The organism is Caulobacter sp. BE254, from assembly GCF_031457295.1.
Classification (GTDB): domain Bacteria; phylum Pseudomonadota; class Alphaproteobacteria; order Caulobacterales; family Caulobacteraceae; genus Caulobacter.
Window position 1 is genome coordinate 1 of record NZ_JAVDWJ010000001.1, and the last position, 57,671, is coordinate 57,671.

Below are 57,671 nucleotides of genomic sequence, written 5' to 3' on the forward strand. Positions count from 1 at the left end.
TCGGTCTGGCCGCGCCACCAGGCCTGGTCCTGGCCGATCGCCGCGCCCGTGGCCGCGACCACCCCGTCCAGCGGCTGGCTGGCGGCCAGGCCGCCGCCGAGGCTGGAAGAAAGGCCGCCGCCGAGCTCCACGCCCAGTCCGGCCGACCCGTTTGACCCGCCCGTCGCCTCGGCGCTGGCCCCGACCTGGGCCCCGACCTGGGCCGCAGCCTGGGCCAGGCCGTGGGCGACCAGGTCCTGGCCGGCCCGGGCGCTGTCGTTCAGGGCGTTGGCCCGTGCCTGGCCCGAGGAGATCGCCTTCAGGCCGTCCAGGCCGCGGGCCTGGCCCGACAGCCAGGCCGCCCGCTGCGAAGCGTCCATCTTCGTCCAGCGTCGGGCGACCGAGGCGTCGACCTTGTCGGTGTCGCTGAAGTCCAACTGGGCGGCGGCCTTGACCTCGGCGTAGCTGGCCCCGAGCTTGTCCAGCAGGCCCCGCCTGGCCTGGATCCGCGCCGCCTTGGCCGCGGTCTTGGGGTCGTTGGCCAGCCGGCCCAGCGTCCCGTCCTCGTCGCGCGCGCCCCATTCGGTCTGGTAGGCGCCGGCATAGAGGCCTTCGGAGCCCAGCACCCGCCGGGCCAGGGCCACGTCGTAGCCTTCGCCGGTGCGCCCGTCGGCCCACACGAAGCGAAGCGTGTTCTGCACGAAGCTGTCGAGGGTCATGTCGCGGGTGTAGCCGGTGGCCGTTCCGCCCAGGTTGATGGCCTTGATCCCGGCCTCTTCCAGGGTGCGCAGCTCCTTCTTGGTCGAGCGGCCGTTCTGGTTGGCGTCGACGAACAGCAGGATCTTGCTGAAATCCTTGTCGGCCTTGTCCAGCACCCCGTCGCCGTTGCTGTCCCAGGTGCGCAGCCCCTCCAGGTCGCTGGTCGCGCCCGGCTTGTCCTGCACGAACGAGATCTCCGACAGCCGGTTGATCGCCCCGTCGCCGTCGCGGTCCACCGCCAGGAAACCGTCGGTGGGGCCCACCCAACCGATCCGCGAGATCCCGCCGCCGGCGGTCTTGACCACCACCTGCGAGCTGTCGACCGCCGACAGGTTCAGCCCGTCGCCGTCCAGGTCCAGGGCGATGGGGTAGTAGTTGTCATAGTTGTAGCTGACCTGCTCGGTCCAATTGATGTCGAGCTTGCGCAGGTCGATCGAGGTCCCGCCGGCGATCACGTATTCCACCGTGTTCAGCGTCTCGTAAAGCACTTGGTCGGTGTAGCCGTCCTTGACGACATACTTGATCCCGCCGTTCCAGATCTGGACGTGGTCGGGCGTGTAGTAAGCCGTCTGGTTGGGATCGAGCGGGTTCCTGGCCCCGATATAGAGGTGGTCGCCCACCACCTGGTAGATCACGTCCTCGGCCGCGACCGTCGCGCCGAACACGATCGTGTCCTCGCCGCCGGCGTCGTTGATGCTGTCCAGGCCGTCGCCGCGGTCATAGGCGAACTGGTCGTCGCCGCCCGAGGTGGTGATCACGTCATTGCCCAGCCCGCCGATGACGACATTGCCCTTGTCCTCCCACGCCCCGCCCGAACCGGTGATGGAGTCGTCGCCGTTGTAGGCCACGATCAGGTCGCGCCGCCCCGACCAGCCGTTGACCGCCTCGCTGTTGTCGCTCGCGGCTGGCGCGTACTCGATGCCGTCCACGTCCAGCTGACCGGCGCCGTTCAGGTCCACAGTCTTGATCTTGCTGCTGTTGAGGTTGGCGAAGTTGGCCGAAACGCGGAACTGGGCGCTGTCGCCGCGGATCCCGACGTCCAGCCAGCCGCCCGAGCCGCCGGCCGTGCCGAACCACAGGTCCGAGAACTTCACGGTCTCGCCGAACGACAGAACGTTCCAGCCGGTGTCGTCCTCGGTGACGGTGTCGTAACCCTCGCCGCGGTTGATCACATAGGTGTCGGCGCCGGCCGCCCCGGCCAGGTAGTCCGTCCCCGCGCCGCCGACGAAGGTCTGGTCGCCCTCGCCGCCGTAGAGGTAGTCGGTATAGGCCGAGCCCACCACGCCCTCGACATTGTTGTAGGTGTGGCCGTTGGCCAGGCCCGTATAGCCCGTGCCGTCGTATTGGAAGGTGGGCGTGTAGCTGCTGAGGATCAGGTAGACGCCCTCGGTCGAGGCCGAATAGTCGACGAAGTCCTTGCCCTCGCCGCCCTCGTACCGGTCGCCCCCCGCCGTGGCCACCAGCCAGTCGTCGCCGGCCAGGCCTTCCAGGCGTCCCGCGAACTCATTGCCCTTCAATTGGTCGGCGAGCTTGGAGCCGCGAACATTCCCGATGTCGATCAGCACGTCGCCCTCGGCGTCGCCGCCAAACGCCTCGCCGGTCGACAGGTCGATATAGACGCCCGCAGACGAACCTTCGTAGCTGGCGAAGTCCGGACCGGGACCGCCGTCCAGCCTGTCGGCGCCCGCACCGCCTTCCAGGATGTCGCCGCCCTCGCGCCCGTAAAGCTGGTCGTCGCCGGCCAAGCCTCTTAGGACGTTGTCGCCGACCGTCCCATAGAGCCGGTCGTTGTAGTTCGACCCCGTGGCGTTCTCGACGCCCAGCAGGCCTTCACTCGTAATCCAGCCGCCGGTTACGGCGTCGGTGACCATCGCGGCCCGCGAGCGGTAATCGCCCGCCACCGCGTCCGGATTGCCATTCCAGTCGGCTGGACGGAAATCGAGGTCGAAGCTTACGCCGACCGTCATCCGCTCGGCGCTGATCGTATCCTTGCCGTTCGGATCGCTGTTGGGATCCTGCGTGCCGCCCCAGAACCAGTTGAAGGTGTTGTCGGCGGCGATCAGGAACGTGTCGTCGCCGTCCTCGCCCAGAAGGCATTCCGAGCCTTGGCCATCGGCCAGAATGTCGGCGCCGGCGCCGCCATAGACGCTGTCCGCGCCGTCGCCGGCCGCCAGGTAGTCGTCGCCGCCTTCGCCGAACAGCGAGTCGTTGCCCGAACCGCCCAGTAGGGTGTCGTTCTGGTCGCCGCCGTAGATCACGTCGTCGCCGCCCTGGCCATCCAGCCAGTCCCAGCCCGTGCGGCCGTAAAGGACGTCGTTGGATTGGCTGCCGACGAAGATGTCGTCGCCGCCGCTGACGCTCACCGTCACGGTCGTCTCGTACTGTTCGTACTCGTAGCCGTTCCAGTAGTAGTCGTAGGTGGTCTGCTGCTCGTCATGCTGGTCGTCCAGCGTCACACCGCCGCCGTTCCAGCGGTATTCCATGTAGTCGTTGCCCGCGGTCGCGCCGCCGGCGTTGACCCAGGTGTAAGCGATCTTGTCCAAGCCGTTGATCGTGGCCGAGCGGCCGTCGGCCGACGCCGAGGGCAGGATCGAGAACAGCCCCTCGGTCCCGCCCGTCAGCGAAACGGTGAAGTCGGTCCCGTTCCACACGAAGTTGGCGTTCTCCAACGCCGTCCCATGCCCGGCCAGGTCGAAGCTGCCCAGGAAGCCCCGCAGGCCGCCGTAGAAGTCGGACGAGGTCCACTTGTCCAGGCCCAGTTCGCTGACCCGTTGCAGGGTGATGATCCAGGGGTTGGCCAGGGCCTGGTTTTCCAGCGCGCCGATGATCTTGTCGATCGTGGGCTTGTAGGCGTTGTAGAAATTCGTCTCGTCGGCCGTGAGGACCGCCGCGCCTTGGGTATGGAGCTTGTCGATGAGCGCCTTGTGCGGTGGGTGGCCGTAAAAGTCCTGCTCCCATTGGGTCAGACTGGCGTAGGCGCCGATGATGAAGCCGTTCACCAAGCCACGGTTGCCCGCGTAATACCGGTAGTCGCTGGCGATCTGCAGGTCGCCGGTCAGCGAGGTCAGGTCGGCGGCCGGCGAGCGGGCGATGGCCCGCTTGGCGAAGATATCGCCGCCGACGATCTTGGTGTTGCGGATCGCCGCCAAGGTCCCGAACTCCACGGCCTGGTCGGCCGAGCTGAAGTTGGTCTGGACGCCGTTGACCTTCACATAGATCTGGCTGGCGGTGTGGCCGTAGGCCTGGGTCGTGGTGTAGCCGTTGAGGTTGCTGACATAGGCCGTGGTGTTGGTGTAGGCGACCATGCCGATCAGGCCGTTCAGCGTATCGCGCGCCGTGGTCGCCATCGAGGTGACCAGCTCGCGGTTGCCGTTGTTGGTCACCGTCACCGCGCCCAACTCGTAGCGCGCGTAGGGGATCTGCAGCACCGTCTCGGCGCTGGCCGAGGGGATCTTGGGCTTCTTCTTGCCAAACAGGTTGCCGATCAGCGCGCCCAGCACGAAGCCGACGAACGCGCCAATGCCGGGGGCGACCAGGTTAAGGGCCAACCAGGAATTTCCCAGGCCAAGCTGGGCCGTGATAAAGGCGCCGGCGGTCGATACCCCGGCGCTGGACGTCACCGACAGGGTGGCGGTCGTCATCGCCCAGGCGCCGGCCGCCGAGCCGATCGAGGACAAGACCACGCCGGCCGTGGTTTGCGGCTGCACGACCATCGAGCCCAGCTTGGAGCCGAGGAAAGCGCCGACCGCGTTCGCGACCAAGGTCGCGCCACCGCCCCCTTTGAAGAGCTGATCGGTATGGAAGCCGTCGAAGATGTGGGCCGCCCCCTTCTGGACGATGTTGGTCACGGCCTGGTTGGTCAGAGTCGAACCAACGGTGTTGAACAGTTCCGCCCCGAAACCCTTGACGCCGAGCGCTTGGCCCAGCTCCATCGTCAATAGCGAACTCACCGAGCCAATCGCCGCCGATTGCAGGCGATTCCACACGTCCTGGCCGAACGCCGCGGCGTTGGCGCTCGTCATCACCGATTCAATCCCTGCGCCGGAAGCCAGGGCAACGCCAATCTGGTTGCCGATCGCGCCCAGCACGGATGAATAGACGATCCCTTTGACGCTATCACCGCCTGACAGGTAGTCGCCGATTTTCGAACCGATCAACGAACCGAGCTGGCCCGCGCCCTTGGCGCTGAGCGTAACCTGGACTTGTTGGCCATCTGGCCGTCCCTCGATGAGGTAATAGGCGCGGTTCGGCGACGCCAAAGCTGCGGCCTTGGCGGCGTCACCGACTTTGAGCGCCTGGATCGCCTGGGTGCGGGCCGCCTGCTGTTGCCCGAACACTTGGCTGGCCAGAACCCAGGAGAACTCCTCCTGCTTGACGACCATGGCCTCGCCGGCCTGGCTGCCGGCGGGCTTGCCCTGCGCTTCCGGCGTTCCTTCCAGGACGATCAATCCTTCCCAAGGAGTGTTGCCCGCCTGAGGAATGTTGACCGGTGTCGTAGCGTAACCGAACCGCCCTTGTTGAGCGAAAACAATGAAGTCCTTCTTGTAGGAGTCATCGCTAATGATCTGGTTTATGTTCGTTGCGAACCGGTCCTCGACCTTCGCGGCCTTGTTCCATAAATGGTCTCCGGCGAACGGGTGCCAGAGTTCATGCACGGAAACCTGGACGATCTTCTTGAAATCGTAACTGCTCGCCCCCGTCCCAGGCACGCCGTTCTTGTAGGAATTGTCTAGGTTGATGACTAGGCTGACCCCATAGGGCAGCGCCATATTGGTTGCGTAGATCGGATCCCCGTCGGCGTCCTTTTGGGTGTGGTACCAGCGCGCGATACCAGTATTCCCCGTCATGTCCCCGGTCGAAAATCCGAATTGACCGGCAACCGCTCCGGCGTGACCAAGGATGACCTGCACGCCAGCCGTCTTCGATCCATGCAGGGCGAAGATTTCCTGGATTGGCTGCACGGAACCGTAGTCCGCGTTCAGTTCGTCCACATAGGCCTTGGCCAAAGCCTCCGTCTCGGCCACGACATAGAGGTTGGGCAGACCCGACCCCGAGGGCGGCGCGTAGATGTAGGTTCCACCGCCTGCGGTGACGAAGGTCGCGTGCGAGAAAGTGAACGTCGGCATGACTATCGCTTCCGATCGGGGGCTTCAGTGATAGCGGAAAGTCTCAGCTGCGCCGGGCCATAGCCGGCGCGCAGGCTTTTCACGTAGTAAGGGATGGCGGCCCGATCGCCTTCGCAGATCTCGGCCATGTATCCGCGGATGAAGGCGAGCTCGACGATCCTTTGCCGCCCGGCTTGCTCTATGCCGCCCAATCTGGATTGGTACGCATCGTAGGAATCGCAACGATGCTCGTCGACGGCGAAGTCCCGCACGGCGCGAACATAGTCGCCGACGTCGTCCCGGGCAGCTTCGGCATCCAAGACACAGTCGATGTCGACGTCGTAACCCATGAAGATGCCATTCCGGGCGTTGGCCGTCGTCACCGCCCGAGCGATATCGCCCGCGGGACAGGCCTTGGCTTCGACGGGCAGGAGATAGGGGCAGACACCGTCAATCAGCGGGAACGGCGGGACGCGCAGATCCCCGCCGATCGTCCCGTCCCGTCGCGTCGCGTGCACGAAAGCCGTCGGCGCCGGATTTGGGATGTGACGTCCGGGCGTGGCTACGAGGCGTCGCGTCAATTCATCGGATACGCAGTTCACCGGCGACGTCGTGGCTTGAACGGCGACTGACGGCGCGACGGGCGCCGAACAGGAGGTGCACAGTCCCGCGAGCATTCCGGCCCAGACAGCGCCGCTTGGAAGTTTCACCGCTCCCGCCCCGCCTCAGACACCGTCTTCGCCACCGGTGACCACACGAAATCAATCACCCGCCGTTTCCCCGTCACGATCTCGACCGAAGCGCTCATGCCAGCGGACAGCAAAGCGGGACCGCCGTCAACCCTAAGGTGCGTTTGTGACAGCTTCACACGCACGGGAAAGACGAGTCCGCGCTTCTCGTCGACGATGGCGTCCGGCGACACCTGCGCCACCTCGCCCGACAGCGTGCCGTAGCGGGTGAACGGATAGGCCTCCAGCTTGACGACGGCGCGGTCGCCGACATGGACGAAGCCGATGTCGCGGCCCAGGACCAGGGCTTCGACCACCAGGGCTTCGCCGTCGGGGACGATGGTGACGATCGGCTTGCCGGTCTCGGCCACCTCGCCCAGGGTGGTCACCGACACCGCCTGGATGATGCCGCCGACCGGGGCGCTGAGGGTCTGCAAACCGCGCTTCTGCTCGGCCTTGCGCAGGGCGTCGCCGCGGGTGGCGGCCAGGCCTTCGGCCTCAGCCCGCTCCTGGGCGGCCTGGCCGACGAACGACTGGGTCAGCTCGGCGGCGTCGCGCGCCAGCGAGGCGACCTGGGCCCGGGCCTCGTCCAGCCGGCCGCGCTGGGCGACCAGGTCCTGCTCGGCGGTGACCATGGCCTGCTCCTGCTGCAGCAGCTTCTGGCGAGCGCCGTAGCCCTTGGCCTCCAGCATCTTCTGGTCGTCCAGCTGGCGCTGCAGGATCGGCAGGGTGCGCTCCAGCTTGACGATCTCGGCCTGGGCGGCGCGGGCCGAGGCCTCGGCGCCCGCCCGGCGCTCGCCCAGCGAGGCGCGCTTGGCCTCGTAGGCCTGGATGCGGGCGGCCACCACCTGGCGCTCGGCCTCGGCGGCGCTGGGCTCCGCGCCCGGCGGGGCGATCACAGCGCCGCCTGCGCCGCGGCTGTAGGCCAGCAGGGCGTTGGCTCGGGCCAGGGTCAGGCCGGCGGTGGACAGTTCGGTCGTGGCGCTCTCGGCGTCGGCGTCGGCGACCGTGGGGTCCAGGGCGATCAGCAGCTGGCCGGGGCGCACGTGCTCGCCCTCGCGCACGGCGATGGCGCGGACTGTGCCGGGGTCGGACGGCTCGACTGAACGCAGGCGGCCGGTCGGCACCAGCCGCCCCTCGGCCACGGCCACGGTGTCGACCTTGGCCCAGCACGACCACGCCAGGGTCCCGACAGCGCCGGCGATGATCGTCCAGGCGATGGCCCGGCCGATCGGCGAGGGCGGCGACTCGGCGATCTCCAGGGCGGCGGGCAGGAACTGGGTCTCGATCCGCTGCCGCGCGCCGGACCGGCGGCGCTGGGTCTCCTCGCGCCAGGCGTGGACCAGCACGCGGGCGTGGCCGATCAGGCTCATGTCTCGGCTCCGTAGCCGTGGGTCTGGGCGCGCCACAGCTGGGCGTAGCGCCCGCCGGCCGCCATCAGGGCCTCATGGGTTCCGGTTTCGGTGATCTGGCCGTTCTCCATGGTGACGATCCGGCTGGCCAGGCGGATGGCCGACAGCCGGTGGGCGATGATCATCACCGTTCGTCCACGGACGATCTGGCGCATGTTCTGCTGCAGGATCGCCTCGCTCTCGGCGTCCAGGGCGCTGGTCGCCTCGTCGAGGATCAGCAGGCGCGGGTTGGTGATCAGGGCGCGGGCGATGGCGATCCGCTGGCGCTGGCCGCCCGACAGGTTGGCGCCGCGCTCCTCCAGCACCGTGTCATAGCCCTCGGGCAGTTCCAGGATGAACTCGTGGGCCCCGGCCATGCTGGCCGCCGCCATCACCGCCTCCATCGGCAGGGCCGGATCGGCCAGGGCGATGTTGTCGCGCACCGAGCGGTTGAACAGCAGGTTCTCCTGCAGCACCACCCCGACCTGGCGGCGCAGCCAAGCCGGATCGACCTGGGCCAGGTCGACCCCGTCGACCAGCACCCGGCCGCTCTCGGGCACATAGAGCCGCTGGACCAGCTTGGTCAGGGTCGACTTGCCCGAGCCGGAGGGACCGACGATGCCCAGCACCTCGCCGGGCTCCACCGACAGGCTGACCCGGCGCAGGGCCTCGCGGCCGCCGGCCTTGTAGCGGAAAGTGACGTCGTCGAAGGCCACCGCCCCTTCGATGCGGGGCAGGGCGGCGCGCGACGGCGAGAACTGGGCCTCGGTGGGGGTGTTGAGCACGTCGCCCAGCCGCGCCACCCCGACCCGCGCCTCCTGGAACTGCTGCCACAGGCCCGCCAGCCGCAGCACCGGCTCGGCGACGCGGCCGGCCAGCATGTTGAACGCCACCAGCTCGCCGACCGTCATCTTGCCGCCCAGGGCCAGGCGCGCGCCGATATAGAGGATCAGCACGGTGGAGGCTTTGTTGATCAGCTGGATCGCTTGGCCGCCCCAGATGTTCAGCCGCGCGGCCCGAAATCCCGCCCCTACATAGGCCGCTAGAAGCCGCTCCCAGCGGTTCTGCATCTGCGGTTCGACGGCCGCGGCCTTCAGGGTCTGCATGCCGGCCACGGTCTCGACCAGGAAGGCCTGGCTCTCAGCGCCGCGCTGGAAACGCTCCTCGATGCGCCGGCGCAGCGGCCCGGTCAGCAGGCCGGCGACCAAGGCGTAGAGCACGATGGCGACCAGCACGATCAGCATCAGCCACGGCGAGTAGAACCACATCACCACCAGGAAGACGACCGTGAACAGCAGGTCGATGACCAGGGTCACCGACGAGGAGGTCAGGAACTCGCGGATGGTGTCCAGCTCGCGGACCCGGGCGATGGTGTCGCCGACCCGCCGGCTCTCGAAATAGGCCATCGGCAGGGCCAGCAGGTGGCGGTAGAGTCGCGCGCCCAGCTCGACGTCGACCCGGCTGGTGGTGTGGGTGAACAGGGCTGCGCGCAGGCCGCCCAGCAGGGTCTCCATCAGGATCACGGCGCCCAGGCCGATGGCCAGCACGTCCAGCGTGGTCAGGCCCCGATGGACCAACACCTTGTCGATCACCACCTGGAAGATCAGCGGCGTGGCCAGGGCGAACAGCTGCAGGGTCAGGGAGGCGGCCAGCACCTCGCCCAGCAGGCCGCGATAGCGCACCAGGGCCGGGATGAACCAGGTGACGTCGAATTTGGAACCGCCGGGGATGTCGGACCGGGTCGTGACCAGCACGGCCTCGCCGGCCCACACGGCCGACAGGTCGGTCATGGACAGGGTCTGGGGCGCCTGGCCCGGCCATTGGATCAGGGCCTCGCCGTCGCCGGCCCGGGCCAGAATGAAGAAGTCGCCGCCCCGTCCCTTGGCGATCACCGGCAGCGGGGCGTCCCGCAGGCGCGACATCGGCAGGGTGGCGAGCTTGGCCCTGGCCCCGAGCCGACGGGCCAGGCGCACCAGGTCGCCCGTCTCGGCGTTGCCGGCCTTGCCCAGCGCATGGCGCAGCTGCTGCGGATCGGCGCTGATCTGGTGGAAGCCCAGCAGTAAAACCAGGCATGCGAGGCCTTCGTCGGTCTCGACTGGATACGCACTCACACGCCGTCCCCGCAACTAGAGGGCGTAAAATCGCGGAGCTGCGTCACAATTGCAAGCGGGATATCGTGCGTAACCTCGACCGGCGGCCGACGGGCTGGTTATTGCCGTATCTCGGTGCATCGCGATCCACGTCAGGCTGGTGTCGAGCTTACGCCGGCGAAGGTCTACGGCCTTCACCGATGTCGAGGGGCACCGGTCTGGGCCTGATCTTCTGAGTTGGGAGGTTGGTATGACGAAGGGCAAGAAAGCGGCCCTTCAGGATGGCCGCCCGCCGCTGTTGATCGGCGACCCGTCGTTGTCTAGCGCGTGGATTGCCGCAGCAAGGCGTCCATCTGGTCGATCTCGGCTTGCTGCCCGGCGATGATCTGACGGCATAGAGTCTTCAGATCCGGATCCCGGATCGAGGACTGTCGGCACATCAGGATCGCGCCGGAGTGGTGTGGGATCATCGCCTTCAGGAACTCCCGATCACCGATCAGGACCTGCTGGCGGATCGCCGCGAAGCTGCCGACGCCGACCATGAGGCTGGCGATGAGAATGGCGAGGTTCAGGCCGCGCCGAGGATACATCGAGCCCATCAGGATCAATTCGAAGATCGCCATGGGCGCGGTCATCAAGAGGGCCATATAGGCCTGGTCCAGCCCGCCGCGGATGTCCGAGAACCGGTCAACCATCGCGTACATCAGGACGTACATCGCCGCGAAGGACAGCACGAGCATCAGCGCCAGGCGGCCATAGGCTCCGCCACGGTCTGGTCGATGGTCCGACCTATCCATCACGGACCGGTCCGCCCGCCCATGGCCGCGGCCACCCAGTCGGTCGCGCGGCAAGGAACGGCTTCGGTCGGTAGGGGAGGCGGCGACACGCTGGCCGCCGTCGGGAACGACACGCGATCCAGAACCGACGCACTGGCCATCCGTCGGCCAATCACACGACCCTCTCCCCCGATGTCGAGGAAGAGCGGCTCGGCGATGTGGTCGGCCTCGCGCTCCGGCTTGTCGGTGTAGCCGGACTTGTCTCCCCGCGGCATGGCGAAATTCCCGTACTGGAAGGGTCGGCTCGCGCCTCGGCGATGCCGATCGGTCTTGGCCGAACGCGCGGCGAGACGCGGGGTTTCTATCTATCAATCGACGCGGAATGTCGGCGGGCGGAGGTGCAAGCCTCAGTCCTCTTGTCTGATGCTCGGCCGTGGTCGAGCCCAGGACCTTGCCAGTCCAGCTGTGAACCTCGGCGCGTTCAGGTGGTTTCCACCCGTGGAGGACGGAGGCGCCGATGTTGAACGCGATCCTGGAGGATCATCCTCGCAAGCCGGATCTGGTCGGGGACCTGATGGGCAGGTGCGCCCAGGCGTGTTTCGATTGCGCTCAGGCCTGCGCGGCCTGCGCCGACGCCTGCCTGGGCGAAGACATGGTCGAGCTGCTGCGCCGGTGCATCCGTCTCAACCAGGATTGCGCCGACATCTGCTTCGCCACCGGCTGCGTCGTCTCCCGATTCACGGAGATGGGCGCGACCGCCTTGCCGCCGCTGCTGATCGCTTGCGCCGAAGCCTGCCACCTCTGCGCCGACGAGTGCCAGCAACACGCCACGCGGCACGTCCACTGCCTGGTCTGCGCCAGGAGCTGCCAAGCCTGCGCCCAGGCCTGTCGCGATGTCTATCCCGCAGCGACCGATTGACGTCCAACCGGTAGTGGAAGTCCCCACGGACGCTGTTTCTCCCACGATCTGATCATGGGGCAATCGAGTCGCCGACACGCCCGTGTTCAACCACGCCGGCCTCGGCGCGAGGTTGTTCCGAGCGCGGGAGCGTTTGCCGGCGGCGGTTCAACCGACGCCTTGAACCCCTTGATCCACGATCAGCGTGGGGCTTGGGCTGTGGCCAGCATCTGCGCCTTGGTCTGAGTGCTGCAGGCGTGCTCGTTCTCCAGGGCCAGGGTGCGTTGAAGCAGGCCCACCATCTTGCCGTCGATCTCGACGATCACGATCGGTTCGCGCTGGTCTTCAGCCAGGCCCGCGATCTTTCCGACGACCGCGCCGGCGCGGTCGATCACCGTCATGCCCGTCTTGAAGGCGGGAAGGGCGGGCGTGTCGGTGGGTTGACGCATCGGTGGAGCGGGCGCCGGCGCATTCTGGCCGCAGGCCGGGCCCGCGACCACGCCGGCGAGCGCCAGGATCAGAAGATGCGTTTTCATCGACCTCCTCCTTTCCTCTTGGACAGCGGCCGCCGCACCAGTTCGTTCCCGCATGGATGAGGGAACAGCCGTTGGCGCTGGCCGTTTTTTTGATGCGGCGGACGGTGTCCCTGGGCCGCGCTTCTTCCAAAGACGGAGGTTCCAATGCGAGTGAGCGACTGCATGACGCGCAGCGTCGAGATCACCAGTCCCCAGGAGACAATCTGCGACGCGGCCAAGATGATGGCCGATTGCGACGCTGGCGCCTTGCCGGTGGGAGAAAATGATCGGCTGGTCGGGGTGATCACCGACCGCGATATCGCGATCCGCGCCGTGGCCGAAGGCAAGGGGCCGGACGCGAAGGTAAGCGAAGTGATGAGCGCCGAGGTCCGATATTGCTACGAGGATGACGACGTCAATGAGGTGATGCGCAACATGGGCGACCTGCAGGTGCGCAGGCTGCCGGTGCTGAGCCGGGACAAGCGACTGGTCGGCATCGTCTCGCTCAGCGACCTTGCGATGAACGGCGCCAGCGCGACGGCCGGCCTGGCCCTGGGTCACATCGCGCGGCCGGGCGGGGAGCATTCGCAAACCCGCCATTGAGAGAGCGCGGGGCCCGAGCCCGTAATCGCCACCTTGGCTAAGGCGGGTCGACGGTGCGGTTGAACAGCCGCGCCTTCGGCGCCAGCGATCGTGTCGTACGCCGGCGCCTGCGGGGGGCACGCCTTAGGTGTGCGCGGCTTCGGCGTGGATTTCGCCGACCGACCAAGCCTTCACCAGCGGGTAGATCTGGTAGAGGGCCGACAGGCCGAAGATAATGTAGACGCCGCGCGCCACGGCCGAGCCTTCTCCGAACAGATAGGCGACGAAATCCGTCTGGACCAAGCCGACCAAACCGGCGTCGAGACCGGCGACGATGGTCAGGATGAGGGTGGCGAGATTGAGAGCCTTCATGATGGGTCTCCTTTGTCCGTGGGATTCAACCCCTGCGCCCTGCCGTCGTTCCGTTTCGACGCCATCGTTCGTCAGACGGCCAGGACGCCGGCGACGACGAGGCCAAGACCGATCAAGGTCAAGGCCGCGTTGGCGATGTGGCCGTACTCCCAGCGCGTGCGCAGCGCCGCCCAGTCGGGCGGCGTGCTGACCCAGTTGTCGGTCGCCTGGTTGGCCGGCCAGATCCGGATGAAGAACAACACCAGGGTGGCGGCCACGCACAGGCCGCCGGCCAGGATCGGCCAAAACGCCGCTGGTGCGCCGCGCAGACTGAAGGCCAGGCTGAAATCGGCCACCATCGCCGCGACCGGGGCGATCCCGGCCAAGGCCCAGCCTCGGTAGATCTGCTGCACGGCCAGATAGCGCTCCTGCGGCAGCCGCATCTTGTTGGGCGCGGCCATGGCGTGGGCGCCGCCGGGCACGAGCGCCAGCGCCGTCAGAAGGATCGCGAGAAACTGCAGGATCGCCAGAATGAGCGCCCTCCTGTCTGTTCGACATGCCAATCGTTGGCGATCGAGGCGATAACGGTTGAGAAGGCTGGGATTTCCGCGCTTTCGGAGAATTTTTCGCGCGTCTGCGAGTCGAGCGCGGCTGGCGATGACCAATGTTGAGATTCAGATTGCGTCAGACGCAGCGCCTGGCGCTTGTTGCGACCCGCAATTCAGAACAGCGCCGGCAGCGACTGCCAGAAGATCGCCACCAAACCCAGGCTCGCACCGAGCGTAGACAGACGGGCCGCGAAGCGCTGCGAGGGATCACCGACCTTGCTGCGGCGATGAGCCTGGATGGCGATCGACGCCGCCGTCGCGAAACACATCGCGCTGAAGGCGAAACGCGCGCCACGCCACAGCGGCTGCTCAGAGAGGGCGCGTAGATCGGCGACACTGGCAAGGACATAGACGCCCAGGAAGTGAGCCGCCCAGACCAGTAGTCCACCGACAAGAAATGCCCACCGCCTCATCTCAGGCGCCCGGAAACAGGCGCGGTAGCAGCGCGCTGACCAAGCCCTGGAAGGCGCAGTAGCCCAGAAACAGCCCGACCAGCTGCACGGTCGCCCGGCGATCGGCGCCGATGTAGCCGAACAGCCAGCGCAATACGACATAGGACGCCATGAGCGCGGCGACAGCGATGAAGACGCCGTGCCAGGAGAGCAGGGCGTAGACGATGGCGCCCTGGGCGCCGAGCTGGGGCGCCAGCCCGGTCTGGCGCCAGGTCGTCAGGTCGATCGCCCAGCCCGAGGCCAGGGCGGCGAAGGCCAGGACGATCAGGGCGGCGGCCAGCCGGGGGACGGAAGCGGCGGCCTTGGCGAGTACGCTGTTGGCCAGCCAGGCGAAGGCGGCGCCGAGCAGGTTCAGGCCGGCGATCGCCGCCAGCCATATCCGATCCGGCGGTGCGACCCAGGCGCGGGGCGCTCGACTCCACAGGAAGACGTAGGAAAACAAGGCCATGGTCAGCACCATGCCCGCGACGACCAAGGTGATGACCGTGGCCCACCAGCCGTGACTGGCGGGACCGGTCATATAGGTGGGCAGACGGATTCCGGCCCCGACATCGACCGACTTGGACCTGGCCGGATGATCCAGGAACCAGCACCAGCGTAGCACGCAGAAAACGGCCAGCACGCCGCTGACCACCGAGGGGGCATAGGCCTGCACCGTCAGCAGCAGGAAGAAGCCGGCCGTGAACACCGCCGCCCAGACGTGCCAGCCGGACGGGCGCGGCATGGGCAGCAACTGCTGCGGTTCGGCGTTGAGCGGACTGGTCAGCAAGGTCTCTCGGTCACCAGTCGGGGCGCCGGGCAGGAAGTAGCGACCGGTCTCGACGTCACGGGCCAACTGGGGCTGGTCCCACAGCGGATACAGCGAGGTGACGATCGGGATGCTGCGGGTGGAGTAGAGGCCGGTCGGCAGCCACTCCAGCCCGCCGCCGTCGTAGACGTTGCCGGCGTCCTTGCCGAACGGCCGAAAATTGCGCGCCATGTCGATCACCCAGACCAGCACGCCGGCCGCAAACAGGAACGCGCCCGCGGTCGAGATAAGGTTGGGCCATTCCAGGTCGCGCCCCGGCGCATAGGTGTAGACACGGCGCGGCATGCCCATCAGTCCACTGAGGTGCATGGGCAGGAAGGCGACGTGCATGCCGGCGAACATCAGCCAGAAAACCCAGCGGCCCAGACGCTCGCTCAGAGGGCGGCTGCTGCACATCGGCGTCCAGTAGTAGATGGCCGCGAACAGCGGGAACACCATGCCGCCGATCAGAACATAGTGCAGGTGGGCGGTGATGAAATAGGTGTCGTGAGCCTGCCAGTCGAAGGGGACCATGGCGGCCATCACGCCGGTCAGGCCACCCATCACGAAGATCAGCAGCGCGCCGAGCACGAACAGTCCGGGGGTGTTGAACCGCATCTTTCCCGAGGCCACCGTGGCGATCCAGGCGAACACCTGCACGCCGGCCGGGAGGCTGACCGCCATCGAGGCCGCGGCGAAGAAGCCGACCGACACCCCCGGCAAGCCGGTCGTGAACATGTGGTGGGCCCAGACCCCGAAGCTGATGAAGCCGGTGGCCAGGAACGCCAGCACCACCAGCCAGTGGCCGACCAGCGGGGTGCGCGCCACCACCGGCACGATGGTCGACATCGCTCCCGCCGCCGGCAGGAAGATGATGTAGACCTCGGGATGGCCGAAGAACCAGAACAGATGCTGCCACAGCAACGGGTCGCCGCCGCGCGCGGCGTCGAAGAACGGCCAGCCCAGGGCCCGCTCCAACTCCAGCAGGGTGGTGGCCAGGATCACCGACGGAAAGGCGATGACGATCATCACGGCGAAGACCAGCATCGCCCAGGCGAAGATCGGCAGCTTGTCCAGCGTCATGCCCGGCGCGCGGGTCTTCAGCACGCCGACGATGATCTCGATGGCCCCGGCGATGGCCGAGATCTCGATGAAGCCGATCCCCAGCAGCCAGAAGTCGGCGTTGATCCTCGGCGAATAGGCCATCGAGGTCAGGGGCGGGTACATGAACCAGCCGCCGTTGGGCGCTAGGCCGAAGAACAGCGAACAGAAGAAGGCCAGGCCGCCGATCAGGTAGGCCCAGAACGCATAGGCCGACAGGCGCGGGAAGGGGAGGTCGCGCGCGCCCAGCATCTGTGGCAGCAGCAGCACGCCCAGGGCCTCGACCGCCGGCACGGCGAACAGGAACATCATCACCGTGCCATGCATGGTGAAGACCTGGTTGTAGGTCTCCTGCGACAGCACCCCGTTCATCGGCAGGGCCAGCTGGGCCCTCATCAGCAGCGCCAGCACCCCGGCCAGCACGAAGAACAGCATGGCCGCGCCCACATAATAGACGCCGACATAGTTGTTGTTGATCACCGTGAGCCACTGCCAGCCCTTAGGCGCGCACCAGATCGCCTCCAGCTTGGCCAGTTCGCTCCTAGGCCGAGGCCCCTGGGTGGGGAAGCGGTTGTAGAGCTCGGGGTCGAAACCGGTCTCGGACACGACGGGATCGTTCATTCCAGGCTGTCCAGATAGGCGGCGACGTCGCGCAGTTCCTGGCCGCTCAGCACCGGATAGGCCGGCATGCGGTTGCCCGGCTTGATGGCCTGGCTGTCGGCGATCCATCCGGCCAGCGTGCCTTGATTGTTAGGCAGGATGCCCGCGCCCAGGGTGCGGCGAGCGCCGACATGGGTCAGGTCCGGGCCTGCCACGCCGTTGGCGTCCGTCCCGCGCACGGTGTGGCAGGCGCCGCAACCGGCCTTGCGGAACACCTGCACGCCGACCGCGACGGCGGGGGAGGGCGAGACCGGTTTAAGACCGCGCGCGCGCCAAGCCTCGAAATCCGCCGGGTCGTGGGCCACGACGACCAGCGCCATCAGGGCGTGGGGTCCGCCACAGAATTCCGCGCATTGGCCGCCATATTCGCCGGGGCGATCGGCCTGAAGGCGCAGGATGTTCCGCCGGCCGGGGATCATGTCCAGCTTGCCGCCCAGGCGCGGGATCCAGAGCGCGTGGATCACGTCGATGGACTCCAGTTCCAGAGCGATGGGGCGGCCCGTGGGGATGTGGATCTCGTTGGCGTCCTGAAGCGTCTCGCGCCCGCCGGCGTCGAGATAGGCCACGCGCCACCACCACATCTCGCCCGTGACGCGGATGCGCATCTCGCCCGGTCGGGGCGCGTCGCTCAGTCGCGCGGTCAGGGCCAGGCCATAGACCAGTAGGGCCGAGAGCACGACGACAGGAAAGCCGAGGCCGGCGATCCAGACCAGCCGCTCGCCCCCCAGCGCCTTGCGCCAGGCGCGGGGCCCAAACAGCGCTACGCCCAGGGTGACGACGACCACCAGAAGCGTCACCATGACGACGCCGATCAGCACCCAGGTCAGCAGGTTCAGCGGCGCCGCGAACGGTCCGGCTGGATCCAGCACCGGCGGCGGCCAGCCTCTTAGGCTGTCGGTGGCGATACGGTCAGCGGTCATCGAGCGTATAGAGATAGGCCGCGACGTCGCGGGCCTGGGTCTGGCTGAGGCCGGTAGCCGGCATCGCCGTGCCCGGCGACAGGGCCGGCGGGTCGCGCAGCCAGGCGACCAGGGTCCGCGGTTGGTTGGGCAGGCGGCCGGCGATCAGTGGGCGATCGGCGAAGCCAGCCAGCGAGCCGCCGACCTCGCCGCGCGGCCATGCGACGCCCGGAACCGCGTGGCACGCCGCGCAGCCGCTGGCCCCAATCAGCGCCAAGCCGCGCTGGGCATCCGCGCCGGCCAGGACATGGGGCGGACCGGCCTTTTCGGCGCAAGCCGCCAGCAGCGTCAGGGCCAGCAGGGGAATCCTCGTTGTCTGGCGTGCCGTCCACCGCACCTGTCATCGCCGCCGCTGTTAAGGCTTGAACCCCGCAGCCAGGCTCGGGTTCCGGGCGCGAGCCTCGGGAACCTCGGCCTTGTCCGGCCGGTTTAACGTCGGTGCGCGCCACGATCTTCCCGCTGGCCTTGCTGGGCCTGGCTCTCGGCCTGGGCGGCTGCGGCCCCGGGTCCAGCCGGACGGATGAGCGGCTGAGCCGAGACGGCGAACTTGTGGCCCTGAGCGGCGGTCAAGGCGGGGCGGCCAAGGCCTGCTTCTCCTGCCACGGCCTGGACGGCGCGGGCGACGGGATTTCCACGCCGCGCCTGGCGGGCCTCGACGCCGGTTATCTGCGGAAGCAGCTGGACGACTACGCGGTCGGTCTTCGCCATGACCCCGTGATGTCGCCGATCGCCAAGCCGCTGTCTGGACCAGCGCGTCAGGCGGTGGCGACCTATTATGCGAACCTGCCTTCGCCCGTTCAGCCGAAATCGGCGGCCTCGAAGACCCCGCCGACCGCCTGGCTGCGGCGGGGCTGCGCGTCATGTCATGGCGAGCGGGGGCAGGGCGTCGGCGCGGGCGACCCGGCGCTGTCCAGCCAGCCGGCGGCCTATACCGTCGAGCAGATCCGCCGCTGGCAGGTTGCCGGGCGGCGCAACGATCCGCGCCGGGTCATGGCGACGGCCGTCGCCGACCTGACCTCCGCCGAGATTGCGGCCATAGCCGACTGGCTAGAGATGCAACCCGTTTCTCCAGGGCCCGATAACGGCGCTGCCAGCGTGTCCGCCGCCGGGGTCGCTGCGGCAAGATCGGCAGCATCCCATGAAGGACGTCGTCGCGATCGATGACATGGTGTTTCAGGGCCGCACCGACATGGATCGGGATCAGGACCAGCAGACTGGCGACCAGGGCCCGGTGCATCCACTCCGCGGCGGTTTCGATCGCCCAGAGGGTCGGCGTGGGAAGGTCCTGCAGCGGCATCAGGGGCCAGGGCGTCAGGCCCAGCAAGGTCAGCTGAGTGTCGCGGGCCGTGGCCGAAACGATCGCCCAGCCGCTGAGCGGCAGGCCCAGCAGGCAGGTGTAGAATACGTAGTGGGTCACATGGGCCGCGGTGCTTTCCCAACCCGGCTTGTCGGCGTCATTGATCGGTTCTGGCGCGAACAGCCGCCAGCCCAGGCGTCCCAGGGCCAGCACCAGCATCAGGACCCCGATCAGAAAATGCAGATCGTACGCGGCCACCATCTCGCCGCCCGGGTGGGCGAGGCCCATCCACCAGCCCCAGCCCAGCTGGAACAAGACCAGCGCCGCCATCGTCCAGTGGAAGACGATCCCGACGGGCGAGTAGCGCCCTTCGTCGGTATGGCCCGCCGCCCACTCCAGAATGTTTTCGATCAGCCTGTCGATCATGCGGGCCGCAGCCGCTCCGGCCCGCCCTTCAGCCAGCGTCCGAGGATCACCAGGGCCGCGCCGAGATAGACGCAGGCGGCGGGCGCCCACATGATCAGACCGGCGATCTGCTGGTCAGCCAGGGGGCTCAGTCCCCATGCGGCGGTGGTCAGGGCATGGGGCGCGTAGATCGCCTTGGGCATGAAGACGAGCAGGGCGCCCAGCAGACCCATCTGCACCATGGTCGCCAGCAGGATCGCCACCGCGCTCGGCGGCGGAGCGGCGCGGACCGAGCGCCATAGCAAGATCGCTGAGCCCAGCACGCTGACCTGCATCAGCCAATAGACGGGATCGCTCGACAGCGCCCAGCCGTAGAGCGAAGGCGCGTGCCAGGCCCAGAAGGTCGCGGTGAACAGCAGCGGCGACGCGAACTGGACACCGCGTCGCCGTTCCATCGTTCTCGGCAAGGTCCAGGCGATCAGCGGCGCGGCGACGGCCGCCAGCAGGACGTGGTGCACGGTCCGCGCCGAGAACAGCGCCGAACTCAGGGCGCAGAGCGGCGACACGAATGCGACGGCCAAGACCGCCATGGCGGCCAGAGCTAGCCCTCGGCGGTCGCGCGCCGCGCGCCACAGCAGGGCGGCGCCCGCGATGGTCAAGGCTGCGAGCAGGAGCGGGTCGAGGTTCCAGCGCAGCCAAAGATCGACGGGCGTGGATCCCACGCCGCAATAGGGGGTCCAGGTCGAGGTCGGATCGCGCGTCATGAGCCAACAACAAGGTCAGGCCCGACCCGTTCCAACGGAACAGGACCGGTCGCGCCAGGTAGACGGCTTGAGCAGGGCTGCAGCGTGGGATTGAGAGCGCCAAGGCGCTACGTCGATATCGCACGTTACTCTAAGGTCGTGTTTCTGGAGGGGGCCAAGAATCAGGAATTGGCGCATGATCGCTCCCGCTGGCGATCTCAAGAGCCAAGCCTCACGGCGTCTATTGTTGATCAGCGGGTGGCGTGTGATGGCTTTTGCTGGCGCGATCGCCGCCTTGCTGGGGAGCCGGAAATGATCCTTCGTCGTCGGACCATGCTCGCGGCGGGCGCCGCCGCCTCTCTGGCGCCGGGACTGGCCGCCGCCCAAGGCGGCAGGTCCAACGCGGCGCGCTTTTCGCTCGCCTTCGCACCCCACGAGGGCAGCTTCGCCAGCCGCGGCGGGCTGATCGAGCAGATCGCCTTTGCGGCGGACCAGGGGTTCACCGCCTGGGAGGACAACCAGGCGCGGGACCGTCCTGTGGAAGAACAGGAGCGAATGGCGCGGGCGCTCAAGCAACGCGGCATGACGATGGGGGTCTTCGTCGCCAGCATGCCCAAGTGGGCTCAGTTCCGGCCCGTGCTCGGCGGCTCCGATGGCGCGGAGCGGGACGCGTTCCTGGCCGACATCCGTGCGTCCGTCGACGTGGCCAAGCGGCTGAACGCCAAGTGCATGACGGTGGTCACCGGGTTCTTGGATCCGAAGACGCCGCTGGATATCCAAACGGCGCGCGTCATCGACGTGATGCGCCGAGCGAACGACATCGTGGCTCCACAGGGCCTGGTCATGGTGATGGAGCCGCTGAACACCCGCATCGACCATCCCAACATCTACATGCAGACGATCCCGCAGGGTTTCGCGATCGCACGCGCCTTGAACAGCCCGGCCGTGAAGGTCCTCGCCGACCTCTACCATGCGCAAATTCAGTTCGGGAATCTGATCCCGACGCTGGAGGCCTGCTGGAGCGAGGTCGCCTATGTGCAGTTCGGCGACAATCCAGGCCGCAAGGAGCCGACCACCGGCGAAATCAATTACGCCTCGGTCGTCCGGTGGCTGAAGTCCCGGCGCTATGGGGGGGTGATCGGCATGGAGCATGGCAATTCCCTGGCCGGACGTCCCGGCGAGGAGCGTCTGGTCGCCGCCTATCGCGAAATTGACCGGGGATAAGGACGCTCCCCGCTGACGCGGTGGCTTGCTTCGGACGAACGGCTTTCAATGCGCGCCGCGACGCCGCACCTGGCGGGCGCTGGTCCCGGTCTTTGAAACCTACGCGCAGGCGAGGGGTTATCTGGCGATGCGCCGCCAAATCTCCGTTGAAGTCGGCTCCTTGCGCCTTTCGGCGCTCGCTGCCGGCTCGCCCGATCGCCCTGCCATTGTTCTGCTCCATGGCTGGCCGCTTTGCAGCGCGGTTTGGAGCCCCGTTATGGAGCCACTGAGCCGGGAGCATTTCGTCCTGGCGTTCGACCTCCCCGGGACCGGCAAGTCCGCCGGCGAGACGATCCCGACCCTGAAGACCGAAATCGCCAAGTCGATCATCGCCGGCGCGGAAGCCGCCGGCGCCCAGAATATGATCGTGGCGGGCGTCGATGTCGGCGGCATGATCGCCTTTGCCGCCGCCCGCGATTTCGGCGACCGACTCGCCGGAGCCGTGATCATGAACACGGTGCTGCCTGGGCTCGACCCGTGGGAGGAATTGCTCGCCAATCCGCGGATCTGGCACTTCGCCTTCCACCAGATTCCCGGCCTTCCGGAAACGCTCGTTTCCGGACGCGAACGTCCCTATTTCGATTTCTTTCTCGATGCTCTGGCGGGCGACAAGGCGAAGATCGGCGAAGCGTTCCGCCAGGCCTGTGTCGAGCAGTACTCCTCCCTGGCGGCGCTCCGTACCGGCTTTGACTGGTATCGCGCCATGCCCCAGGACGCCGAACACAACGCCGTTCCCAAGGCGATCGACACGCCGATCCTGTACCTGCGCGGCGACGCCGACCAGCGCTCGATCGAGCCCTATCTGGAAGGCTTGCGCAGGGCCGGCGCCGCTGAGGTTCTGGGGAAGACGATCGCCCGCAGCGGTGAACTCCTGTCGATCGAAGCACCGGAGCCCCTTGCCGCCGCAGTGCTCGAGTTCGCGCGCGATGTCTCCTGTCAGCAAGTCTAGAGCATCGCACGGAAACGTGGACGCCGGTTTTCCGCAAAAGCGATGCGAAGACACAAACCTAGAGCAAGACGCGCGATTTCTATGTCGCGGCTTGCTCTAGGGTCAAAACGCAATCAAGCTATTGAGTGGATGGTTATTGTTGTGATTCACTGCTCCTAACGGAGGTGGACCATGGCTGGAGAATTTCGGTTGTCGGACCGGCAGTCGGCGGTGATCGAGCCGCTTTTGCCAAAGAACCAGTCTGGTGCGCGTCGGGATGCCTCTATGTGCAAAAATTGCCGAGACTGCGCATGTTCGGTGAGTGTTACTCAGACTAAGTAGCTGACAACAAGCTATTTTCGCCATGATTTTGGTGTTCTGAATGTTGTATTTGGCGCGGGCCCTGCTGTTGCACCGCGCCGTCCTCCATCCTTCGATACGGGTCGGCAAAAGGAGGTGTGCGGAGTGATCTAGAATTCGTCTGTGGATAAATTTCTCGCCGAAGTCAGGGACCATTCCTGGCGCGACCCTGCCAAAACCCGGACGTGCTCACGGTCCAAGGGATGGAACGCGGACCTCGCTCGCCATCGTCACGAGAGCCCGGACGCACGCGCAGGTCGCGCTTGCATTCCACGGCCGGCCCTGTGTTTTTTAAGCTCAGCTAGTCTCGAAATCCTGGGACGAACATGGCGGCGGTGAGAGGCGAAACATGGGGGCTCAGATAGAGCCAGCAGGGCCTCTTCGAGGACCAAGGCCCTATCGAGAAATTGGCCTGCCAGCATCCTCACGAAGAGCTGGGTAGCCCGGCATGAGCAATTCGACGGGATAGATGTTTCCCCTACCGGGCTCACGTCGAACTCCACGTTCGAACATGGGTGCCGCTCGTCGTTCGTGTCCGCCGACCTCTAGCGGCTCGCAGATATCCGCTGCTGCAGCCCCGCACCTTGACCAGCGAAATGGTGGACGCGGTCTTCAGTACCAGCGGCGGCCTGATCGGCCGGGCGGTCGTTCAACTCCGGGAAGCGGCGATCCTGTCGATAGAAGAGGGCGATCAGCCACTGACCCTGGAAAGGCTGATGGATGCTCGGGTTATCGAAGCCCTGGCTTCGCTGCCCACGTCAAAGCAAAAGCGATGAGGCCTCCGCTAAACTATGCGCCGCCGCCGTGTCCGGGCGAGGCGCTAAGTTCCTGGCTCGATAGAATAGCAGCTGGCCATGGCGCCGAACGCTCGGAGCTCGCCAACTACCTGGGGCTCAGCGGCAACGACATCGATTATGATCCGGGACCGGAGAACCTCGCACGCCTGGCCCATGCTGCGCGTCTGGATGCCGGGCATCTGGCGAGCTTCACGGCGCGCCACGGATACCCATGGCTCGGCCAGGACGATCTGGCCGAGCCGGATATAGAAAGTCAGGCTCGAGGTCTGGTCTGCCCAGGCTGCCTCCTGGAGGACGAGGTCGAAGGGCGGCACCAGTATGTCCGGCTCGAATGGTTGGATATCTGGCGTGCCGGCTGTTCACGCCACGGCCTGGCCCTGCAGAATTTTGAGGCCATACATTTCGTCCCACGCCCCGGAGGGGCGCGGCGCACGCGCCTCGAAAACCTGTTTGAGGCTACGATCGGGCCGACATCGTTGCGGCGGCTGCGGTATCCGCGGGTCATACGGAAAAAGCCTCCCGTTCAGCTTGTCGCGCTCGAGTGCGAAATCCAGCGCGTTCGCCATCAAGGCGGCAATTTCAGCGACCTTTGGGATTTGGGATCGTCCTGGCCGCAGGCGCGGGCGGCCCTTTTGGATCTGTCAGACATCATGCTGACCAGGAGCTCTGGCGGTGTCGCCGGGCCACTTGTTGGCGTGTTCAACCATCCGGACGACCCTCAGCCAGCATCGTTCAGTTACGGCCAGCAGGCCCAGATCGGCGAGGTGTCGCGGGTCAGAATAGATGTCCGCCGAAGCGGCTTTGGATCGAGCAGTGCTACGGCTTTCGTTGGACGCTTGGCAATACGGCATCAGCCGCTTCGAGAAACTCAGCAGCGTCTTCGGGCGAAATGCTGTCAACACCGACAACTCGCTGCGGACTACGCCTTAGCAAGATTTTGCCATCGCGGTCGCGTGGCGCCGTGGCCGCGAACTGCGACCAACTACGGTTGCCGCGTGCCAGTTTCAATGCGGCCAGAACTTCGGCGGACGTGATCTTCATAACCGCATTGTTCACCGGCTAGGCGATTGCGCAAGTATGACCCGTGACAGCCTGCATTGTCGAGATCTCGGACGGATTGCCGTTATCTCGGACACGTTGCTGCGATCTCGGCGCGCACCTGCGATACCACAGCGGGTTTTGCCGCGATCTCGGAAAGCTCAGAGTTATGTGCAACACCGGCGAACATGCGCGCGCTTCTAATAATATTACTTAGACGTCATAACATTTGTAGCGACCGGATGAGAATGTCACCCCCGTCACTGACTCCAAACCCTGCGAGTCGCACGCCGCGTGTCACTGGTTGCCTCAACGTTCCGCCCCTTCGCGGTTTCTGGCCCCAAACCCTGCGAACGCCTGACTTCATTCGTCGCGACTACCCAAGCGCCGAAAGATGCTCTTGTGATGGCCAACCGCTCCCTCAGGCTTAGCCCGTTTGGAAAATCGCCGGCGCGTATCACGCGGCTGCGGATCCGGATGTTCGCTCAGATGATCCGAACCGTCGGCGTCGTCATGTTCGGGCTCTGCGCCGGCTGGATGGTGATGACGCTGGCTTTCAGCTGGAGTCTGGCGCTAGGCGCCGTCATCGGCCTCGCGCTGTTTCTCCTGGGCTACGGGCTGATCCCGCTCTACGCCGAGCCGGGCGACCTCTGAGCTAGTAGACGTAACCGCCAATGGCGCCCACGGCGGCGGCGTAGGTCCAGCGCCGCCTTAGGTCCGAAGGCCAAGCCAAGGATCGTTCGTTGAGCTGTAGGATCGCATTCCTTGACAGTTCCATCGTCAGCAGGAAAAGCGGATCCGGCGCGGCATGGGCAAACAGGCTTGCCAGCCTTTGATTTTGGCGTGTCGATAGCGAAGCAAAAGCCAGTTTGGCCCCAGCGGTGACGGCGTGTCGTTGAGAACTGGATCGCCCGGCTCCGCCAGCACCAGCAGCGCTAGGCGCACGTACTAGAGCCGTGTTGCTGCATCGATATCGGTCCAGCAGTCCTCGGTCATATGATTGCTGCCGGTGAACGAGCGCCGCTGGAATATCGGCTGCTCCAGCAACGCAACCAAGGCGCCGGCGGCCGGGTCTCTCATTCTGGTCGTCATGGCATCGATGACGTCGCGCACGGCCCACCGAAGGCGAAGCCGCTTCTCAAGCGCACCGGCTTTGCCGCTGTCGTCCAGGGCCCGGAACACTCGAGCGATCATTCCCGGATCGTCGAACTCCACGATATCCAGCAAGTTGTCGCGTGGTTCGACCGGCTCGGCGCCGTCGCCAAACAGCGTGAGATCGCTGGCTATTTTGATCCTGGAATTGCCGTGCGGAACCAAGGGCGCGTTGTGGGCGCGACAGAAGGCCGACAGGGGATGGACCCCCGCCCCTTGCAGTACAAGGATAATAACCGCCTTCTTACTCTTTGCAGTGCGCTTGACGCCTTGGACCGGGGCGCGACTGGTCCTGCGCCTTGGGGGAAGGTATGCATTCGCATCGACGCCAACGTCGGCTCTGGGCTTACGCCGCTCCGCTACTCGTCGCGGCGGGGGCCGCTAGCAGCGCCCACGCCGCGCCCGGCCTTGTCGATCTCCACGCCGGCGCTCTGCAGGACGTTCTGACCGAACTGGCCCGGGAGACCCGCGCGGACATCCTCTATTCGGCCGATCTGGTCCGGGGCCGGCCAGCCGCGGCCGTCAAGGGCAGGCTCACCACCGAACAGGCTGTGGCGCTTCTGCTGAGAGGCTCTGGAGTCGGCTATCGGATCACGGCGGACGGCGTCTTCGTGCTGTTTGCATTGCCGGAGCGCGAGATCGCCGATCCCGGCGATGGCGCGATCTCGGAAGTGCTTGTCGTTGGTCGACGCACCCAGAATGCCGACATCCGACGCACCGAGAACGACATCCAGCCTTACGTGGTCGCAGGGCCTCGCGACTTGGCTGTCGCCGCGCAGGACAATGTCGACCAGCTCCTGCGCGAGCGGTTGCCCGCCAACGGCCGCGTATATTCGCCCGGTCAGCTGGTGAACGGCGCCGGGGTGTCCAACTCGGCGATCGATCTTCGCGGCGTCGGCTTGCAGAGAACCCTGGTGCTGGTCGACGGACGGCGCCTGCCCAGCCTGCCGACCCAGATGACCGGGCTGGAACAGAGCGACATCAACGCCATCCCCCTTGGCGCGATCGAGCGTATCGAGACCTTGACCGCCACCGCCGGCGGCATCCATGGCCCCACCGCCATCGGCGGGGTCGTCAACGTCGTCCTGAAACGCGACTACCGCGGCGCTGACTTGACCGTGGTCACGGGCATATCCAGCCGCGGCGACGCGGCCCGCGGGCGCCTTGAGGCTCGCCTGGGCTTCACGCCCGACCATGGAAGCACGGACGTGATGCTGTCGGCCTCCTACTCGGCGGCCGAGCGGCTCACCGTCGGCCAGCGCGATTACGCCCGGCGATCCCTGGAACTGCAGGCCAGGAACAATCCGGCCGAGTTCCTGCTGCAGACTCGGGCCGTCAACGCGATCACCGTCCGCAGCGCCCAGGGCGAGCCGCTGCGGTTGGACGCCGCCTATGGCGGAGCCGTCCTGGGCGGCAGCTACACCTTCCTGCCGATCGGCTTCCAGGGGACGGACCAGGAAAAGGCGGCCGTCCTGGCCGCCAACGCCGGGCGCCTGCCCACCGACCCAGCCTATGGCGACACTTCGCTGATCGCCGCGCCCGAGACCTATTCCATCCTGTTCAGCGCCCGTCGCCGGATCAGCGACCAGCTTGAAGCGTTCGTGGACGGCTTCGATCTCCACCAGCACGGACGCGTCATCACGCCGAACCCCTACAATTCCCGAAGCGTCAGCGCCGCCGACGCGCCCGGCAACCTGTTCGCCAATCCGGTCAGCTTCTATTTCCCCCTGCCGGACCTGGTCGAAGAGAAGACGACCACCACCGACGTCCGCCGGCTCACCGGAGGCTTGATCGCCACCCTGCCCCGAGGCTGGCGGGCGTCCGCCGACTATACGGTGGGCCGCGCGCTGCTGGACTCCCGGCGCGAGGGTCTGACCATGAGCTTCAGTATCGATGGCGCCCTGCGCAACGGCCTTGCCAGCGCGCGAGGCCAACTGCCGGTCGTTCCGCTCGGCGACTTCGCCGCCCTGCAGTCGGCGGCCATGGCCTACACCGTTCCGACCGCCGCCTACGGCCGGTTCACCACCCAGTTCAGCAACGGGGTCGCGCGCGCGGCGGGCCCTCTGGTGACCCTTCCAGGCGGCCCCCTCACAGCCACGCTGCTGGCCGAGGTGCGACGCGAACGCATGCCGCAGACCGAGTATGGGCAGGTCAACCAAGTCTCGACGATCACCAGCGTCTCGCCAGACAGGATTCAGCGGGTGAGGTCCGGCTATGTCGAGCTGCGCGCGCCCTTGCTGTCGCGCGAGTCCCGGATTGTCCCGGCGCGCGGCCTGGAGCTGCAGCTGGCCTTGCGGCGAGACGACATCAGGACGACCTTCCCCGACATCACCCAGACGGGCTTCGCCACCGTCCGGGTCATGACCGCCGTTCGCCACGAGGCGGACGTGTTCACCCTCGGCCTGCGCGTCTTTCCGGCCGACTGGCTGATGCTACGCGCCAGCGCGGCGACGGGCGAGTCGCCGCCGGACATGACCCATCTCCAGGAAATGGTTTTCGTGGCCCGAAATCCGGCCATCTATCCCTATACCGATCCCAAGCGCGGCGGGCGGCTGCTGGTGGCCGACGGCCCGTTTCTGTGGGGCCGCAGCGGGTGGCACGACATCGGCCAGGAGAAGGGTCTGACGCGATCGTTCGGGATGGTTTTCAACCCATCCGGCCGGACGGGGCCGCGCCTGTCGGTCGATGTGTCCCGCGTCGAGATTCGGGACGAGATCGGGCTGACCCTCCTCAGCGCCCAGCAGGTGCTCAACGCCGAGGAGCAGTATCCCAACCGTGTCGTCCGCGAGCCCCTGTCCGCGGCCGACGCCGCCCTCGGCTACACCGCCGGTCGGGTCACCGCCCTCTATACCGGGCTGGGGAACGTCGGGCGGACCGAGGCTGAAACGGTCGACGCGCAGTTGGACTGGACGCTGCCCCCGGTGCTCGACGGCGACACACGGCTTTACGGCGCCGCCACCTGGCAGCCGACGTTGCGAACCCGGCGCAGGCCGGACACGCCTTGGCTGGACCGCGTCGGCTATCGCGACGGTCCCTTGGCGTGGCGCGGCGACGCGGGCGTCCAGTGGGAACGCGGGCCGCTGCTGGTGGACCTGAACGTCCAGTATCTGGGGCGCTCAAGTCCGCTGTGGTCGGCCTATAGCGGCATCATTCAGACGACATCCCGGAACCAGGGACGGACCTATATTCCGTCGCGCGCCTATCTGGACCTCACCGCCCGCCGCCGGCTCGATTTCATGGCCGACCACGGGTTGCGGTCGTTCGATGTCCGCCTCGCCGTGCAGAACCTGTTCGACACCAGTCCGCCGATCGTCGCCGACCCCAGTCACATGGGCTACGACTATCGCGGCGACCCGCGTCGGCGGCGTTTCGAGCTCAGCCTCGCCGGCCGGTTCTGACATCGACGCCCGATGAGGGTTCTTCGAAAGCCTGCGTTGCCCTCTGGTGAAGGCGTTCCACCGACGCCCGGCCCTCCGGAGGACAGCCCGTGTTCAAGTTCGCCCCCGTCGCCTTGGCGGCGTTATTCCTTTCGACCTCCGTCCCAGTCTCCACGGCCTGGGCGCAGGTCAAACCGTTCCCCGCCGACTTCAAGACCCAGGAGATCGCGACCAATGGCGCGAAGATCCACGTCCGCGTCGGCGGCAAGGGTCCGGCCGTCGTGCTGCTGCACGGCTATGGCGAGACCGGCGACATGTGGGAGCCGATGGCCGCTGATCTGGCCAAGGACCACACCGTCATCGTGCCCGATCTTCGCGGGCTTGGCCTGTCGTCCAAGCCCGTCTCCGGCGGCTACGACAAGAAGACCCAGGGCGGAGACGTGGCGGGCGTGCTCGACGCCCTGAAGATCACCAAGGTCGACCTAGTCACCCACGACATCGGCAACATGGTCGGCTACGCCTTCGCGGCCGAGCATCGCGACCGGGTGAACCGCTTCGTGCTGATCGACGCGCCGTTGCCCGGCGTCGGCCCTTGGGAAGAGATCCTCAAGAACCCGCTGCTGTGGCACTTCCGGTTTGGCGGCCCCGACATGGAGCGACTGGTCGCCGGCCGTGAGCGCATCTATCTCGACCGCTTCTGGAACGAGTTCTCGGCCACCCCGGCCCGTTTCACCGAGGCCTCGCGCCAGCACTACGCCCGGCTCTACGCCCTGCCCGGCGCCATGCATGGCGGCTTTTCGCAGTTCGCCGCCTTCGACCAGGACGCCGTCGACAACAAGGCCTTCATGGCCCAGGGCAAGCTGACCATGCCGGTCCTGGCCCTGGGCGGCGAGAAGTCGTTCGGACCGATGATGGCGACGGTCATGCGCTTCGCCGCCAGCGACGTGACCGAAGGCGTGGTCCCCGATTCCGGCCACTGGATCATGGAAGAAAACCCCAAGGCCACGGTGGCGATGGTGCGCGGCTTCCTGGACGCCAAGCCATGAGCCGCCGCCTGGCATCCACCGGCGCCGCGCTCCTGCTGATCGCCTGCGCCGGCCTCGCCTCGGCCCAGGAGCGCCTGCTGCGCCTCACCCCGTCGGACATCGAAGGCCTGGTCCAGGGCGGAGCCACGGCCGGAACCTCAGGCGTGGCCGGTATCCGCACGACGGTCCTCTTCGGTAACCCGACGAAGGCTGGTCCCTACACGATCGCGCTGCGGGCGCCGCCCAATGTCCGCATCGCCGCCCACAACCATCGTGACGAGCGCACCGCCGTAGTCGTCGCGGGCCTCTGGCGGTTCGGCTATGGGCGCAAGGCGGACGAGAGCCTGGTCAAGATCCTCCCGCCCGGCAGCTTCTACAGCGAGCCGGCCGGGGTCGAGCACTTCGCCATGACCGGACCGGAAGGGGCGACGATCTACATCTCGGGCTACGGCCCCACGAGCACCGACTATGTCGAGGCGGCCAACGCGCCCAAGCCCTGACACCTAGCCTCGACGAGACTGGGAGCAAGGCCGCGAAGCCTTGCTCCCCTTCCGTTGGCTCAGTGGCCGACGGCGCGCAGGACGATGTCGGCGAAGCCCTCGGCGGTCGCCTTGCGGTTCCAGTCGCGCTGGAGCTCGCAGGCCACCTGGATCCAGCTGACCGGCTTGCCGCCGGCCTGGACGACGCGATCCAGACCCGCGCGGTGGGCCTGCTCCGAAGTGCCGCCGACCGCGTCCACGACCGCGTAGACCTCGTAGCCCGCGGCCAGGGCGTCCAGGGCCGGGAACGCCAGGCAGACCTCGGTCCACAGGGCGACCATGATCAGCTTGTTGCGTCCCGTGGCCTTTACGGCCGCCACGAAGTCCTCGTCCTCCCAGGCGTTGATGGCGGTGCGATCGATCGGCCTCGCCTGCGGCAGCACGTCGGTGATAGCCGTGATGGTCGGGGTGTTCAGGCCCGTGGCCACGTTGACCGTGGTCAGCACGACCGGCAGGCCATAGAGCCTGGCGGTCTTGGCCAGGTTCGTGACGTTGGCGATCAGCAGGCGTTTTTCCATCGTGACGATGGACGAGACCTGGACGGGCTGGAAGTCGATGATCACCAGCGCGGCGTTCTGGGGCGTCAGCAGGGAGTCGGCCAGCGGATCGCGGATGGTCTGGGGCGATGTCATGTCGGGTCCTCGCTCATGGGTTTCGAGCGACGACAGACATCAGCGAGAGGAAACCCCAGGCCCGCGGCGCTCTACTAGGGAGAACGCAGCATTTTCAAAAGTCCCCAGGAGAGACGGCGCCTAACGCCGCGTCGAGACCAGCTCATAGGTGTCGGCGTCGCGAGCGATCATTCTCACCGGCAGGACCTGCGACACCGAACGCCCGAACCGCCTGATGTCGCCGGTCTTGAAGACGCCGGTGATGCGCAGGGCCCCGACCTTGGGATCCCTGATGACGATCTGGGCCCGTGTGTAGCGGTTCAGCAGGCCGACCGCCTCGGACAGCGGCTGGTCGCGAAACTCCACCACGCCCTGCTTCCAGGCGAGGGCCTCGTCCAGATTGGCGGGCGTCACCTCGCCCTCCCCGCCCGGCTGGGTGGAAAAGGCTTGACCGGGCGAAAGCCTGATCGGCGGCGAGGACGGCCCTTCCGAGGGCGAACTCACCAGCACGCTTCCCTCGGCCAGCACGACCCGCAAGGCGCCCGACGTCAGCCGCACGTCGAACTGGGTGCCCAGGGCGGTGACCACCCGCCCGGCCGCCTGCACGGCGAAGGGACGGGCGCTATCATGAGCGACGTCGAAGAAGGCGTGGCCTTTCAGCAGGCGCACGTCACGCCGCCCCCCCGCGAAGGCGACATCGACCGCGCTGTCCGCGTCCAGGGTGACGCGCGTGCCATCCGGCAGGTCGACAATGGATCTCTGTTCCCCGCCGGTGACGTAGTCGGCGCGGCCGACGGCCGTCAGAGAGGCGGCCTCGTTGACGGCGACCTGGGTCGGCTTGGCGGCGTGGTCGAACCAGCCTTGCTGGGCGCCAAAGAACAAGGTCGCCGACACCGCTGCGACAGCGATCGAGGCCGCGACGAGCCGGGACCAGAACGGCTTGGCGGCGGGCTCGGGCCCGGCCTTCCTGGCCGCCCGCGCCATGGCGGCGATCAGGTCGCTGTCGTCGGCGTCATCGAAGACATCCCACATCCGCTGCGCCTGGATCCAGGCGTCGCGGTTCTCCTGGCTCTCCTCCAGCCAGGCCGCGAACTGCTCGCGTTGGGGCGACTGGCCGAGGTCGTCGCGGGCCAGCCATCGGGCTGCGGCCTGGGCCGGGGTCAGGGCTTCGCGGGTCATCGAACGCCTCCCGCATGGGCCATCAGATGCTCGATGGCGCGGACCATATGCTTTTCGACGGCGCTGACCGATAGCCCAAGCTGCTTGGCGATGGCCTGGTGGCGAAGGCCGTCGATCCGCCGAAGCAGGAAGATCGTCCGCGTGCGTTCGGGCATGGTCATCAGGGCGGCGGCGGCGGCGTTCAGGGCCTGCTTGCCGGCATAGATGCGGGCGGGATCGAAATCCTGCTCGGCCTGAAGGTCGGGGTCCAGCGCCACATGCTGGTCGGCGCGCCTGACCGTGCGGCGGCGATGGCGGTCGGCCAGCACGCTGGCGGCGATCTGGAAGATGTAGGCGCTGGCGTGGTCGGCGTGGTCGGGCGTGCCGCGCACCGTCAGGCGCAGAAAGACCTCCTGCACCAGATCCTCCACCTCGCCGCCGTTGCGGATCCGGCGGCGAAAATAGGCGGCCAAGGGGCCGCGCATCGCCGCGGCTTGCCGGGCGAAGGCGTCCGCGCGCGCGGCGGCGTCGGAAGCGTCGCTCATGGGCCCCTCTCGCGCCATTCCCATCAGAGACTCCGCCTTCTGTCCAACGACCAAGGGGCATCGGTTGTCGGGAAGGCAGAACGCAGCCCCGGTCGAAGTCCTCACCTTCGCGCCCGCTGAGCGGGTGAGGATTTTTAGGCGACCTGCGTTCGACCAGACAGGACCAGGCCAATACGGCCGTCCACTGGAGCCGCAACCGCCGACGAGCGCTCTTCCCGCTCTCCCAAGGACATAGCCCATGACCCAGAAAGTGTTCGCCTTCGCCCTGGCCCTCGGCCTGGCGAGCCTCGCCACCGCCCATGCCCAGACCAAGCCGACGGTGGTCCTGGTCCATGGCGCCTTCGCCGACAGCAGCAGTTGGAACGGCGTCGTCGCCGACTTGACCCGCGACGGCTATCCCGTCGTGGCCGCCGCCAATCCCCTGCGCGGTCTTGCCAGCGACGCGGCCGCCGTGCGGACGGTGCTCGACGCCATCCCCGGCCCGGTGATCCTGGTCGGCCATTCCTATGGCGGCGCGGTGATCTCGGCCGCCAGCGACGGCGCGGCCAACGTCAAGGCGCTGGTCTATGTCGCGGCCTTCGCCCCCGAGGTCGGCGAGAGCATCTTCGACCTCTCCGGGAAGTTCCCGGGCAGCACTCTGCCCACTGCGCTGGGCAAGCCTGTCGATCTACCTGGCGGCGCCCACGACCTCTACATCCGGCAAGACAAATTTCCGGTCCAATTCGCCGCCGATGTCCCCCTGGCCCAAGCCAAGCTGATGGCCGTGGGCCAGCGGCCGCTGACCGACGCAGCCGGAGCTGAAAAGGCCGTAGCGACCGGCTGGAAGGCCATCCCTTCGTGGTGGACCTATGGCGAAGCCGACCGCAACATCCCGCCGGCCGCCATGAAATGGATGGCCGAGCGCGCCCGCGCCAAACAGGTCGTCATCGTGCCCGGAGCCTCGCACGTCGTGATGATCTCTCATCCCCATGAGGTCGCCAGGCTGATCGAAGCGGCTTCGCATTGATCCGATGCGCGTGCCGCGCCATCTGAACGCTGCTGGCAGCGGGCATCATCCGTGGTGGCAGTAGCCGCCAAAGCGGTGCCTAACCCGCCCAAATGAGCGCATTCAACCCACCAGGCGAAGACTGCTTTCGGCTCCTGCGGCGGCCTTGGCGCTTGCCAGTCTGTGCACGGGTTCCGCCCACGTCGAAATATGAACGATTTAGGTGAATGTCTCTGGGCTATAGAGTCGGCAGGCCATCGCCGAACAAAGTCAAGTTCCTCGCAATTTTGATGGATGAGTTGCCGTGTGGAGCGAGAGGTGCGTCATGTATTGGGCAGTATATTGCAAGCGGATCAGTCCAGGCTCGACGCACGTAGGGTGCCCTGCCCCGTTTCTGGTCTAGCTCCAAACAAGAAGGGCAAACACACCAACAATGGGGCGGTGGCGGCTCCGGACGAGCCGGATCGTCGATGAAATGCGGCAACACCATCGCTCGGCAAGGGGCCAATCGATCTGCGAAAGCGCTACAAGCGCCCCACCAGGAAAGGAGCCAGTGCGGCATCTGCTCTCCCAGCTGCGGTGAGCGCGCGGCGCGTTGACCTGAGCACAGACCGAACTCCACTGTGAAGTCATTGCGAAGGGGCGTGCGCACGACTATGCGTTGATCCCGGTAAGCGTTGGAGGGCTGCGGGATGTTCAGTGTCGCGCCCATGCGGTTTGCGGGCCTCGGCGTCTACAAACCTCGGGAAAAGGTCACTTCGGCGGTGCTGGACACCCGTTTTGGCCACGAGGCTGGCTCCACGCGTGCGCAGTTCGGCCTGGACTCCCGGCGCGTCGCGGCTCCGGATGAAACCACGTCAATGATGGGCGCCGCCGCCGCCCGCGACGCCTTGGCGGCGGCGGGCTGGGCCGATGGTGATTTCGATGTGCTGATCGGCGCCTGCGGTGTGATGGAGCAGCCGATTCCGGGCACATCGGTGCTGGTCCAGCAGGCCTTGGGCCTGGGCCGATCGGGCATACTGGCCTTCGACGTCAACCAGACCTGCCTGTCGTTCCTGATGGCCCTGGACGTGGCGGCCATGGGCTTCGCGACCGGCCGCTGGCGGCGGGCGCTGGTCGTGTCCAGCGACATCGCCTCGGCGGGGCTGGATTGGAGCGATCCTCCCGCCAGCGCGATCTTTGGCGATGGGGCGGCGGCCGTCTGCATCGAGGCGGCCGAGGATCCGAATGGGCCGGCGCTGCTCGCGCGGGGGCTGGAAACCTACGGGCAAGGCCAGGATCTGGCCACGCTACGCGCCGGCGGCACCCGCGTGCGGCTTGAGGACGGGCTGGAAGCGTTTCAGGCCGCCGCGATCTTTCATATGGACCCTTTTGGCGTGTTCAAGGCCGCCGCCAAGCGGCTGCCGCCGCTGATCGACAGGGTGCTGGGCGAGGCCGGTCTGGACCGGGCCAGTGTCGATCTCGTCGTTCCCCACCAAGCCAGCCAACCGGGCCTGGAGCACCTGCGCCGATTGATGGGCGGCGACCCGTCCCGGGTGATCGATATTTTCGCCGATCACGGCAACCAGATCGCCGCCTCCATCCCCTCGGCCTTGCATCGCGCTTGGATCGACGGACGCTTGGCGCCGGGGACAACCGTGCTGCTGCTCGGAACCGCCGCCGGGATCAGCGTCAGCGCCATGGTCCTGCGAGTCTAATGCGCCGAGCCCTTGTCACGGGCGCCACCGGCGGGCTGGGCCTGGCCCTGACCGCTGCCCTGCTGGCCGAAGGCTACGCGGTTCGCGCGACCGGGCGCGACGCCTGGGCGGCCCAGCGCCTTCGCGCCATGGGCGCCGAGACCGTCGAGGTCGATCTGGTCGAGGATCCGCAGCGCGCGATCGGGCTATGCGCTGGCGTCGACGTCGTTTTCCATGCCGCAGCGCTATCCAGTCCGTGGGGCCGCGCCCGGACGTTCGAGCGCGTCAATGTCGAGATGACTCGAACGCTGCTCGATGCGGCGCGCCAGATCGGCTGCCAAGGTCTGGTCTTCGTTTCGTCACCCTCGATCTATGCCGAAACGCGCGATCGCCTGGCCCTGACCGAGGCCGATCCACCCGCGAGGCGCCCTCTGAACGCCTACGCCCGGACCAAGTTGGCCGCTGAGCGCCTGGTGCTGGCCGCGAACGGCCCGGACTTCTTCACCGTCGCCATTCGCCCTCGCGCGCTGGTCGGCCCGGACGACAAGGTCTTGCTGCCCCGCCTGCTGGACCTCGTCGCATGCGAGCGCGCGCCGCTGCCTCGGGGCGGTCGGGCGCTGGTGGAGCTGACCGACACGCGCGACGCCGCCCATGCCCTGATCCTGGCGGATCGGAAACGAGCAGTCGTTGGCGGTCGCGCCTTCAACATCTCCGGCGGCGCGCCGATCGGCGTTCGCGCCTTCGCGCTGGACCTAGCGGCGGCCATGGGACTGCCCTTGCGGATCGTGCCGGCGCCTTGGCCCCTGCTCTACGGTATCGCGACGCTGGCGCAGGGCGTGGCGAGCATCCTGCCAGGTCGGCCGGAACCGGCGCTGACGCCTTACGGGGTGGCGACCCTGGCCTTCTCACAGACCTTCGACCTGACCGCGGCCCAATGCGACCTCGGCTACGCGCCCCGCCACGACGCCCACGCGACCGCGCTTGAACTGGCGCGACGCCGGGGGGAAGGATCGTGGCCATGACCCCCGCGCGTTGTGAAATCCATCTGCTGAAGGCTGGCTCATGTCTACACCCGGAGGCCGCGGCTCTGAAGGGCGGCAGCCTCTGCCCCGTCGACTTTCCGGCTCTTACAGCCCTGATCCTGCATCCGACGGAAGGACCGCTGTTGTGGGACACGGGCTATGATCCGGCGTTCTTCCGTGTCACGCGTCGCTGGCCGGAGAGGCTCTACGCCCTCACCACGCCCGTGACGCTGGGCGAGCACGAGCCGGCAGCCCGCCAGATCAGCCGCTTTGGACTCGGTCCCGACGATATTCAGGGCGTCATCATCTCGCACTTTCACGGCGACCATGTCGCCGGCCTGCCAGCCTTTCCCAAGGCGCGGCTCTATTGCGCACGGGCGGGCCTGGACCAGATGCGCCGCGTCGGACGGTTCACGGGCGTGCGCCAGGGACTTCTGCCCGGCCTGCTGCCCCCGGACGCCGAGTCGCGCGCGGTCTTCTTCGAGGATCGGCCCAGGCGCTCGCTGCCCTTGGATTTGCGCCCGTTCGAGACCGGCGCCGACCTGCTCGGCGACGGCAGCCTGCTGGCCGTGGAATTGCCCGGCCATTGCGTCGGGCACTGGGGCCTGGCGGCGCGCGGTCCCGACGATCGCTTGCGGCTTTTTGTCGGTGACGCCGCCTGGTCGCTGCGAGCGATCCGTGAGAACCGTCCGCCGCCGGCCCTGACCACCGCGCTCCTGGGGCGAACCGACCGCTACCGACGCACCCTGGCCGATCTTCACGCCCTGGAAGCGCGCGGAGGCGAGGTCGTGCTCCTCCCCTCCCATTGTCGGGAGGCGGCGGGCGCCGTCGAGATCCCTTGAGTCTCCTTCACGCCGGTCGCATCGCCGCCGCCTATCTGGACACCCGGCTGTGCGACACTACAGCAAGGGATCGGGCGGCCCTGCTGGCGCGTCAACGCCGTCTCTGGGGCCGGCTGGCGCCCGCCCTGGCCCGGACACCCGCGCTGGCCGCGCTCGCCGGCCGCCCGCTGGACGCCTTTCCCGTGCGCGAGCCGGCCGAGATGCGCGCGGACCTGGGCGCCTGGAATAGCCTGGGGTTAGACGCAGCCCAGATCCTTGACGCGGCCCAGGCTGCGGAAGAAGGCCGCGAGGCCAACCTGCCCGACCAAGTCCAGGCGGGATTTTCGACGGGAAGCCAGGGCGCACGAGGCGTCTTCCTGACCACAGCCGCCGAGCGCGATCGGTATCTGGGGGCATTGTTGGGGCGCCTGGTCACACCCAAGCGCTTGCTGCGACCGATCCGCGCCGCCTTGATCCTGCGCGCCAACAACCGCCTGTACGCGGACATTCAGGGGGCGGGGGCGGCCTTCAGCTTCATCGGTTTGGACATCGCGCCCGAGGCCCAGTTGGAAGCCCTGCGGGCGTTCGCGCCGACCCATCTGGTGGCGCCGCCTCACATTCTGGTCGCCTTGGCCAGACTGGTCGAGGCCGGCGGCTGGACACCGCGCTTGGACGGACTGTTTTACGGCGCCGAACCTCTTGGCAAGCGTGAGGGCGAGCGCCTGACCCAGGTGTTCGGCCTTTCGCCAGCCCCCCTGTATCAGGCCACGGAGGGCTTTCTCGGCGCGCCGTGCCGGTTCGGAACCCTGCACCTCAACGAGGAGAACCTGATCGTCGAGCGCGATCCCGTCGCAGGATCAAACCGTTTCCGGCCAATCATCACCGACCTGCGCCGACGGGGGCAGCCCATGGTCCGCGTGCGGTTGGACGATCTGGTCGAGCCTCGATCACCTTGCCCTTGCGGGTCGCCGCGCCTGGCCATCCAGCCCGTCGAGGGACGTGTCACCGACGTCTGGCGGCTGGGGGAGGCCTTGGTTCTTCCACGCGAAATCGACGCCGCCGTGGAGGCGGCCCTGCCGCTCTTCGCGTCCTGGCGGGCCGACGCTTCGCCGACGGGAGTCCGGGTCTTCGTCGCGGACGGTGTACACCAGGAGCCGGCCCGCGCCGCGCTCGAAGCCCTGCTGACGGCGCGCGGCGCCTCCCGCCCCGTCACCGCCCAGGTGGTCGCCACGGTCGAGACTCAACCCAAGCGCCGACGCGTGCGGTGGATCCCGTGAGCGTGGGCTCCGTCATCTTGATCACCGGCGCACGAGCCCCGGCGGCGCTAGACTTGGCCCGCGCCTTTCGCGCGGCTGGACATCGCGTGCACATGGCCGATTGCAGTCCGTGTTGGACCGCCCGACTGTCCCAGGCGCCGGACGCTTTTCATGGCTATGCCTCGCCGGTGTATCGACCGGAAGCCTTTGCGACCGACATTGACCGCTTGCTGGACATCCTGAAGCCGATCCTGGTCGTCCCCGCCTGCGAGGAGGTCTTTCACCTGGCCGCCCTGGCCCAGCGGCGGCCCGCCTTGGCCGCCGCTCTCTTCGCGCCGCCTTTGGAGACGCTGCGAACGCTGCATTCCAAGCATCTGTTTGGTCGCGTCTGCGCCGAAATCGGCTTGCCGGTTCCGGAGACCTGGGCGCTGACCGATCCCGCCGATCTCGCCTGCTTGCCGCTCTGGTCGACCCTGGTCTTCAAGCCGGAATATTCGCGTTTCGGCGTCCATGCGCTGATCCAACCGGAACCTGAAAGGGTCAACACGTTGGCGATTTCCCGTCAGCGCCCGTGGGTCGCCCAGCGCCATGTCGCCGGCGCCGAAATGTCGTTCTACGCGATCGCCAGGGCCGGACGCCTGTCAGCCTTCTGCGCCTATGGCTCGACTTGGCGCGAGCGCGGCGGCGCCAGCTACGCCTTCGCGGCGCCGGACTCTCGGGCCATCACCGCCCTGCGCGATCTGGCCGTCGCCCTGGCCGCCGGTATCGTCCGCGATGGTCAGTTCGCCTGCGACGTCATCTTCGACGCCGAGGGCCAACCCTGGCTGCTGGAATGCAATCCGCGCGCGACCAGCGGCGTCCATCTCTTCACGCGGGATCCGATGCTCGCTCGCGCCTTTTTCGGCGATGCGCCGTGTGTCGAGCCAGCGGACCCGCCATTTCTCTATCTGGGACCGGCTTTCGGTCTGTTCGGCCTGCCCGCCGCCCTCCGCTCCGGTGGGCTGGTCGAATGGAGAGCCCTGTGTCGGGAGGGGCATGAGGTGATAGGCGCACCAAGAGACCGCCTGCCCCTGGTCGGCGCGCTGGTCGACAGCCTGGCCTTCGCCCTGAAGGCGGTCGCCTCCGGCCGCAGCCTGGCCGCCGCCATGACCGCCGACATCGAATGGAACGGAGCTGGTTCTTGAACGCCGTCCGCGTCCTGGCCGTCGACGATCCCGATATCGCCTGGGGCGATCCGGCCGTTGGGCGATACGTCCGCGCTCTAACTGGACTGGGTCCTACCGGCGCCCTGGCCAATGCCCGCTTCGATCTGGCGGTCCTGCAGCTGCGCGACCGCGCCGTTACCCTGTTGCTGCCGCAAGGCCCGCAGGCCTGCTGGCTGACTTCGCCGATCGCCACCTATGGCCAATCGTTGCGCGACGAGATCGACCGTGAACTGCGGGGAGTCCAGGCGATCCTGGCGCGCCTCGGATCGTATCTGGCCGAGGGACTTTTACGGGCGACGAAGGCCGACCGGATCGTCTACGTGAACCACCTGCTGTTCTCGACCAGCCTGCATGGCCGTTGGTCCGGCGCCGACCTCGACGAAGCCCTAGCGGCTCTGCGCGCGACCTATCCGGACCGGGCGATCGTCTGGCGGTCCCTGAACCTAGGCGACCACGCTCCGCTACTGGCCAGGATGGAGGCGGCTGGCGGGCGACAGGTGCTCAGCCGGGTCGTATGGCGCCTGACCGAGCCCTCAAGGCAGTGGAGTCCTCGTACCGACGTCAAGGCGGACCTGAAGCTCGCCGGCGCCCACGCCCTGGTCGTCGAACCCGCGCCGGAGCCGTCCCCAGAAGAGCTTGACCGTGCTCTGGCGCTCTACGCCGACATCTACATCGCCAAATATTCCCGCACCAATCCCGACTATTCCAAAGCCTTCCTAGCCGCGGCCGTCTCGGCCGGCGTGTTGCGCCTTGAGTGGGTGCGCGCCCCCTCCGGCCAGATCATCGCCTTCGCCGGCGACCATGTCTGCGAGCACGAGCTGGCCAGTCCCCTCCTCGGCCACGACCGCACGCGGCCCCTGGCCGAAGGCCTCTACAGGATCGCCATGGCGCTGTCGGTGCAGCGGGCGCTGGCCGAGGGCCTGGCGGTCAACTACTCGGCCGGCGCCAGCGCCTTCAAGCGCAACCGGGGCGCCACGCCCGCGCTGGAATATCAGGTCGTGTTCGACAGCCATCTTCCGCCTTGGCGTCGGGCGGGGTACGCCCTGCTGGCCAAGACGCTCGACGCCATGACCCCGACCCTGGAAAGGATCGCTGCCGGATGACGCCCTATCCCGCCGGCCTGAACCGCACCTGGCTTCCCGTCTGTCTTTCGCGTCAGCTCAAGGCCAAGCCGCTGGCCCGCCAAATCGCCGGCGTGCCCATCGTGCTGTTCCGAGCTGGGCATGGCGCGGTCGCGGCCCTGGAGGACCGCTGCCCTCACCGAAACTATCCGTTGTCGGACGGCAAGGTGATTCAGGGCGCTCTGCGTTGCCCCTACCACGGCTGGCGGTTCGACGGCGCGGGCGTCTGCGTCGAGTTTCCCGGCGCGGGCGAAGGCGTGGCTATCAACAAGCTGGGCGCGCGACGGTTCGAAGCGGTCGAGCGGCATGGCGCGGTGTTCGTGCGCCTCGAACGCGCCGATGCCTCGCCCGAGCTCGTCCTGCCGCCGCTGATCGGCGATCCGGACCACGACCATTTCTGGTGGACGCAACGGCCCTGGCGCGGACGAGCCCTGGACGCGCTGGAGAACATCCTCGATCCGTTCCACACCAATTTCATTCATGACGGCCTGATCCGGCTGAGCGCACGCCGTCAGCCCGTTCGCCAAACGGTGACCCTGCGGCCTCACGACTTTGAAGTCGCCTACGACCAGGATCAGCCCGATCAGGGCTGGATGTCGCGCCTGCTGGAAGGCGAACGCGCGCGGAGCGTCGGCCGCTACCTGCCCCCCGTCGCCTTCCAGGGGCGCTGGGAGAAGAAGGAACGTCTCACGCTGTGCGCCACGGCGTTCTTCGTCCCCGAAACACCGGATCGCTTTCGCGCGTTCGGCTGCTGGACGACCCCCAAGGGGCGCGCCCCGGCCTGGCTAAAGCGCCAAGCGATCCTGGCCTTCGTGCGCGCCGTCGCCGAACAGGATCGTCGCGCCCTGGACAAGCAACATGCGACCATGGCCGCCTTCGGCGGCCCCAGGTTCAAATCGGGGCCCACCGATCGCCTGGCCGCTCCACTCGCCAGGCTCTACCAGGGCGAAGCACTGGAGCCGGCGGTGGATGGGCCCCACATCATCTGGCTGTAAGTTCCGCCACGGTCGTCTAGCGCGTGAAACGCGGATGGTCGTGCCTGGGCTGTCGAACTTCACGACATTCAGAAACGCCCGAAAAAGCGCAAACGGTTAGTCGCGGATTTAGCCGCTCTGGGCCACCGTAATATCACTGCAGCCCGAGAGGCTAAGCGATCTGCTTCCCATATAGTCCAAATCGGCTAGAGCAAGCCGCGCGATATAGGAATCGCGCGGCTTGCTCTAGCTTTTTGTTTTCGCATCGCTTTGCGGAAAACCGGTATCCACTTTTTCGCGCGATGCTCCAGACCAAGACTCTGTGAGGCGCCGCCGCCTCAGCAGCCAAAAATCGAGCCTGTGCCGTCGAGGCGTTTGTGAGGAAGGCCCAGGCCTAAGTCGCCGACACGCGCGCCTGGATCAGCTTCAGGGCTTCGTGCGCCGATAGCGCCGCGCCCTCCTGCCAGGCGTTGATGTAGCTCATGTGCTCGCCGGCGAAATAGAAGGCGCCATCGGGCTTGCACAGTTCGGCATAGTCGGTGGCCCGCTGCTCGTCCTTCCAGCCTACCGCCACGCCTTCGTTGTAGGGTGTCTGCATCCACGAGACGGTGAACGGCTTGGTCAGTTCCTGGCCGTGGCCGGGGTGGAACTTCTCGATCACCTTGCGCGACAGCGCGAAGCGGTCCTCGAACGACATGGCCGCATATTTCGGCGGGCTGTCGGGGCCCGAGAAGCCAATCGAATAGGCGCCAACCAGGATCCCGGTCTTCTCGCCGATGCCGCCGCTGGGATACCAGACCAGTTCGTTGGCCTCGTCGGTCCAGCCCAGGCCGCCATACTGGAAGTCGTCCTGCTCCCAGAACCGCCGGCTTTCCCAGGCCACCTTGGTGCCGTGATGGTATTCGGCCGCGGCGATCGCCGACTTCACGCGCGGCGCGAAGTCCGACGGGATCTTGGCCAGCACCGGCAGCGGGATCGTGCAGATGCAGTAGTCGGCCTCCAGAACCTGCTCGCCCATCTTGTCGGCATAGACGACCTTCACGCCTTTCGGCGTCTTGCGCAGCTCCTTGACCACCGCTTCGAACTTCACGGCCGGCTTCACCTGCTCGTAGAGGGCGTAGGATATCCGGTCCATGCCGCCCACCGGCTGCAGCATGGTGGCCTGCATGTCGATAATCTCCTCGAAGATCAGGCTGGCGCCCCAGAACCGCGACTTCATCATGTCGGCCATGCGCAGCGGCGGCCCGCCCTTGGGCGGATGGTCGTAGCCGCCGGGCGAGGCCAGGAAGCCGGCGCGGGTCGAGCCTTCGTAGGTGTTCTTCGACAGGTCGCCGTAGGCCGAAAGGTAACCGAGCAGTTTCTGCTTATCGATCCCGGTCAATTCCTGGTCCAGCGCGCCCTTGTCGACGGCCTTGGCCAGCAGTTCGGTAAAGGCGCCGCGCGTGTCGTTGACCGCCTGGCGTTCGGTCACCACCTGGCCGGCGAAGTCCAGCTTAGCCGAGCGGTTGGCGTTGACCATCACCTCCAGCGGCACGCCCAGCTCCTGGCAATAGCCGAGGATGGCGTGGTGCCATTGCGGGATGCGGGCGGGGCCGGCGTTGAAGTAGTCGTTCCTACCCGTGGACCAGTCGACGACCTGGTCCGGGCGGCCCGTCTGGACGATCTTCGTGCCCGACCGCACCGACCACGCCCGGCCGCCTGGACGGTCGCGCGCTTCCAGCACGGTGACGGCGTAGCCCGCCTTGCGCAGCTCGTAGGCGGCGACCAGCCCGGCGACGCCCGCCCCGAGGATCGCCACCGACGCGCCCTTCCCGCTCGCCAGGTCCAGCTTGGGCGCTCCGGCGTAGGCCCGTGGCGCGGCCAGCAGGCCCATCCCCATCATCGTGGTGTAGAGCGCGCCATAGCCGCCGGCCTTGCCCACGGACGTCAGAAAGCTGCGTCGCGAAATTCCCATCGTCTATTCCCCGATACTAGACTTGCAGGCTGAAGGTCGGCGTGAAGCCGCAAGCCCCGTCGCAGCACGAGGCGCGAGCTTGGGCCAGAAAGTCGGGCTCATGCCACCAGTATTCGGCGGAGGCCTCGCAAACGAAGCGCCGGCCGCGATCGAGCGCGGCGTGCTGCGCATGCTCGGCGAACGGACCGACCAGGTCGGCGATCGTGAAGACCTCGCCGTGCTTGATCACCTTGGCGACCTTGGCCGCGTCCTCGATCCGGGCCAGCGGATCGCCGTCGACCACGATGAGATCGGCATAGTTGCCGGTGGCGATCGACCCCAGCGGCTCGTCCAGATATTCGCCCGAGGCGCTGGTCGCCGTGACCAGGGCCTCGAATGGTGTCATGCCGTAGCGGACCATGGCCCTCAGGTTCATGTGCAGGCTGACGGCGTTGAAGTCGATCGGCGAGTCCGTGCCGGTGGTGATCCGCCCGCCCGCCCGCACAGTGCGCGCCACCTCGGCGACATTGCGCTCCAGCGAGGCCAGGATCGGCGTACGGTCCATGGCCGCCATCTGCTTGGCCCTCTCCAGCAGGCGGGCGTATTCCCACGGCGGATACAGCGCCTTGATGCGCGGATCGTCGACCAGCGAGCGGTCGTCGGCCAGCAGGGCCGTCGAGGTGAACAGGGTCGGCGTGCGGGCGGCCTTGCTGGCCACGAAGGCGGCGTTGACGTCCTGGTAGATGTTGCCCAGCGCGCTGACCGTGCGCGAATAGCCGGTGCGGCTGGTCGCGCCCAAGTGCTCCATGCCGTCCATGCCCAGGCCCAGGGCCGGATAGTGGTAGTGCGAGGTCAGCGGCAGGCCCTTGGCGTGGGCCCAGGCGATGACCTCCTTCTGGCGCTCGCCCGACAGGCGGACATAGGTCTTGATCAGGTCGTAGGACAGCGCTTCGGCCCGCTTCAGCTCCAGCGCCATCTGGCCGGGTTCGGTGACCGGTCGCATGAAGTTGTAGAAGATCCGCGAACCGTCGATCGCCTCGCCGGTGGCGTAGTAGCGCGGGCCGACCCGCCTGCCGGACTCGATCGCCTCCTGGTCCTCGACCGTGTGATAGGCCGGGCCGCCGGGCGAGCGGGTGGTGGTCACGCCCAGGGACAGCCACAGCCGCCCTTCCCGATCGCCATAGCCGTAGCCCTGCATCTGGCGGTGGGTGTGCATGTCGATCAGGCCGGGCATCACCACGCCCGTCGGCGCATCGACCACCGTCACGCCGGCCGCCACTTCGCCGCGCGGGGCGACGCCAGCGATGCGGCCGTCGGAGATCAGCACGTCGACGTTCTCGCGCAATGTCGGCGACTTGCCGTCCCACAGGCGGGCGGCGCGAACCACCATCCGCTCCTTGGGCCGCACATTGGCCCAGGTCAGGCCGTGCGGCACCAGCTTGGGCGCGCCGCCGGCCGCCGCGATCAGCTTCAGCTGGCCGGCTGAGAGATAGATCAGGCTCTTGCCATCGCCGCTCCAGCTGACCGCGTCCGTGACCTCGTTGTTGAGCACCTTGGGCGGGCCCAGCAGCTTGCCGGTTTCGTCCACTGGCGACAGGTGCAGGCGGCTGGCGAACACATAGGCCAGGGACTTGCCGTCGGGGGACCAGGCCGGACCATCGTCGCCGCGCGTGCCCAGAGAACGGTCGGGCAGGATCGGGGCGTAGGTCCCCTTCCCGCTCGCCAGGTCGACAGTCAGGATCTCGCTGAGGCCTTCCCGGAAGCGGGCCGAGTACGGTTTGAAGGCGGCGTAGGCGATGGTCTTGTCGCCCGGTCCCCAGGTCGGCTTGCCCGGCTCCCAGAGGTCGCCATAGACGCGGCGGGTCTCGCCGGTCGCGACATCGGCGACGAACAGGCCGCCGTTCTGGCTGAGAAAGGCGATCGACCTGCCGTCGCGCGACCAGGCGCTGGATACCGCCGCCCCGTCGAAATGGGTCAGCTGCTTGCTCCCGCCCGTCGCCATGTCGCGCAGCCAGATGTCCAGCGAGCCGCCCTTGTCGGTCGAATAGGCCAGGGTCTTGCCGTCGGGCGACCAGGCCGGGTCGACCTTGCTGAAGGCGTCCTTCGTGAGAGCCTTGGCCGGACCGCCGCCGATCTCGAGCAGGTAGATGTCATTCAGCGCCCGGAACGCCACTTGGCGGCCGTCCGGCGACAGGGCCGGACTGCCGATCCCGACCACCGGCCGGGTCTTGGCCGACAGGAAGTCGCGGCTCTTCTTGATGTAGCGTGGGGTCAGGACAGGAACCGTGGCCGTGAACGCGATGGCCTCAACCGCGCCGCTGGCCGCGCGACGCTTGATCTGGCCATCGGCCGTGTAGAGGAAGTCACCGGACGGCACCCACGAGGGACGGAACGGAAAAACGTCCTCGCCCTGGATGACGACGCCGGCGCCGTTACGCAGCTCGGCCTTGCCGTTTTCGATGGCGGTGAAGACCACGTCCTGGCCATCCGGCGTGAAGGCCGGGCTGGCCAGCGAGGCGGCGTTGAAGCGGTCGGCCGAGGCCTTGACCTTAGCCACAGTGCGCCGTGTCCCGTCCAGGCCCTGGACGTCGATGCGGACCTTGTCGACCGTGAAGGCGAGGCTCTTGCCGTCGGGCGCCCAGGAGGGCTCGAACTCGTCGCCGGGACCGGAACTGAAGGCGGTGATCGCGCCGCTGGCGACGTCCAGCAGGTGGACGCCGTAGCGCCCGCCCCTATCCGACGAAAAGGCGATCTGGCGCCCGTCGGGCGACCAGCGCGGCTCGCGGCAGTCGAACGCGCCCTTGGTCAGCGGCTTCAGGCCCGTCCCGTCGGCGCCGATCGTCCAGACGTGGAAATTGCCGTCGCGGTAGGACTGGAAGGCCAGCGTCTTGCCGTCGGGCGACCAGTCCGGCTGGGCGATCTCGTAGATTTCGTCGGTCAGCCGCCTGGCCGGGCCGCCTTCGATAGGGACCAGCCACAGCATGGCGTAGACGTCGAAGGCCACGGTCTTGCCGTCCGGCGAGACCACCGCGCAGATGTTGGTGCCCTCGGTCGCCGTGACCATGCGCGCATCGGCGGCCAACGGCTGGTCGGCCGCCTTCGCGCCGGTCGGCGTCAGGGCCGCGACGCCCGAGGCGGCGATCGCCCCGCCGCCGATCGAGAAAAGCCGGCGACGGCTGACGCCACGCCTGGAACTCTTGGTCATCGTGAACTCCGAGAGAACCGGTCTGGACCTGCGCCCGGACCGGCGGCGAGCCTAGAACCGGGCGGCGACGCGGGCGTAGTAGAAGCCGCCGCTGATCCCGTACGGAGAGTACTGGTTGTAGTAGGCGAAGGCGGGCGTGCCCCGGTTGGCGGCCCGGACGCTGTCCGGGTACGCGTCCAGCAGGTTGTTGGCGCCGACGCTGACCGTGATCTTGTCGGTGGCCGCATAGCTGAGGTCGAGGTCGACGATCAGCTTGGGGCTGACGGTCTCGTCGTTGGCGGCCAGCGAGGTGCGCTGGATGACCTCGCCGTAACGGGTCAGGCGCAGGTTGGTGTCGAACTTCCCCAGCTCCCAGTCGGCGCCCAGGATGAACTTGTCCTTGGGCGTGCCGACGGTCAGGTCGCCGATCTTCACGCGGTCGATATAGACGATCCCCGCCGCCGCCAGGGCCGCCGGCGGCTGCACAACGCGGGTGAACTCGTTCTTGGTGTGGTTGGCCGAGAACGTCCACCGCACCGAACCGAAGTCGCCGAAATCGGTGCGATAATCGACCACGAAGTCGATGCCGCGCGTCTTGGTGTCGGCGAAATTGCCATAGTAGAACGCCGCTTGCTGCGGATTCAGCCCCTGGCTGGCCAGGGCGTTGCTGACCGCCGCGTTCGGGCCCAGCGTGCCGCTCTGCAGGATACGGTTGTCGATCTTGATCTGGTAGACGTCGACCGTGACGTTCATCCGTGACAGCGGCTGGGCAACGATGCCGACCGAGTAGTTGGTCGACTTTTCCGGCCGCAGCGGCTTGGCGCCCAGGGCGATCGCGGCCGGGTTGTCGGGCGGCAGCAACTGCACCGGATAGAGCTGTGTGGTCGTTGCCGGCGGCACGATCACGCCGATGGTGCTGGACGAGGCGTAGTGCTGCTGCTGCAGCGACGGCGCCCGGAAGCCGGTGCTGGCGGTGCCGCGGATCGCCAGACGCGGCAGGATCGCGTAGCGGCTGGACAGCTTGAAGGTCTTGGCGTCGCCGAAGTCGGAATAGTGCTCGAAGCGGCCGGCCAGGGCGAACTCCAGCTTTTCGGTGACCTTCTGCTCGACGTTCAGATAGGCCGAGATGTTGTCGCGCGAGAACGCGCCGGCCGAGAACGGCGGGAAGCCGGTCACCCCCTGCGAGCCGCCGGCGAACACCACGCCCGCCTGCGGGCTGCCGGCCGGGGCGACATAGCCGCCATTGATGTACGAGGCCGGCTCGCCCGCCGTGATCTCGAACTTGTCGTCGCGATATTCCAGGCCGGCCGCCACGAACAGGGGCTCGGCGAAGACGCCGGTGTCGACCTCGCGCGTCAGGTCAAGGTTGCTGGTCCATTCCTGGAACTTCAGCGCGCCGATGTAGAAATAGGTCGGGCTGGCGGGGCCTAGCGAGGCGTTCAGCGAGTTTTCGTAATAGTCGACGGCGTCGCGGCTGAAGGTGGTGGACAGGTCCCAGTCAAAGCCCAGAAGGCCCGCGCCCTTGGCGCCGAACGCCACCTGGAAATCGCGGTCCTTGAGGAACAGGCGCGGCGTGTAGCCGTCGGGATTGACCGCGGTGATGTTGTTGCTGGCGTTCGGGTTTCGGAAAGTCAGCCAGGCGGCGGTGTTGCGGCTGGAGAAGGTGCCGAACGAATAGACGTCGATGTCGTCGGTGATCGGCGAGCCGGCGCTGTAGCCCAGGGAGAACAGCTGCACCTGCGGCGAGCCTGGATGGCTGGTGTGGCGGTTGGCGGTCGCCTCGCGCGGATCCGGCGTCGAGCCGGCTGTCCCCACCCGCACCGGCTGGCCCAGGGCGTTGCGCGGGAAGTACATCAGGGTGGTGTTCGGCGTCTTGTCGCCGCGGTCGGTAGGATCGGTGATCCGCACGTCGGCCGTCAGGTTCAGGTAACCCGCCTCCCCCAGCTTCATGCCCAGATTGCCGGAGAACTGGCCGGTCTCGCCGTCGCCCTCGGCGGTCTTGCCGTAGAGCGCGCTGATCGAGCCGCCTTCCGGGCTCTTCTTCAGGATCACGTTGATCACCCCGGCCAGGGCGTCGGAACCGTACTGGGCGGAGGCGCCGTCGCGCAGCACCTCGATCCGCTCGATGGCGGCCGACGGGATCAGGTCCAGGTCCGGCGGCGACTGGCCGTTCTGGGTGGTGCCATTGACGAACAGGATGGCGGTGTTGTGCCGGCGCTTGCCGTTGACCAGCACCAGGGTCTGGTCGGCCGACAGACCGCGCAGCGACACGGTCTTGATCGCGAAGCTGGCGCCCGCGCCGCTGTTGGAGGTGTTGGCGGACGGCACCAGGGTCGAGATCAGGTCACGCGTCGATTGCTTGCCGCTCTTGGTCAGCTCGGCGGCGGAAATGACGTCGATCGGCGCCATGCTCTCGGTGACCGTGCGCGAGGTTGAGCGCGTGCCGGTGACGATCAGTTCGTCGATAATGCTGGGCGCCTCGGGCTCGGGTGGAGCGACCGGCTCGGGCGGGGCGGCCGCGGCGACGGCGGGATTCGACCATCCGGTCCGGATCAGGCCCGCGCGCGGCGAGGCCAGGATGATCGTCTTCCCGTCGTTGGAGATCACCACCAGTCCCGTGCCCGACAGCAACTGCTCGAGGGCGCGATCGACGGGCAAGGCGCCTTTCACCGGCCCCGTGCGCTTGCCGTCGGCGGCGTCGGACTGGACCAGGATCTGCACGCCAGCCTGGCGCGCGAACTGCCGAATGCCCGCCGCCGCCGGCTGGGCGTCGATCTTGAACGGAGCCGCCTGGGCCAGGGCGGCGCCCGCGCTCAGCGCCCAGACGGCCGAGGCCGCGCACAGCAGCCGCCGCCGGGCGGAACGGTTCGTCCAGTCACGCATCGACAATCCCCCATCGTCCCGAGGCGCGCCACACGCGGCCTCCTGACAGGACGAGGGATGGAACGCCGATTTCCGGTGGGCGCTTGCGCGATTGGTCCGATCACGGCGCAACACGCCCGCTTTCGCGCCAGCTTCGACGTCGGGCGCCCGTTTCGCATGCGGATCGGCGGGCCCATTTGGAGCGAACGAACCCCTCCCCTTCGACGCCCGTTTCCCTGGAACGATCATCAACACCCCCGCTTGAAGACGGAGTGTAGTAGAGCGATCTGAGTAAACTATACTGAGTCAGTATGCGTGATCTGGAAGTCAGATTTACTCATATCGTGAAAACGAATGAGAACTATTCATAGATTTCATGAGCGCTCCGAAGCAAAAGCTCAGGAAACGTGAGCGCGACCAATTCTGATCGTGCGTTCGTCGTCGCTGACGGCCGCTCCCAGCGTCGCGGCGACCGCGGCCGCGAAGCTTTCGGGTTCGTTGGTCTGGAAAAGGCCGACGAAGCGCTCGCGCGCCAGGACAGGATCCTCGATGACGATCTGACGGCTATTGTAGCGGTTGAACAGCCGCGCCGCTTGTTCGAGGTTTTCGCCGTCCAGGGCGATCTCGCCGTTGCGCCAGGCCAGGCTGCGCTCGATCTCGGACGGCGACTCCGCCACTCGAGGCGAGGCGGCGCTGGCCAGGAGGATGCGGCTGCCCGCCGACAGGCGCCGCCGCGATCCAGGATCGCCCTCGACCCAGGTCTCGACCACGCCTTCGGTGACCATCACGTCGACGCCGGCGCCGGCCTCGTCGGCGCGCCGCACCGAAAAGGCCGTGCCCACGGCGCGAACCCGGACGGGGCCCGCCGCCACGACGAACGGGCGGTCGGGATCCTTGGCGACCTGGAACCAGGCTTCGCCTTCCTTCAGGACGATCCGGCGTGACCCGGGCTTCATCGCCACGTCCAGCGCGGTCTTGGTGTTGATCGCCACCAGCGAGCCGTCGGCGAGCGGCACCCGGCGGATCTCGCCCAGGCGGGTGTCCAGCCGCTGGGGCCGCGCGGCCCACAGGCCCAGTCCGCCGACCAGCGCGGCGGCCACGGCCCCGCCCGTTCCGGCGATCAGGGCGCGACGGCTGGGTCGTTGGGCGATCATGGCCTCGACCGGCGGCCGAGCCCCGGCCAGGGCCCGGCCGCGGTCCAGGAAGCTGATCGCCGCCTGGGCGCGCAGCAGCGCGCCGGCCCGGCGCGCGTCGCCGTCCAGCCAGGCTCGCAGGTCGGGGTCGCGCTCCACGTCCAGGCCGCGCGCGTCGATGCGGGCCGCCCAGTCGGCCGCCTCGTCGTCAATCTCGCTTGCGGACCGGATGGAGCTCATGAGCCTCGCCGACTGCCGGATGATCTCGTGCTTCCATTTCGGATAAGGCGCGCAGGATTAAACGCAAGCCCCGCGCCGACTGCATCTCCACGACGTTCTCCGTCACGCCCAGGCGCGCGGCGGTCTCCCTCTGCGACAGGCCGTGGATCCGGCGAAGGGTGAAGATGTGTCGACACCGCTCAGGCAACCCTTCGATCAACGTCCGCACCCGCCCCAGTTCGCGACGGCTCGCGACCACGCGTTCCGGAGAAGGCTCATCATCTACGACGTTCAGGGCGTCGATTTCCGTGACGCAGTCGATGCGAATGATGCGGGCGCGGCGAATTTTCTCGATGGCGATGTTGCGCGCGGTCCGGAAGAAGTAGGCGCGACCGCTGGTGATGTGGGCGACGCTGTCCAGGGCGGCCAGGCGGCAATAGGTCTCCTGGACCACATCGTCGATGTCGGCGGGCGCGCTCCCCGAACGGCGCAGCCAAGCCCTGACGTCGGCCTCGTGCGGAAGGATCCGCCCGCCGACGAAGGCGACGATCTCGGCGCGGCTCTGTTTCAACGGCCCCTCGACGATGGCGATCCAGACTGAGTCGAGGGTCGGACCGCCGGGCGAGGGCGGCAATACGTCTTCGAGGTGTTCGCCTCGACGTCGGGCTCGGCGCCGTCGCATGGAGCAGAACCTCGGTCCGGCGCCTCAGGCGCGCCATCGTGGAGGGCTCCGCATCAGGGGACATGGGCGGCCGGCAGGGGCGAGCTGATCTCCGGTCCTTGGGGAGTTCCAGGCGGTCATCTGATCGCCGGGGCCGCTGACCGGCCTTACTTCACGAGGACAAAGGTCCATCGCCATCCGCCGCAGTTGGCGGGGAGTCGATCCGGTCATCCGCAGGATCGCACGCGTCATGTGAGCTTGGTCGGCGAAGCCGCAATCGTCGGCGACCTGGGCCAGGCTGAGCGTCAGATCATCCAGCCCGGCCAAGGCCCGATGCGTCCTGGCCGTGGCGCGAAAGGCGGCGGCCGTCACGCCGAACTGCTGCTGGAAGCCGCGCGAGACGCTGCCGGGGTGGAGCCCCTTCGCCTCGGCCCACAGGCTGATCGACAGGTCCGGATCGGCCAGCAGCCGCCGCGCCAGGACCTCCGGCCAATCTTCGGAGCCAGACGCCGCCATGGTCGGCTCGAACCCATCGGCTAGGGCCTGCGCTGCCGCAAAGGCGTCGACCGCCGTCAGTCGCGCCACCAAGTCGGGATCGGCGACCCGTCCCCGCGTCGTCGCGCCTAGGCCGGACGGTAGGGGCAACACCAGAACCTGGGCGCCGCGTCGGCCGATCTCGTCCAGGTGGCTTTCGAAAGCCTGGTGGAGAATGACGTCGCCAGCCGCCACCCGATGCCGGCCCGTGTCGCCCGCCTCGACATAGCCGCCCGACAGAACAACGGCCGCGAAGCCGTTGTCGTGGCGATGGCGGGCAAGCCGCTCGCCGGGCGAGTGCACCAGTCGCCCAGGCCCTACGGCGCGGATAGAAGAAGATGGGGCGGGCAGCGGGAGAACTCGGAACAGTATGTGAATTCGGTTCAAGACCGGCTTTCGACCGCGATGATAGGCGGAGGACCTTCATCGCGCAAAGGCCGTCCATGTTCCTGCCCCTGCTCTTGTCCTCCACCGCCGCTCCGGCGATCTGCGCGCCCCAGACGCCCCCGGTCGGCGTATTCGCCGCCAACCGGCGCGCTGTGCTGGACAGCACGACGGGCGAGACCGCCGGGACCCTGGTGGTGCGACGCGCCTATGCGGGACAGGGCCTGACCGGTGAGTTCGAGACGACCAGCGATCTGGCCAAGGGCCTGTTCCTGGACCGCCATCAACTGAGCCCGACCGGCGACGCCAACGCTTTCGACGGCAAGACGGCCTGGATGCAGGACCCGTCCGGCGCGGTCACCCCCCAGGCCGGCGGCGACCGCCCCGCCGTGGCCGTGAACCAAGCCTTTCGCAACGCCGACCTGTGGTGGCGCGCCGACGCCGGCGGGGCCCGGGTCGAAGCCCTGGGCGTCGACCCGGATTGCCGACGGCTGAAGGTGACGCCGCGCGGGGGCAAGCCCTTCGAGGCCTGGTTCGACTGCGCCACCGCCCATCTAACCCGCGTGCGCGAGACCCAGGGCTTCATGATCTTCGACTTCCGCTACGCCGACTATGTTCGGCAGGCGGGCCGCGCCCTGCCGAAGATCGTCACGATCGATGACGGCGGCGGCGAGGCCAGCCTCCAGACCCTGACCCTGATCTCGGCGGTGCGAGCGCCCGCCCGCCCGGCAAGCGCCTATACCCTGCCCAAGGGGGCGCCACGGGACTGGACCCTGCCGGCCGCGGGCAGGATCACCGCGCCGTTCCGGCTGGCCAACAACCACATCTTCGTCGACGTCACGGTGGACGGCAAAGGTCCCTTCCCTTTCCTGGTGGACACCGGAGGGCATGGCATCCTCACCTCGCCGACCGTGGCCGCCCTCGATCTGAAGTCGCAGGGGGCCATGACCTCCGGCGGCGCGGGCGAGACGCGGGCGACCAGCGGGTATGTGCAGGTGAGCCGCCTGGATCTCGCGGGCATGTCCATGCGCGACCAGACGATGCTGAAGCTCGACTTCAGCCCCAAGCCTGTCGAGGGCTTCCAGGTTGGCGGCATGCTGGGCTTCGAGATGTTCCGCCGCTTCGTCACCGTCGTCGATTACGAGCGCAATGAACTGACCCTGATCGAGCCGGCGCGGTTCACCGCGGCCGACCGCGCCAAGGCCGGCGTGGCCGTGCCGTTCGTGTTCTACGACCACATGCCGCAGGTGACCGGGCGGCTGGACGGCCTGCCCGCGCGCCACAACATCGACACCGGCTCGCGCAGCGAGGTGACCCTGGCCCGGCCGTTCGTCGAGCGCACGAAGCTGCGCGAGGCCCATCCCCAAGGCGTGACGGCGGTGGACGGCTGGGGCGTGGGCGGGCCCGCGCGATCCTATGTGATCCGCACCAAGTCGCTGACACTGGGCGACGTCACGATCGACGCGCCGGTGGCGGGTTTGGCGACCCAGGCCAAGGGCGTGTTCAGCGACGAGAACTTCGACGGCAACATCGGCAGCGGTCTTCTGAAGCGCTTCGTGGTCACCTTCGACTACGAGCATCAGATCATGTACCTGCGCCGCATTGCGACGCCGCCGGCCGATGCGGGAAGCTTCGATCGCTGCGGATGCTGGTTGAACCTTGGCGACGACGGCTTCGAGATCAAGGACATCGCCCCTGGCGGCCCGGCCGAGGCGGCAGGCCTGAAGGTCGGTGACGTGGTGACGGCGATCGACGGCGCGCCGGCCAGCGGCATGCGGCTCACCGACGCCCGTGCGGCCATGCGCATCGCGCCGACGGACCACCCGATCCGCATCGGCTATCGCCGGGACGGTGCGGCGGCGGAGGTTTCGCTGACGCCGCGAGATCAGATTCCTCGGCGGTAGCCGGGACGCCCGCTCGATGTGGCCGCGGGTCGAGTTCGAGCTGTTCGCGGCGCTCGGTCCGTCCCGGCTTTTCGGCCGAACGGCGCTCCATGAACGCTGCTTGCCATAACGGTAGTTCTAACTACTATATCCCCATAAACAGGAACGGGGGTATGGAATGCGAAAGCTCCAGGTGCTCGCGGGGGTCGCCGGTGCGGCGATGATGGCGGCGGCAGGACAGGCCGCCGCGCAGGAGGCCACCGCGCTCGACGAGATCGTCGTCACCGCCCAGAAGCGCGCGGAAAACCTCCAGGACGTGCCAGTCTCGGTCACAGCCCTGACCGCCGACCAGCTCAAGGACCAGCGGGTGGGCGACGTGCTGGCCTTGTCGGGCCTGTCGCCGGGCCTGCAGATCAAGACCGACGACAACGCCGCCAACCCGCGCATCTTCATCCGCGGCATCGGGGTCAACGACTTCAACCCCAGCACGGCCAGCGCGGTCGGGGTCTATGTCGACGGGGTCTATGTCGCCTCCCCCCTGGCCCAGATGTCCGGCTTCTACGATCTGCAGCAGGTCGAGGTGCTGCGCGGGCCGCAGGGCACACTCTATGGCCGCAACACCACCGGCGGGGCGATCAACGTCACCACCAAGAAGCCCAGCGCCACGCCCGAGGGCGACCTAGCCGTCGACTACGGCCGGTTCAATTCGCTCAATGTCCAGGGCGGCTTCGGCGGCCCGATCGCCGACACCCTGGCCTTCCGCATCGCCGGCCTCTACGACAAGAGCGACGGCTACACCCTCAACCGCCTGACGGGCAACAAGGGCAACGACGCCGACCGCAAGGCCGTGCGCGGCGCCCTGCGCTTCACGCCCGACGACAAGCTGACGGTCGACGTCTCGGCCAGCTACAGCAAGTCCAGCGGCGGCTCGATCCTGACCTACAACCGCTCGCTGGTGGCTCAGACGGCCGAGGCGGCCAGCACGGCCGATCCCGATCCGACCTTCGGCTACATCTTCTGCAAGCCGGCCTACTACACCTCGGGCCAGTGCACGAACGTCGCCGGCTACGCAAACACCAGCACCAACAAGTACCAGGGCGACTACCGCTTCGAGGGCAAGGACATCGTCAAGCTGTTCGGGGCGACCAGCGCCATCAGCTACGACTTCGGCGGCGTGACGCTGTATTCGATCACCGGCTACCAGCGGGCCAAGCGCGACGACTACGAAGAGACCGACGCCAACCCGATCTCGATCTTCGACGCCCGCTACATCGCCCAGCAGGACACCACCAGCCAAGAGTTTCGCCTGCAGTCGAACGGCGCCACGGCCCTGCGCTGGGTCGCCGGCCTCTACGCCGCCCGGGACAACCTGGACAACGACAGCCACTACAACGTCCTGGAAGCGCTGCGCGTCCCCGATCCGGTCAACAATCCCACGGGCATGGATCCGGCCAACAGCGTCGGCGTGTTCGGCTGGCCGCTGCACCAGAAGACCACCAGCTACGCCGCCTTCGGCCAGGTGGACTACGACCTGACCCCGAAACTGACCCTGACGGGTGGCCTGCGCTGGTCGCAGGACAAGAAGACCTTCCACTATGTCAGCGACGTCGACTACGGCCTGCTGACCCTGTTCGAATACGACAACCAGAAGACCTTCAGCTCGATCTCCGGCCGGGTGGGCCTGCGCTATGCGGTCAGCGACGACGCCAACGTCTACGCCACCTACAATCGCGGGACGAAGAGCGGCGGCTTCTTCAGCGGCCAGACGACGGATCCGGACGACCTGGGGCCCTATCGGGACGAGACCGTCAATGCCTACGAGGTGGGCGCCAAGAGCGAGTTCCTGGACCGCCGCCTGCGGGTCAACGTCTCGGCCTTCTACTATGATTACAAGGACCTGCAGGTCTATACGGTGATCCAGCGCAACGGCCTGCCGGTGCAGCTGTTCACCAACGCCTCCAAGGCCCCGGTCTATGGCGGCGAGGCCGAGATCGAGGCGCGGCCGATGGCCGGCCTGTCCCTGACCCTGGGCGCCTCGCTGCTGAGCGCCGAGTACAAGGACTTCCAGTCGCTGGGCGAGGACTATTCGGGCAACACCCTGCCCTCGGCGCCCAAGGCCAGCCTGAGCGGCGCGGCGCGTTACGAGCACCCGGTGGGCGCTGGCAAGCTGATCACCCAGCTGGACTTCACCTATCGCGGCAAGGTCTATTACGACACGGCCAACACCGAGCGGCTCAGTGACAAGGCCCGGGCCTATGTCAACGGCCAGGTGGGCTGGGCCTTCGCCGACGGGCGCTACGAACTGGGCGTATGGGGCAAGAACCTGGCCGACACCACCAACATCTCCGACATCACCCCGATCGCCGCCTTCGGCTTCGACGTGTTCAGCATGGGGCCGCCGCGCACCTACGGCCTCTATTTCCGGGCCAAGTATTGAGCGCGGCCGAGAGCCCGGCCGTCGCGCCGCCGCCCGTCGCGGGCGTCTGGATCGGCGCGCCGCCCAGTCAGGTCCAGCGCCTGGCGGTGTTCTGGATCGGCCTGGTCGGGGTGCTGTTTCCTGGGGTCGGGCCGCTGCTGCTGGGCGGGCTGGAGGGCGCCGGCCGCCTGACCGCCAACCAGCTGGGCCTGGCCGGCATGGGAGAGCTGGTGGCCATGGGCGTCGGAGCAGCGGTCCTCGGTCCGCTGTTCGGCGATCGCCGGCTGCGGCTGGCGGCCGTCAGCTGCGGCCTGGCCCTGGCGGCGCTGGACCTGGCCACCACCCGCGTCTCGGGCGACCTGCTGATCGGGGTTCGCGCCCTGGCGGGGCTTCCGGCCGGCGTGATGATCTGGCTGATCACCG

General features: G+C 67.6%; 47 protein-coding genes and 2 pseudogenes (1 of these 49 running past the window's edge). 22 read left to right on the forward strand and 27 right to left on the reverse strand.

What is annotated here, in order from left to right:
* From J2X41_RS00005 to J2X41_RS00030, 6 genes are all read right to left on the reverse strand, one after another.
* Positions 1 to 5,864 (reverse strand): calcium-binding protein (locus J2X41_RS00005; RefSeq protein WP_310078626.1); only part of this gene is annotated, 5,864 nt, incomplete at its 3' end.
* A gap of 2 nt (positions 5,865 to 5,866) precedes the next feature.
* Positions 5,867 to 6,361: a hypothetical protein gene (locus tag J2X41_RS00010; RefSeq protein WP_310078629.1), complete on the reverse strand. Its 495-nt coding sequence runs from the start codon at positions 6,359 to 6,361 to the stop codon at positions 5,867 to 5,869.
* Positions 6,362 to 6,549: 188 nt separating this feature from the next.
* On the reverse strand, positions 6,550 to 7,944 hold the full coding sequence (locus J2X41_RS00015; protein ID WP_310078630.1) for an HlyD family type I secretion periplasmic adaptor subunit: 1,395 nt from the start codon (positions 7,942 to 7,944) through the stop codon (positions 6,550 to 6,552).
* On the reverse strand, positions 7,941 to 10,073 hold the full coding sequence (locus J2X41_RS00020) for a type I secretion system permease/ATPase (RefSeq protein ID WP_310078632.1): 2,133 nt from the start codon (positions 10,071 to 10,073) through the stop codon (positions 7,941 to 7,943). The genes J2X41_RS00015 and J2X41_RS00020 overlap by 4 nt, the downstream gene beginning before the upstream one ends.
* 299 nt (positions 10,074 to 10,372) lie before the next feature.
* Complete coding sequence (locus J2X41_RS00025) at positions 10,373 to 10,792, reverse strand: DUF305 domain-containing protein (RefSeq protein ID WP_310078633.1); 420 nt, start codon at positions 10,790 to 10,792, stop codon at positions 10,373 to 10,375.
* Positions 10,793 to 10,848: 56 nt separating this feature from the next.
* Positions 10,849 to 11,103: a hypothetical protein gene (locus tag J2X41_RS00030; protein ID WP_310078635.1), complete on the reverse strand. Its 255-nt coding sequence runs from the start codon at positions 11,101 to 11,103 to the stop codon at positions 10,849 to 10,851.
* A 242-nt stretch (positions 11,104 to 11,345) separates the two neighbouring features.
* Between J2X41_RS00030 and J2X41_RS00035 the strand changes: the two genes are divergently transcribed.
* On the forward strand, positions 11,346 to 11,747 hold the full coding sequence (locus J2X41_RS00035; protein ID WP_310078637.1) for a four-helix bundle copper-binding protein: 402 nt from the start codon (positions 11,346 to 11,348) through the stop codon (positions 11,745 to 11,747).
* A 179-nt stretch (positions 11,748 to 11,926) separates the two neighbouring features.
* On the opposite strand, the gene J2X41_RS00040 is transcribed toward J2X41_RS00035, so the two are convergent.
* Entirely contained in the window at positions 11,927 to 12,262 is a 336-nt protein-coding gene (locus J2X41_RS00040) for a hypothetical protein (RefSeq protein ID WP_310078639.1), read from the reverse strand.
* A 162-nt stretch (positions 12,263 to 12,424) separates the two neighbouring features.
* Here J2X41_RS00040 and J2X41_RS00045 point away from each other — a divergent pair, with 162 nt between their 5' ends.
* A complete protein-coding gene (locus tag J2X41_RS00045; RefSeq protein WP_310078641.1) occupies positions 12,425 to 12,844 on the forward strand; it encodes a CBS domain-containing protein in 420 nt (139 codons plus the stop codon).
* A 123-nt stretch (positions 12,845 to 12,967) separates the two neighbouring features.
* Here J2X41_RS00045 and J2X41_RS00050 read toward each other — a convergent pair whose 3' ends face one another.
* From J2X41_RS00050 to J2X41_RS00075, 6 genes are all read right to left on the reverse strand, one after another.
* Complete coding sequence (locus tag J2X41_RS00050) at positions 12,968 to 13,195, reverse strand: DUF378 domain-containing protein (protein ID WP_310078643.1); 228 nt, start codon at positions 13,193 to 13,195, stop codon at positions 12,968 to 12,970.
* Between the two features lie 71 nt (positions 13,196 to 13,266).
* Positions 13,267 to 13,839: a hypothetical protein gene (locus J2X41_RS00055; RefSeq protein WP_310078645.1), complete on the reverse strand. Its 573-nt coding sequence runs from the start codon at positions 13,837 to 13,839 to the stop codon at positions 13,267 to 13,269.
* Between the two features lie 56 nt (positions 13,840 to 13,895).
* Complete coding sequence (locus J2X41_RS00060; protein ID WP_310078647.1) at positions 13,896 to 14,195, reverse strand: hypothetical protein; 300 nt, start codon at positions 14,193 to 14,195, stop codon at positions 13,896 to 13,898.
* 1 nt (position 14,196) lies between these two features.
* Positions 14,197 to 16,743 carry a cbb3-type cytochrome c oxidase subunit I gene (locus J2X41_RS00065; RefSeq protein ID WP_310078649.1) on the reverse strand — a complete coding sequence of 849 codons (2,547 nt, stop codon included), beginning with the start codon at positions 16,741 to 16,743 and terminating at the stop codon, positions 14,197 to 14,199.
* Entirely contained in the window at positions 16,740 to 17,702 is a 963-nt protein-coding gene (locus J2X41_RS00070) for a c-type cytochrome (protein ID WP_310078651.1), read from the reverse strand. The genes J2X41_RS00065 and J2X41_RS00070 overlap by 4 nt, the downstream gene beginning before the upstream one ends.
* Entirely contained in the window at positions 17,692 to 18,078 is a 387-nt protein-coding gene (locus J2X41_RS00075; RefSeq protein WP_310078652.1) for a c-type cytochrome, read from the reverse strand. The genes J2X41_RS00070 and J2X41_RS00075 overlap by 11 nt, the downstream gene beginning before the upstream one ends.
* A gap of 212 nt (positions 18,079 to 18,290) precedes the next feature.
* Here J2X41_RS00075 and J2X41_RS25205 point away from each other — a divergent pair.
* Positions 18,291 to 18,734: pseudogene (locus tag J2X41_RS25205) on the forward strand (c-type cytochrome); the annotation flags it as partial.
* On the opposite strand, the gene J2X41_RS00080 reads toward J2X41_RS25205, so the two are convergent.
* Both J2X41_RS00080 and J2X41_RS00085 read right to left on the reverse strand, forming a co-directional pair.
* Positions 18,730 to 19,464 carry a cytochrome b gene (locus J2X41_RS00080; protein ID WP_310078654.1) on the reverse strand — a complete coding sequence of 245 codons (735 nt, stop codon included), beginning with the start codon at positions 19,462 to 19,464 and terminating at the stop codon, positions 18,730 to 18,732. The pseudogene J2X41_RS25205 and the gene J2X41_RS00080 overlap by 5 nt on opposite strands.
* Positions 19,461 to 20,207 (reverse strand): cytochrome c oxidase assembly protein, encoded by a 747-nt coding sequence (locus tag J2X41_RS00085; protein ID WP_310078656.1) that lies wholly within the window; start codon positions 20,205 to 20,207, stop codon positions 19,461 to 19,463. Before J2X41_RS00085 ends, J2X41_RS00080 begins: the two co-directional genes overlap by 4 nt.
* Before the next feature lie 312 nt (positions 20,208 to 20,519).
* Between J2X41_RS00085 and J2X41_RS00090 the strand changes: the two genes are divergently transcribed.
* The 4 genes and pseudogenes from J2X41_RS00090 to J2X41_RS25210 form a co-directional block, all read left to right on the forward strand.
* A complete protein-coding gene (locus J2X41_RS00090; RefSeq protein WP_310078658.1) occupies positions 20,520 to 21,410 on the forward strand; it encodes a TIM barrel protein in 891 nt (296 codons plus the stop codon).
* Between the two features lie 25 nt (positions 21,411 to 21,435).
* Positions 21,436 to 22,398, forward strand: coding sequence for an alpha/beta hydrolase (locus tag J2X41_RS00095; RefSeq protein ID WP_310078660.1), 963 nt, complete (start codon positions 21,436 to 21,438; stop codon positions 22,396 to 22,398).
* Between the two features lie 923 nt (positions 22,399 to 23,321).
* A complete protein-coding gene (locus J2X41_RS00100) occupies positions 23,322 to 23,513 on the forward strand; it encodes a hypothetical protein (protein WP_310078662.1) in 192 nt (63 codons plus the stop codon).
* Positions 23,510 to 23,854, forward strand: a pseudogene (locus J2X41_RS25210) (TniQ family protein); the annotation flags it as partial. The gene J2X41_RS00100 and the pseudogene J2X41_RS25210, both read left to right, overlap by 4 nt.
* Before the next feature lie 39 nt (positions 23,855 to 23,893).
* On the opposite strand, the gene J2X41_RS00105 reads toward J2X41_RS25210, so the two are convergent.
* On the reverse strand, positions 23,894 to 24,100 hold the full coding sequence (locus J2X41_RS00105; protein ID WP_310078665.1) for a hypothetical protein: 207 nt from the start codon (positions 24,098 to 24,100) through the stop codon (positions 23,894 to 23,896).
* 250 nt (positions 24,101 to 24,350) lie between these two features.
* Entirely contained in the window at positions 24,351 to 24,575 is a 225-nt protein-coding gene (locus J2X41_RS00110; protein WP_310078667.1) for a hypothetical protein, read from the reverse strand.
* Between the two features lie 402 nt (positions 24,576 to 24,977).
* On the opposite strand from J2X41_RS00110, the gene J2X41_RS00115 reads away from it, so the two are divergent.
* Positions 24,978 to 25,226, forward strand: coding sequence for a hypothetical protein (locus tag J2X41_RS00115; protein ID WP_310078669.1), 249 nt, complete (start codon positions 24,978 to 24,980; stop codon positions 25,224 to 25,226).
* Between the two features lie 294 nt (positions 25,227 to 25,520).
* Here the strand turns inward: J2X41_RS00115 and J2X41_RS00120 are convergent, their stop codons facing one another.
* Complete coding sequence (locus tag J2X41_RS00120) at positions 25,521 to 25,889, reverse strand: hypothetical protein (RefSeq protein WP_310078671.1); 369 nt, start codon at positions 25,887 to 25,889, stop codon at positions 25,521 to 25,523.
* A 146-nt stretch (positions 25,890 to 26,035) separates the two neighbouring features.
* On the opposite strand from J2X41_RS00120, the gene J2X41_RS00125 reads away from it, so the two are divergent.
* The 3 genes from J2X41_RS00125 to J2X41_RS00135 all read left to right on the forward strand — a co-directional run bounded on the left by J2X41_RS00125 (position 26,036) and on the right by J2X41_RS00135 (position 30,626).
* On the forward strand, positions 26,036 to 29,122 hold the full coding sequence (locus J2X41_RS00125; protein ID WP_310078674.1) for a TonB-dependent receptor: 3,087 nt from the start codon (positions 26,036 to 26,038) through the stop codon (positions 29,120 to 29,122).
* An 89-nt stretch (positions 29,123 to 29,211) separates the two neighbouring features.
* The gene (locus J2X41_RS00130) at positions 29,212 to 30,147 is read left to right on the forward strand and encodes an alpha/beta hydrolase (RefSeq protein WP_310078676.1); all 936 of its coding nucleotides are present in this window, start codon (positions 29,212 to 29,214) and stop codon (positions 30,145 to 30,147) included.
* A complete protein-coding gene (locus J2X41_RS00135) occupies positions 30,144 to 30,626 on the forward strand; it encodes a cupin domain-containing protein (RefSeq protein ID WP_310078677.1) in 483 nt (160 codons plus the stop codon). Before J2X41_RS00130 ends, J2X41_RS00135 begins: the two co-directional genes overlap by 4 nt.
* A gap of 59 nt (positions 30,627 to 30,685) precedes the next feature.
* Here the strand turns inward: J2X41_RS00135 and J2X41_RS00140 are convergent, their stop codons facing one another.
* The 3 genes from J2X41_RS00140 to J2X41_RS00150 all read right to left on the reverse strand — a co-directional run bounded on the left by J2X41_RS00140 (position 30,686) and on the right by J2X41_RS00150 (position 32,979).
* Positions 30,686 to 31,297 (reverse strand): hydrolase, encoded by a 612-nt coding sequence (locus J2X41_RS00140; RefSeq protein ID WP_310078678.1) that lies wholly within the window; start codon positions 31,295 to 31,297, stop codon positions 30,686 to 30,688.
* A gap of 120 nt (positions 31,298 to 31,417) precedes the next feature.
* Entirely contained in the window at positions 31,418 to 32,455 is a 1,038-nt protein-coding gene (locus J2X41_RS00145; protein ID WP_310078680.1) for a FecR domain-containing protein, read from the reverse strand.
* A complete protein-coding gene (locus J2X41_RS00150) occupies positions 32,452 to 32,979 on the reverse strand; it encodes an RNA polymerase sigma factor (protein ID WP_310078683.1) in 528 nt (175 codons plus the stop codon). Before J2X41_RS00150 ends, J2X41_RS00145 begins: the two co-directional genes overlap by 4 nt.
* 238 nt (positions 32,980 to 33,217) lie before the next feature.
* Between J2X41_RS00150 and J2X41_RS00155 the strand changes: the two genes are divergently transcribed.
* The 8 genes from J2X41_RS00155 (at position 33,218) to J2X41_RS00190 (ending at position 42,060) form a co-directional block, all read left to right on the forward strand.
* Entirely contained in the window at positions 33,218 to 33,985 is a 768-nt protein-coding gene (locus tag J2X41_RS00155; protein WP_310078685.1) for an alpha/beta hydrolase, read from the forward strand.
* A 671-nt stretch (positions 33,986 to 34,656) separates the two neighbouring features.
* On the forward strand, positions 34,657 to 35,661 hold the full coding sequence (locus J2X41_RS00160; protein WP_310078686.1) for a 3-oxoacyl-[acyl-carrier-protein] synthase III C-terminal domain-containing protein: 1,005 nt from the start codon (positions 34,657 to 34,659) through the stop codon (positions 35,659 to 35,661).
* Positions 35,661 to 36,662, forward strand: a complete 1,002-nt coding sequence (locus J2X41_RS00165; protein ID WP_310078688.1) for an NAD-dependent epimerase/dehydratase family protein — start codon at positions 35,661 to 35,663, stop codon at positions 36,660 to 36,662. Before J2X41_RS00160 ends, J2X41_RS00165 begins: the two co-directional genes overlap by 1 nt.
* On the forward strand, positions 36,659 to 37,504 hold the full coding sequence (locus J2X41_RS00170) for an MBL fold metallo-hydrolase (RefSeq protein WP_310078690.1): 846 nt from the start codon (positions 36,659 to 36,661) through the stop codon (positions 37,502 to 37,504). Before J2X41_RS00165 ends, J2X41_RS00170 begins: the two co-directional genes overlap by 4 nt.
* Positions 37,501 to 38,760: a cell division protein FtsA gene (locus tag J2X41_RS00175; protein ID WP_310078691.1), complete on the forward strand. Its 1,260-nt coding sequence runs from the start codon at positions 37,501 to 37,503 to the stop codon at positions 38,758 to 38,760. The genes J2X41_RS00170 and J2X41_RS00175 overlap by 4 nt, the downstream gene beginning before the upstream one ends.
* A 206-nt stretch (positions 38,761 to 38,966) precedes the next feature.
* Positions 38,967 to 39,923, forward strand: a complete 957-nt coding sequence (locus J2X41_RS00180; RefSeq protein WP_310078692.1) for an ATP-dependent carboxylate-amine ligase — start codon at positions 38,967 to 38,969, stop codon at positions 39,921 to 39,923.
* Positions 39,920 to 41,047: a hypothetical protein gene (locus J2X41_RS00185; protein WP_310078693.1), complete on the forward strand. Its 1,128-nt coding sequence runs from the start codon at positions 39,920 to 39,922 to the stop codon at positions 41,045 to 41,047. Before J2X41_RS00180 ends, J2X41_RS00185 begins: the two co-directional genes overlap by 4 nt.
* Complete coding sequence (locus tag J2X41_RS00190) at positions 41,044 to 42,060, forward strand: aromatic ring-hydroxylating dioxygenase subunit alpha (RefSeq protein ID WP_310078695.1); 1,017 nt, start codon at positions 41,044 to 41,046, stop codon at positions 42,058 to 42,060. Before J2X41_RS00185 ends, J2X41_RS00190 begins: the two co-directional genes overlap by 4 nt.
* 373 nt (positions 42,061 to 42,433) lie before the next feature.
* Here J2X41_RS00190 and J2X41_RS00195 read toward each other — a convergent pair whose 3' ends face one another.
* The 6 genes from J2X41_RS00195 to J2X41_RS00220 form a co-directional block, all read right to left on the reverse strand.
* On the reverse strand, positions 42,434 to 43,993 hold the full coding sequence (locus tag J2X41_RS00195; protein WP_310078697.1) for an FAD-dependent oxidoreductase: 1,560 nt from the start codon (positions 43,991 to 43,993) through the stop codon (positions 42,434 to 42,436).
* A 16-nt stretch (positions 43,994 to 44,009) separates the two neighbouring features.
* The gene (locus J2X41_RS00200; RefSeq protein ID WP_310078700.1) at positions 44,010 to 47,177 is read right to left on the reverse strand and encodes an amidohydrolase family protein; all 3,168 of its coding nucleotides are present in this window, start codon (positions 47,175 to 47,177) and stop codon (positions 44,010 to 44,012) included.
* 51 nt (positions 47,178 to 47,228) lie between these two features.
* Positions 47,229 to 50,039 (reverse strand): TonB-dependent receptor, encoded by a 2,811-nt coding sequence (locus tag J2X41_RS00205; protein WP_310078701.1) that lies wholly within the window; start codon positions 50,037 to 50,039, stop codon positions 47,229 to 47,231.
* Between the two features lie 377 nt (positions 50,040 to 50,416).
* Positions 50,417 to 51,391, reverse strand: coding sequence for a FecR domain-containing protein (locus J2X41_RS00210; protein ID WP_310078703.1), 975 nt, complete (start codon positions 51,389 to 51,391; stop codon positions 50,417 to 50,419).
* Positions 51,360 to 51,941 carry an RNA polymerase sigma factor gene (locus J2X41_RS00215; protein ID WP_404979865.1) on the reverse strand — a complete coding sequence of 194 codons (582 nt, stop codon included), beginning with the start codon at positions 51,939 to 51,941 and terminating at the stop codon, positions 51,360 to 51,362. Before J2X41_RS00215 ends, J2X41_RS00210 begins: the two co-directional genes overlap by 32 nt.
* A gap of 135 nt (positions 51,942 to 52,076) precedes the next feature.
* Complete coding sequence (locus J2X41_RS00220) at positions 52,077 to 52,868, reverse strand: AraC family transcriptional regulator (RefSeq protein WP_310078707.1); 792 nt, start codon at positions 52,866 to 52,868, stop codon at positions 52,077 to 52,079.
* Positions 52,869 to 53,008: 140 nt separating this feature from the next.
* On the opposite strand from J2X41_RS00220, the gene J2X41_RS00225 reads away from it, so the two are divergent.
* From J2X41_RS00225 to J2X41_RS00235, 3 genes are all read left to right on the forward strand, one after another.
* On the forward strand, positions 53,009 to 54,853 hold the full coding sequence (locus J2X41_RS00225) for an aspartyl protease family protein (protein WP_310078709.1): 1,845 nt from the start codon (positions 53,009 to 53,011) through the stop codon (positions 54,851 to 54,853).
* Positions 54,854 to 55,010: 157 nt separating this feature from the next.
* Entirely contained in the window at positions 55,011 to 57,269 is a 2,259-nt protein-coding gene (locus J2X41_RS00230; protein WP_310078710.1) for a TonB-dependent receptor domain-containing protein, read from the forward strand.
* Positions 57,266 to 57,671 carry the start of an MFS transporter gene (locus J2X41_RS00235; RefSeq protein ID WP_310078712.1) on the forward strand. Its footprint extends 779 nt past the window's final position, so 406 of the gene's 1,185 nt are visible here — the first part of the coding sequence; the start codon lies at positions 57,266 to 57,268; its stop codon lies beyond the right edge, outside the window. Before J2X41_RS00230 ends, J2X41_RS00235 begins: the two co-directional genes overlap by 4 nt.

What these genes read in the sequence shown, in the direction of transcription:
- J2X41_RS00190 (WP_310078695.1), top strand. Translation starts at nt 41,044, where the DNA reads ATGACGCCCTATCCCGCCGGCCTGAACCGCACCTGGCTTCCCGTCTGT.
- J2X41_RS00125 (WP_310078674.1), top strand. Translation starts at nt 26,036, where the DNA reads ATGCATTCGCATCGACGCCAACGTCGGCTCTGGGCTTACGCCGCTCCG.
- J2X41_RS00210 (WP_310078703.1), bottom strand. Translation starts at nt 51,391, where the DNA reads ATGAGCTCCATCCGGTCCGCAAGCGAGATTGACGACGAGGCGGCCGAC.
- J2X41_RS00140 (WP_310078678.1), bottom strand. Translation starts at nt 31,297, where the DNA reads ATGACATCGCCCCAGACCATCCGCGATCCGCTGGCCGACTCCCTGCTG.
- J2X41_RS00085 (WP_310078656.1), bottom strand. Translation starts at nt 20,207, where the DNA reads ATGACGCGCGATCCGACCTCGACCTGGACCCCCTATTGCGGCGTGGGA.
- J2X41_RS00030 (WP_310078635.1), bottom strand. Translation starts at nt 11,103, where the DNA reads ATGCCGCGGGGAGACAAGTCCGGCTACACCGACAAGCCGGAGCGCGAG.
- J2X41_RS00155 (WP_310078685.1), top strand. Translation starts at nt 33,218, where the DNA reads ATGACCCAGAAAGTGTTCGCCTTCGCCCTGGCCCTCGGCCTGGCGAGC.
- J2X41_RS00165 (WP_310078688.1), top strand. Translation starts at nt 35,661, where the DNA reads ATGCGCCGAGCCCTTGTCACGGGCGCCACCGGCGGGCTGGGCCTGGCC.
- J2X41_RS00080 (WP_310078654.1), bottom strand. Translation starts at nt 19,464, where the DNA reads ATGATCGACAGGCTGATCGAAAACATTCTGGAGTGGGCGGCGGGCCAT.
- J2X41_RS00090 (WP_310078658.1), top strand. Translation starts at nt 20,520, where the DNA reads ATGCTCGCGGCGGGCGCCGCCGCCTCTCTGGCGCCGGGACTGGCCGCC.
- J2X41_RS00170 (WP_310078690.1), top strand. Translation starts at nt 36,659, where the DNA reads ATGACCCCCGCGCGTTGTGAAATCCATCTGCTGAAGGCTGGCTCATGT.
- J2X41_RS00040 (WP_310078639.1), bottom strand. Translation starts at nt 12,262, where the DNA reads ATGAAAACGCATCTTCTGATCCTGGCGCTCGCCGGCGTGGTCGCGGGC.
- J2X41_RS00035 (WP_310078637.1), top strand. Translation starts at nt 11,346, where the DNA reads ATGTTGAACGCGATCCTGGAGGATCATCCTCGCAAGCCGGATCTGGTC.
- J2X41_RS00050 (WP_310078643.1), bottom strand. Translation starts at nt 13,195, where the DNA reads ATGAAGGCTCTCAATCTCGCCACCCTCATCCTGACCATCGTCGCCGGT.
- J2X41_RS00150 (WP_310078683.1), bottom strand. Translation starts at nt 32,979, where the DNA reads ATGAGCGACGCTTCCGACGCCGCCGCGCGCGCGGACGCCTTCGCCCGG.
- J2X41_RS00065 (WP_310078649.1), bottom strand. Translation starts at nt 16,743, where the DNA reads ATGAACGATCCCGTCGTGTCCGAGACCGGTTTCGACCCCGAGCTCTAC.
- J2X41_RS00195 (WP_310078697.1), bottom strand. Translation starts at nt 43,993, where the DNA reads ATGGGAATTTCGCGACGCAGCTTTCTGACGTCCGTGGGCAAGGCCGGC.
- J2X41_RS00225 (WP_310078709.1), top strand. Translation starts at nt 53,009, where the DNA reads ATGTTCCTGCCCCTGCTCTTGTCCTCCACCGCCGCTCCGGCGATCTGC.
- J2X41_RS00200 (WP_310078700.1), bottom strand. Translation starts at nt 47,177, where the DNA reads ATGACCAAGAGTTCCAGGCGTGGCGTCAGCCGTCGCCGGCTTTTCTCG.
- J2X41_RS00015 (WP_310078630.1), bottom strand. Translation starts at nt 7,944, where the DNA reads ATGAGCCTGATCGGCCACGCCCGCGTGCTGGTCCACGCCTGGCGCGAG.
- J2X41_RS00115 (WP_310078669.1), top strand. Translation starts at nt 24,978, where the DNA reads ATGGCCAACCGCTCCCTCAGGCTTAGCCCGTTTGGAAAATCGCCGGCG.
- J2X41_RS00060 (WP_310078647.1), bottom strand. Translation starts at nt 14,195, where the DNA reads ATGAGGCGGTGGGCATTTCTTGTCGGTGGACTACTGGTCTGGGCGGCT.
- J2X41_RS00105 (WP_310078665.1), bottom strand. Translation starts at nt 24,100, where the DNA reads ATGGCGAACGCGCTGGATTTCGCACTCGAGCGCGACAAGCTGAACGGG.
- J2X41_RS00070 (WP_310078651.1), bottom strand. Translation starts at nt 17,702, where the DNA reads ATGACCGCTGACCGTATCGCCACCGACAGCCTAAGAGGCTGGCCGCCG.
- J2X41_RS00230 (WP_310078710.1), top strand. Translation starts at nt 55,011, where the DNA reads ATGCGAAAGCTCCAGGTGCTCGCGGGGGTCGCCGGTGCGGCGATGATG.
- J2X41_RS00160 (WP_310078686.1), top strand. Translation starts at nt 34,657, where the DNA reads ATGTTCAGTGTCGCGCCCATGCGGTTTGCGGGCCTCGGCGTCTACAAA.
- J2X41_RS00205 (WP_310078701.1), bottom strand. Translation starts at nt 50,039, where the DNA reads ATGCGTGACTGGACGAACCGTTCCGCCCGGCGGCGGCTGCTGTGCGCG.
- J2X41_RS00025 (WP_310078633.1), bottom strand. Translation starts at nt 10,792, where the DNA reads ATGCTCGTGCTGTCCTTCGCGGCGATGTACGTCCTGATGTACGCGATG.
- J2X41_RS00110 (WP_310078667.1), bottom strand. Translation starts at nt 24,575, where the DNA reads ATGAAGATCACGTCCGCCGAAGTTCTGGCCGCATTGAAACTGGCACGC.
- J2X41_RS00135 (WP_310078677.1), top strand. Translation starts at nt 30,144, where the DNA reads ATGAGCCGCCGCCTGGCATCCACCGGCGCCGCGCTCCTGCTGATCGCC.
- J2X41_RS00145 (WP_310078680.1), bottom strand. Translation starts at nt 32,455, where the DNA reads ATGACCCGCGAAGCCCTGACCCCGGCCCAGGCCGCAGCCCGATGGCTG.
- J2X41_RS00045 (WP_310078641.1), top strand. Translation starts at nt 12,425, where the DNA reads ATGACGCGCAGCGTCGAGATCACCAGTCCCCAGGAGACAATCTGCGAC.